Origin of the sequence: Peijinzhouia sedimentorum (genome assembly GCF_049340005.1) — a bacterium.
Lineage (GTDB): Bacteria > Bacteroidota > Bacteroidia > Cytophagales > Cyclobacteriaceae > CAXBDP01.
The window spans coordinates 416,853-474,523 of sequence record NZ_JBMPIY010000001.1; the positions used below are offsets into that span (position 1 = coordinate 416,853).

Below are 57,671 nucleotides of genomic sequence, written 5' to 3' on the forward strand. Positions count from 1 at the left end.
TTTTTTAAATTATCTACCATCATCGAAATTGGCTGAATTAAGATTTATTGGATTTGATGAGTTTAAGAGTTTTTTTATCCATCTAATCACAAATCCAGCATCATAAAAACTGAACTAACGCTTATTTGCCAATCCAGCCTAAATGTGTATGCTTAAAGTTATCCTCGAATTTTAAGCCATAGCCAAAAAATCTGTCCATCGAAGAATGGCCAAATAGGATGATCCCTGATAAAATAATCAGCGGATTGTCTATCCAATAGCCTAGAACTAGTATAACAATCGCTAACAGTTTATGATGAAATAAATTATAACTCCATGCACCAATCTTGGGGTTTACTAAATAACCTATCATGGACAAATCGGGCAATAAAATACAAACAGGAAAAACCCACCAAGCGTAATCCAATTGACTAAAAAGCACTATTGAAAATAGAAATTGCCCCAGCTCTTCAAGCTTAATTAGTCTGTTCATTTGCAGCTAATGATTATTTGCTAGCTATTATGAAGTGAAAATTGTTTCTAGAACCAATTAAAAACACCTTTGCTTTTCTTAGGTGTGATTTCGAAACCAGCATCTTGAACAGCCTTAATTATGGATTCCTGCGGCAAATCTCCTTGAACTGTAAGTACCTTGTCTGGATTATTGGTATCCACACTCCATTCTGCATCAATAAGTTTGTCCAAATATGGAGTTACAGTAGCCACACACCCATTGCAATTAATGTTGGTTTTAAATTCTTGCTTCTTCATTTACCTCTTAATATGTCCTTTTAATCTAATTCCACAAATTTGGTAGTAACGGCACTTTCACCTTCAGAACCAACCCAAGCGAATAATAATCCTTCGCCATTATAACCTACTCTAGGAAAACCACTGGCTCTAGATTCGGAGCTCTCTCCTACTATAAACTTCTCAATTACCTCGCCTCTATTGTCAATTTCTGCGGCCAGCACTTGAACTACATTATCTACATTTTCTAACCAGATAGCCACAAAACTATCTCTATTATCTAATGACACCACTTGCACTCTTCCAGGCCCTGGGTTACCGTTTAACTGTATGGCAGATCCAAAATTCTCACCGCCCTCAGCAGATAACTTATACTGAATTTTTGGTGAACCATCGGCCATCGTAAACCAAGCTGCAAGGATATTTTCTCCATTACTTGTTATTGAAGGACCATTTACCGGACAGCCTGCAATGTTCCAATTGTCATCATGCAGTTTTGTTGGTTCGGTCCATGTATTCCCATCAAAAGAGACCATAGATATATCTCGAATTTCTTCATCTGATCTGTCGCGATAAACTACAAATACTTTATCTCCACTTTGGGTGGCAGAGGTTTGGCAGCAGTCACAAATTCTTCCATCCAATTCCCATTCTTCGGTTCGATTAAAATCAGCATCGAATAAAGCTGCACGTAAGGTCATTTCACCTGCGTGGCCATGATCATGACTTTCCATATCGCTATTCGCGGTGGCTGTTTTGCGACCATCCAGCCACACTGCCATTAAGTTCCCATTGTCAAGCGGGAGGAGGCTTACAAAACCGTGCTCTGCTTGCAGCCCATCAGTATTTAGCAATTCCGGCTCCGACCAGGATTCTGTTTCAGGATTGTAAAACTTCAATACAACATCATAATGGAAAGTGCCTTCACCACTTTTCTGCAAATAATGAGCAGCCATTCGACCATCCTCAAATACAGCCATAGTTGGGAAATCAGCCCAGTTCACAAACCAATTATCCCCTCGAGCAATTTCGTTTGTTTCGTACCAGCGCTGATTGGCGTAAGTAGCATATTTCAATCCATGTCCACCATCCGGAATTTCCTCTATCCATGAGAAATAAAGGGTATTGGATGAATTGGCGATATTGAGCATTCCACTTCCCGAAGCTGTTGGATTCCCTATCGATTCGCCTTTTACTTTCAGCACTTCTGGTTTATCCGAAACCTCAACTTCGGATACGGTCCTTGGCTCGCAAGCCATTATTAAACAGATAAATAAAATGTTGATGTAAAACTTTTTCATACTAAAGAGCTCTTAATTTGCCTAAAATTTCAGGGCTATCCCACTCCTCTATTCCACTATGTTCCCAAATTTGATTTCCTTCCTTATCAAGCACAATTGTTTTTGGTAAGGCATAAACTTCGAATTCCATTACTTTTTGTTCAAGCTTTAGCCAAGTGAAAGCATAGGGATTCTTGTCTGCAAAATTCTTGATTTTATCCACTCCCTCATCTGAAATTGAAAGGATCACAAAATCCTCTTGCTCTAGAATAAGCTTTGCATTTTCAAGATTCGGCATTTCTGCGATACAAGGTCGGCACCAAGTAGCCCAAAAATTGATCAACACTTTTTTGCCTTTATAATCTGACAGATTTACTTCAGCTCCATCGAGTGTTGTAAGTTTCATTTCATTCAGACTGAGAATTTTATCCTCATCAGTAGATTCCATTTCAGCTTGATTGCTCGCCTTATCTCCACAGGAAGCAAGCAATGCGAAGGTGCTTATTAGAAGTACTTGAACTAGTCTATTTTTCATATTTATTTCAAAATTAATGAATCTCATTTTCGAAGTTTTTGCTGAAAAAGCAATTTTACCAAACTGTCTCAATCGGCACTTCAATTTTTACTTTTTCCCAGCTAATACTCAATTTTGCTTTTCCTTCACCCGCCGAATTTAATGAATAATTGAGCCTTTCGACGATTTCGTCATTAATAATTGGTTTTGTGGTGATTCTTAACAAATCATTTTCTTGATTGTAATCATCTGCAAGATGCTGATCCCAATCGCTATTGAAAATAACTGTCCATTCATTTTGACCCGGAATAGTGAATATAGCGTATTTTCCGGCTGGGAGAACCGTTCCTCCAATGCTGATATCTTTGTCAAATTCAATACTTGTAGCTCTATGTGCACCAGTTACCCATACTTCATCATAGGCTACTAAGCCACCGAATATTACTCGATTCTTTACTACAGGTGCGGTATATTTTATGGTAAAATGTGTGCCATCAATCATCGCATGCTCTTCTTTTGGCAAACTCTTGGTCATGTCTTCTTCGTCTTCAGCAGACATTTCCATTTCATGGTCGTGGCTTTCCATTTCATCATGCATTTCATTTTCGTCATGCATTTGATCATCCGTATTGGTTGACTTATCAGAACAAGCTCCCAAGTATAGAGGCAGAGCCAGACAAATTAGAATGTTTTTGATTTTCATAGTTTTATGATTTTTATAGTTAATTAGTTTCAATTTTTCCTTCTACCGATCCGCAGGTCATCATCATATCACCAAAATACGGATTGCGGATATTTTGCTCCATGGACAGCCAATCTGCACCTTTATCGTCATTAGCCATCGGGCAATTTTGGATATAAAGTGTTCCTCCCGCTATTCCGAAAGACTGGTTTAATTGGATCATTATGTCTGAAATGCCAATAAAATAATCTCTTTGCACATCGATTTTATCTTCATTTGCAAGTCTTTGAAGAGGCTCTAAAAGCTGCTCTACTACTTTCTCCCAAGCGGCTTTCACCTCGGCACTTTCAGCATCAATTTTTATCTCATTCCATTTATTTAGTACATTCTGAGCAGCCGATTTAGCTTCCTTTGCATTAGCTGCGACCAAATGATCTTTCAATGCGATATATGCTATGTCAAGCTGATAAATATCTTCTTTCAATGGCTCACTTGTTACGGCTTTTAGATCGGGCAAATCAAGTTTCGCTTTTTCAATTTCAACCGTCGTCTCGCTATCCACATATTGATGCGCTTGATTCATCATGCTGGCTTTACCTGCCAATTGTGCCGCAGCATCTACGGAGAAAGTGCCATTTACGACTATTTCATCTCCGGCTTCCAATCCATCCAAAATCTCATAGCTATCGCCCAAAGAAGCCCCTAGGCTTACTTCAGTCAGTCTGAATTTTTGAATTTCTTCGCTTGAATCTAGTTTATATACAATCGACCTTTTACCTGTCCAAAGCACTGCGCTTTTGGGTACTGTCAATTGCGAACTATTGGTGCTGGTACCAATGGACACTTGTGCGAGCATTTCCGGTTTCAGCAAGTTTTGTGCGTTGCTAATGGTAGCTCTTACTTTTGCTGTTCTTGTTTGCGGATCAATAAAGGGATCGATAAAATCTATTTTGGCTTTGAATGTTTGACCCGGCAAAGCTGCTACTGTAAAGGAAATCTCGGTTCCGACTTTGAGGCTGGCCAAATCTCTCTCATACGCATCGGCCATCAACCATAGTTGAGATAAATTATTGGCTTCATAAAGCACTTCTCCAGCTTGTACGTAATTGCCTTCATTTACAATTCTGGTCGTTACCGTTCCGCTTCTTTCGGCATATAGATCAAATGTTTGAATAGTCTCTTTGGAATCCAAAATCTGTTGAACTTGTGCCGCTGTCAATTTCCATTGTTCCAGCTTTTTGAGTGAAGATTGATAAACTTGGTCGTTGAGGCGGGAGGATATTTTGAGCTCCTCTTGCGCTTTAATAAGCTCTGGTGAATAGATTCTCGCTATTTTGGCTCCTTTGGCAATTTGCTGTCCTTCAAACTGCACATACAATTGCTCGATACGGCCAGGGATATGTGAGCTTTGTCTGATCAAGTTTCTTTCGTCGGCCATGATTCTAGCACTCATCACCAAGCTACTTTCGCTGCTCCCTCCCCTACCTACTTTTTCGGTACGAATGGCTGCCAAGCGCATGGCATTTTCCGTCATTTGGAAACTATATGGATCATCGTCGGAATCACTTGTGCCGGCGGGTGTTAAGTCCATTCCACAAAGTGGACAAAGCCCAGGTTCGGATTGGCGAATTTGAGGGTGCATGGAGCAGGTCCATATAGTGCCTTCCTCATGTTGGTGATCATCAGCATTTACAGTCATATCATCACTGGAATTATTGCCGGACCAGATTATGGCTCCGAAAATTAAGCCAATGGCAATAGCTATTATATATCCTATGTACTTTTTCATTGTGTTTGTATTTTCTCAAATTGATAAGATGTCCTCTTGATCAATTTTCTGTTTCTTTAATAAAATCATTGAAATCAATAGCGAACAAAAACATGACTTCATTGCGCAATTTCGCAAGCGTCACTTTTTCCATTTCCCATTGCAGTTCTAGGTTCAATTGTTCCATTTCGATCTGCAATAGTTCATTGAAGGCCTCATTACCTCCCGCTTCTATTCCGGCATTGGCTAGGCTTAGTAAATCCACATTTCGAGTGATCTGCCTTTCGTATAAATCTACTCTTTTCAGACTTTTAGCTACCTCTGCTTCAATACTTGCAAGGTTTCTTCTCCATTCATTTTCTAAACTTCCTTTTTCCAAATCCACCCTTTGCAATTCCATTTCAGCCAACTTTTGGGAGGCCTTATATTTAGAACGATAGATGGGCAAAGAAATAGCAAACATGGGCTGAATTATGTTCTTGGCGGATCCCATATTGGACATGCCGTCCAAAGGGCTCACAATAGTGTAATTAAGTCCGGCACCTAACATTGGCAAGCCTTCACGTCTGGCTAAGTCCTTTTGCTGATTGTAAACTTCACTTTCAGCCACCAAAGCCTGCCATTGCGGATTTAGCTCAAGCTCTATTTGATCAAAGTCCACTTCCTGCCAATTCGGTAAATCATATTTCACATCCAGCGGTTTTTCTGATGGTGATCTGCCAGCCATTAAGAGTAATTTTGTCTCCAGTTCTTCAATGGCATCTTGCAATAGCAATTGTTCAGTTTCCATTTGATCCTGCTGCTGATTGAGTTTGATCACCATAGCCAATTCACCTCGACCGGATTCGATACCGGCACGGGCGAGCTCTTGCATGTTTTCCAGCAGAAGCAATTTTTCATTAAGGCTTTTTAGCTGTATTTGCGCGCTTTCTCTCTCGATCAGGAAGCTTCTCATTTGATAAAGAACTTCATTGGCTTTTTGCAAGAATGCTTGATAGCGAACTTCTGCCATTGAGTTTCGCATGGCTCGTTCCGAATGGAGTGTACCAAACCAAGGAAACATTTGCATTAGGCTAAACATGGCTCGCTGCTCACCATCCGGCATCATCATGGGCCGCAAAAAATAGCCTGCATTGAGTGTAGGATCTAATGGCCCAATTTTCTCGACTTCTTGCAGAGAATTCAAATAAGCTTGATAAGCGACTTTTAGCGATGGATTATTTTGAGCTGCATCGAGATAAAGCTCGTCCACCGATTGCCCAAAAGACGATTGCCAAAGCAATAGGAAAAGGCCACATAGGATTGATTTATTAAGCATTTTGACTCCCTTCTTGACTTAGTTGTTTTTGGGAATTGATCAATTCTCTCTCGTGCCACCAAGCATATAATACCGGCAATATGAAGATGGAAATAATCTCAGTAATCATACCTCCCACAATTGGAATCGCCATTGGCAGCATTATATCTGCGCCACGACCTGTTGATGTAAGCACCGGCAATAAGGCTAAGATGGTTGTCGCAGTGGTCATCAAACAAGGTCTGATACGTCTGCTGCCTCCAATAAGCACTGCTTTGCGAATTTCCTTGATGGATTTGGGTTTGTTCTTCGCGAAGCTTTGATCTAGGTAAGTTGCCATAACCACACCATCGTCGGTAGCAATACCAAAAAGAGCAATAAAGCCCACCCATACGGCCACACTTAAATTAAATGTGCCTAAATTGAATAAGTCCCTAAAATTGATCTCCGCTAATGAGAAGTTTAAGAACCAAGGCTGTGCCGCTAACCACAAGAACATAAATCCACCCGCAAGGGCGACAAATATTCCTGAGAAGATCATTAAAGTGACGCTTACTCTTCTAAATTGTAAGTAAAGAATTAAGAAGATGATGGCTAACACGAGTGGAATAATAATGGAAAGTCGCTTCTCAGCGCGCACTTGGTTTTCATAATTTCCTGTGAAATTGAAGGTTACTCCATTGGGCACTTTCAACTCGCCCGTTCTGATTTGCTCGTTTAAGTAGTTTTGCGCATCTGTGACCACATCCATTTCGGCGAAGCCAGCCTTCTTATCGAGGATTACATAGGCGACCAAAAAGGTGTCTTCACTTTTGATCATTTGTGGGCCTTCCAGATATTCTATCTCAGCTAATTGTGCTAGTGGAATTTGCGTGCCACTCATGGTCGAAATGAGTATTTCACCTAAGGCTTCCGGGCTGTCTCGCAATTCTCTTGGATATCGGATTCTGATGCCATAGCGCTCGCGACCTTCTACAGTTCTGTCTAAGGCCATACCTCCTACCAATACCTCCAATTGCTCTTGTACCTGGCTTATGCTCAAACCATATCGGCTGAGCTCATTTCGATCCCAATTGATATTAATATAAGGTTTACCCACTACTCGATCGGCAAATACGGCTTCGGGTTTTACGGATGGCACTTCTTTTAAAAGGCTTTCCAATTTCATGGCAAAGTCCTCTATAGTTTCCAAATCAGGCCCTTTTACCTTAATGCCAATGGGAGCTCTCAAACCTGTTTGCAACATAATCAACCTAGTTTCGATCGGCTGCAATTTTGGCGCAGAAGTTACCCCCGGCAGTTTGGTCACGCGAACGATTTCATTCCATATATCATCCGGACTCTGAATTTCCTCCCGCCATTGTCTAAAGTACTTGCCATTGCTATCAGGAATCAGTTCGCCTTTATCGTCCTTTATAAACGCTCCTTCTTTATCCACTTTAAAGCGCATGCGTCTGCCATTCTGATCGGTCTTGTATTCGCTTTTATAAAGGATCACATTTTCGAACATAGATAATGGCGCAGGATCGAGAGCGGATTCTACTCTTCCGGCTTTGCCTACCACCATTTCGATTTCAGGAATGGCTGTAACGGCCATGTCTAGCAGCTGAAGTGTGCGCTTATTTTCCTCCACTCCCGCATGCGGCATAGAGGTAGGCATTAGCAAGAAAGAACCTTCGTCCAAGGAAGGCATAAACTCTTTGCCAATGCCCGGCAAGCTGTGATCCAGACTAGACCAAAGGGAATTGGTTCTAACATTTACCCCAATCAAATCAAACCCGGCTGGAATAAATCCAAAGACTTTCCCAAAGCCTTGCCATGAGCTTAGACCCAGTATAAAAATAAAAATCGGGACGCTAAGGAATGCTTTTTTATGCTCGATACAGAACGTGAGAATTGCTCTGTAGTACTTGATAATCAACATGAAAAAGGCTAAAAGCAAGCCTGCCAAAAGCAATACAAATAGGAAGTTAGCTATAAAACTCACTTGTACACCTAGTGGAAGCCAATCGGCAGCCAACCACCATGTTACGATAAAGATGGCGATGGAATTGACAATCCAAATACCATATCGGCCATAACTTGAAGCAAAGTAATGCGATAGCAATTGGTGTATGCCAATGGCTAATAATGCTACTCCTACAAATACCGGTAAGAAGAAAAATGAAATAATCGCTCCTATGATTAATAGCACAGCGACGCCAATTTTCACTTTTCCTTTGGATGGTTTGATGGAAAACAGCAAATGAGCCAAAGGTGGAATTACAATAAGTGTAACAATTAATGCCGCTACCAAAGCAAAGGTTTTGGTGTAGGCTAAAGGATGAAAGAGTTTTCCCTCGGCTGCTTCTAAGGTGAAAACCGGGATAAAACTTACTATGGTGGTGGAAATGGCTGTAAGAATTGCAGGTGCCACTTCGGATGCCGCCTTGTAAATAAGCGGGAGGAGTGGCTCTTTCTTTTTGTTGCGCTCCACATGGATCACAATATTCTCCGTCATCACGATACTCATATCCACCATGGTCCCAATCGCGATCACAATACCCGACAAAGCCACAATATTGGCTTCGATACCAAAATAGCGCATGACGATAAAGGTCATTAACACAGCTACAGGTAGCAATGAGGAAATCAAAATGCTTGCCCTTAGGTTGAACACCATCACCAATACTACCAAAATGGTAATAAGTATCTCTTGTATCAGTGCGGTTTCGAGTGTGCCGAGGGTTTCTTGAATCAGCTCTGTACGATCATAAAAAGGAACTATAGCTAATTTGCTAATAGTGCCATCGGAAAGTGTTTTTTCGGGTAGACCTTTACTGATTTCGGTGATTCTGGCTTTTACATTATCAATTACCTGCATCGGATTGGCGCCGTATCGGGCTACGACTACTCCTCCTACTACTTCGGCTCCTGATTTATCTAAAATCCCGGTACGTGGTTCCGGCCCAAAACTTACTCTGGCTATATCTCCTATTCGGATGGCTGTAGCGTCCATGGATTTCACAGCCGCAGATTCCAGGTCGCTTAAGCTTTTTACATAACCCAAGCCTCGAATCATATATTCGACATTATTCACTTCTAATGTTCGCGCACCTACATCTAAATTACTTCCTTTTACCGCGGCAATTACCTGATCCAATGTGATTCCATATTGCTTCATGGCGTTTGGATCCAGATCAATTTGGTATTCACGAACATAGCCGCCAATAGAAGCGACTTCTGAAACGCCTTCGGCAGTAGCCAAACCATAGCGCACATAGAAGTCTTGGATGGAGCGAAGTTCGTCCAGATCCCAGCCGCCTACGGTATTTCCATCTGCATCTTGTCCTTCGAGGGTGTACCAGAATATTTGACCTAAAGCGGTGGCATCAGGCCCAAGTGCTGGTTGAACTCCTTCTGGAAGCAGACCTGCTGGTAAGGAATTTAGTTTTTCTAATATTCTCGATCTACTCCAATAGAATTCTACATCATCGTTGAATATGAGGTAGATAGAGGAAAAGCCAAACATGGAGGTACTGCGAATGCTGCGCACGCCTGGAATACCCACCAAAGCTGTGGTGAGCGGATAGGTAATTTGATCTTCGACATCCTGAGGAGATCTGCCTTGCCAATCTGTAAATACGATTTGCTGGTTTTCGCCAATGTTTGGGATGGCATCTACGGACACGGGATCTTCCGGCAAAAAGCCCATATCCCAATTAAAAGGCGCATTTACCAGACCCATTCCGATGAGGAAAAAGAGTAAGAGCCAGGTAACGAGCTTATTTTCTAAGAAAAATTTTATGATTGAGTTTAACATGCCTTTGGTTTTATTATGGAAAATAAAATCACAGGAATGAATGGCTTCATTCCCTAAACCAAAGGGATATTAAAGGAGGTATGTACAGTTTAAGATAAATAGATCGACCGAAGATATCGGCGGTCCATTTGGGTAAGGAAAGTAGTGTGGGATATTTTCTAGGGCTTGAGCTAAGAGAAAATCATTGAACTGAATTTCACTAATCAAGTTCCATTTTGTTTCGTCAATGGTTTGATGATCTATTTTTTGAAATTCATTGTCAATTTCAAATGCGATCACTTCGTTTTCGCAGCAATCATCTTCTGCTGTTTCCATAAATGGACAGCAAGCTTCGGTTTTATTTCCAAGGCTTACATCCATCAATCGATCCATGCAAATATGCTTGCTCATGCTTACACCCGTGGTTGCAAGGATCAGTAGGAAGGAGATCGATATATGAATGGCTCTTTTCAAGGCTTCTTTGGAAACGTAAAGTAAGGATATTTAGTTGGGAAAAAAAATTGGGGTTTTTGGGGAAGGTGGTGGTGGATTAGTGGTGAGTTTTTCGGGAAAGAAAAAAGCCCTACCTAAGCAGGGCTGAAGGTTTATCACCTACGGCATATAGCCTTATTGTGATAAGAGTAAAAGTTATTTATTCTTTGAGTTTCAATAGTACAAACATTTTTTTATATATTCAAATCTTTAATGAATCTCTTTCTATAAACTAATTGAATATGGCACTTATTTTCAGCTTTGATTTGGGCACAAATAGCATTGGTGGAGCAGTTATAGATTCTACCAAAAAGAAAATCCTGTGGTCTGGAGTTAATATTTTTCCAATGGGTGTAGTAAACCTTGGTGATGGCCAAGGGCGCGAAATGTCCAAGAATGCAACAAGAAGAATTGCCAGAGGTGTTAGGAAACAAATATATCGTCGCAAGCTTCGAAAAAAATTATTATTGAAGCATTTGATCAGGTTTGGAATGTGTCCTGTGACTTTGGATGAATTAGATGTCTGGAAAAACGAAAAACAATTCCCAAAATCTAAAGAAGTAATTGAATGGTTTAAAATCAATCCATATGAATTGAGAGACAGAGCAATCAATGGGGAATTGACTAAACATGAATTAGGTAGAGTATTCTATCATCTCGCTCAAAGAAGAGGATTTCAAAGTAATAGCAGGTCTGTAGTGGAAGATGAGGGAACCTTATATGATGGAAAACCAGCAGAAGGTAAAACTGGGATTAATGAAACTATTGCAGCAAAGGGAGATAAAACTCTAGGACAATATCTACATTCCATACAACCTAAAGAATTTAAACCCTTTGAAAACGGTAAACCAAGAATCAGAAATAGATATACCACTCGGAAAATGTATACCGAGGAATTTGATGCTATTTGGGAAAAACAAGCTGCAATTCTAGGCCTTGCCAATAAAACTACTTCAGTATCCAAAACAAGAGTAATTGGTAACCCAAATACCAAAAGAAACCAGCGCAAAATTACCAAACTAAATGCCGACGGAGTAAAATTTCAAATTCAGAAAGATGAAAAAAATCCTGCAAACACCAAACTCAAAATAATAAGGGAGATTCCTTTAAAGGAGTTTTTCGGTGGAGGTAGCGATAGCATTTTATTCTATCAAAGGCCGCTGAAATCACAAAAAGGATTGATTGCTAAATGTCCAATTGAGCCAAGCAAAAAGAGGGTACCAATAAGTGCTATTCCATTTGAAAAATTTAGAGCTTGGCAATTCATTAATAGCATTGAATGTAATGGAATCAAACTGGATCAAAAGGATAGAGAAATCCTGTTTGAAGAGTTGTTGACCAAAGAAAAGCCAAAATTTAGTGCCTTAAGAAAAAAACTCAAAAAGTCAGATGCTACTTACAAATTTAATTATGAAGATTCAACAACTGCTCCTGGTTGCTACACCATAAGCAAACTAGCCAGTACCAAATGCTTTGGCAAAAAGTGGTTTGAAAAGACTGACAAGGAACAAGATGAGATTTGGCACATACTTTATTTTTTCACTGATAAAAGTAACCTAAAGGAATACGCAACAAACAATTATCATTTTGATGAAGAACAAGCTGAATATTTAAGTAAACTCAACTTAAAAGATGGCTTTGGAAACCTTAGCAGAAAAGCAATTAATAATATTCTACCTTTTCTAGAAATGGGTTTTACTTATGACAAAGCAACTACTTTAGGAGGTGTTAAAAATTGCTTTGGTGAAAAATGGAATGAATTAAGCCATGATCAAATCGATTTGATAATTACCAATGTTCCAGAGATAATTGACAGCAAATTAAAAGGTGGCTATATAAGATCTATAAAAGACTTTTTATCAACCGAATTTGATATTCCTGAAATCACTCTAAACAAGCTATATCATCATAGTGTAAACTTGAAAAACACTGGTGAAATTCTGAATAAATTACCTCTTGATAAGGAAGCTGATAAAGCCATCATGGATTTAAGAAATCCGATAGTGGCTACTGCCCTATTTCAATTAAGACGCTTAGTAAATAAAATGTTGGAGCGATTCGGACAGCCAGATGAAGTAAAATTAGAAATGGCTCGAGACCTTAAAAACTCAGCTAAAAAGAGAAATGAAATTAGAAACAAGCAAAGCTTCCAAGAACGTAAAAACGAAGCAATTAAAAAGGAGCTAGCAAAACTAAAGCTTTTTGAAACCCCTGACAACATCCTGAAATATAAGCTTTGGGAAGAATGCCAACGAAAATGTCCTTTTAGCGGCAATCCAATAAGTATTACTCAACTATTTAGTGGAGAGGTTCAAATCGAACACATTTTCCCTTGGAGCAGATCATTAGATGATAGCTACTTAAATAAAACATTGTGCTTTGCTAAAGAAAATGCAGCAAAAGGAAATCGGACACCTTTTGAATATTATAGTGAGCAAGGCTCAGATAAATGGGAAGAAGTAAAATTAAGAGCTTTAAAACTCTTTCAAACTTCACCAGAATGGCCTGAGAGATACAATAAGTTTAAACGTTTCGCTGCTGAAAAATTCGAAGACGATTCCTTTATACAAAGGCAGTTAAATGACACTAGATATATAAGTAGAGAAGCGCAAAATTACCTCAAGAAGATTTGTCCTACAGTTATTGTTGCACCTGGTTCTATGACAGCTCATCTGCGACATTTATGGGGCTTAAATAAAATATTGAAAGAAGACCAAGACCAAAAAGATCGTGGTGACCATCGTCATCACGCTATTGATGCTATTGCTCTAGCATGTTTCTCAAGAGCTCAGCTCAATGAAATGAGTAGATGGAATCGATACGATCGAAAGCCAAACGTAAAGAAGTTTCCAGAACCATGGCCGGGGTTTTGGGCTGATGCCTATGATTCAATTCATGGCATTCTAGTTTATCACAAGCCAAATAGAAAAGTGCTGAGTAATAGAATTGTGAAAACTGAAAAACTTGGCAAAGTATATCAGAATTTAGGTGTTGCAGCTAGAGGGCAATTACATAAGGAATCTGTATATGGTAAAAATACAGCTCCAGGACTTTCAAAAGCTTACCACATTAGAAAGCCATTAAGTAAATTAACTACAAAGGGCCATATTTCAAAGGTTGTCGATATGAGGATAAAAAAATTACTTGAAGAAAGAATCCAAGAAGTAGGAGGTTATGAAGGACCAAAGAAAGATCAGATTCCAAGTAATAAGAATGTTTTTTTTGATTCGGATAAAGAAGGCAATCAAATACCTATGGTTTATTTGCCTAATAAAAATGGGGAACCAGTTCCAATATTAAAAGTAAGGATGAGAGAAAATTTTAGTAAAGCAGAGCAACTAAAAGATTTTGAGCCAAAATCAGCGGTAGACCCACAAAACAACCATCATGTACTTATTTATATTGATAATGAGGGTAAATACAAAGACGATGTAATAACTTTTTGGAAAGCTGCTGAAAGAAAAAGGCAAGGCATACCGATAGTAAGTTTACCCGAAGATGGAGTCAAAATGGTTGTTACCCTCCAAGAAAATGACATGTTTATTATTGGTTATGAAGGAGAATTGAGAACAAACTCAAAAAATATTAATAACTATCTTTATAGAGTTCAGAAAATCTCAAAAGGTGACTATAATTTCAGATTGGCACTTGAGAGTTCACTTAATTCAAGTTCATTCCCTGAAGTTATTCGAATAAGAAGTTTGGGTGAAAACAAAGCCGGATGGCAGACATTAAAACCTGTAAAAGTAAAGATAAATGAGCTGGGTGAAATTGAGAAAACTCACTTGATATGATTAAGCGAACTATTTTTATTAGCAACCCATATCATTTATCAACCAAGCTAAGTCAATTAGTGCTAAAAGAGAAGGAAACAAAAGTAGAAAAGAGTATCCCAATTGAGGATATTGGATTTTTGGTTTTAGAGCATCCGCAAATCAGTTTTACCCAATCGGTAATTAGTATGTTAGCCCAGAATAATACTGCTGTTGTGTTTTGCTCCGATAACTATTTACCCGTATCAATGCTCTACCATATTGATACTAATCAAATTCAGAATCAATTATTTAGAGCACAATTATCCATTTCTGAAGCATTACGAAAAAATTTGTGGAAACAAACTATTGTAGCTAAAATTAGAAATCAAGCTGCAATGCTTGATTATGTGAATATGGACAGTACCGCCTTAAAACATATTTCTACAAAAGTATTAGCAGGAGATACTGATAATAGAGAAGCTAAGGCTGCAATGCGATATTGGCCGGCAGTTTTTGGAAGAGAATTTAGAAGAGATAGAAATGGAGATGCACCAAACCCTGCTTTAAACTATGGATATACTATTTTACGAGCAGCCGTTGCCAGAGCTCTTTGCGGCAGTGGTTTATTACCTACAATTGGCATTTTCCATCATAATAAGTACAACCATTTTTGCTTAGCCGATGATATAATGGAACCCTACAGACCTTGGGTAGATAGAATTGTTTGGGAGATGCATCAAAATGGAATGGATACTGCCAATCTTGGTAAATCAGAGAAGTCTGTAATACTTAAAATCCTTACTGAAGATGTCCATTTTGGTAAAAATAGAAGTCCGTTAATGGTTGGCCTCACTCAAACTTCCGCCTCACTGGTAGGCTGCTTTAATGGCAATTTGAAGAAAATTAAATATCCATCCTTATGCGGCACAGCCGTTTAAATGCCTACCAAATCGTGTGGCTCTTTGTCTTTTTCGATTTACCAACGGATACTAAGAAAAAGAGAAAGGCCTATTCCGATTTTAGAAAGAAACTCCAAAAAGATGGATTTGCCATGCATCAGTACTCTGTGTACTCCAGGCATTGTGCCAGTAGAGAAAGTGCTGAAGTTCATACCAAAAGAATTCATAAAAACATCCCTATCGAAGGGCATATTAGTATCCTATCAGTAACTGATAAACAGTATGAGAAAATCATAAACTACTGGGGAAAAGCGTCCAAACCACTACCTCCTTCACCTAATCAGCTTGAGCTATTTTAGTTTAAAATGAAAAATCTGGAAGCTGAACTTCAAATTTCAACAACCAGATTTCAATAAAAATTACAGATTATCAAACACTTATAATAAACTGTAATATCAAATAACCTCCTTTTTACTCAAATCACAACGGAGCTGGTGGAGGTAACGCATCTTTACAAAATATCAAATAACCTCCTTTTTACTCAAATCACAACGGCTTATTAGCAAAAGGCACTGATGATAATAATATCAAATAACCTCCTTTTTACTCAAATCACAACTGACGGCTAATAGCCGTTTGGCTCTCTGCAAATATCAAATAACCTCCTTTTTACTCAAATCACAACCTAGTAATCGAAAAAGGTAAATATCCGGTCAATATCAAATAACCTCCTTTTTACTCAAATCACAACATTATTGCTTTTGCATATGCGACAAATAAAATATCAAATAACCTCCTTTTTACTCAAATCACAACCTTCAGGGTTGGGAGCTATCCCAACCATTAAATATCAAATAACCTCCTTTTTACTCAAATCACAACCCGTAGGCATCCTTTACAGCTTTTTTATAAATATCAAATAACCTCCTTTTTACTCAAATCACAACGGACAAAGAGGAGCTTGTGCATGCGGCTACAATATCAAATAACCTCCTTTTTACTCAAATCACAACGCAAAACTGCATGATGATTTCACCGGGTTTAATATCAAATAACTTCCTTTTTACTCAAATCACAACATAGGTTTGCAAAATGTTTGAATGAAGGTAAATATCAAATAACTTCCTTTTTACTCAAATCACAACAGATAATTAAGCGTTCGAATTAATTTTTTAAATATCAAATAACTTCCTTTTTACTCAAATCACAACAACGTCTCCGAATGTCTTAGTACTTACAGAATATCAAATAACTTCCTTTTTACTCAAATCACAACACAACGATCTAAGAACCAATGGCTCAACTTAATATCAAATTCCCACCAGTCTTCCTTTTCATTGTTTCTAATGGCAAGGATTTTTTCAATGATACTTGGTTTATTAATGGTTGAGAGCCATTGAATCAATTCAAGTTTTGTAGTTTGCAGATTCATTTCCATACCACTAATTTACGAATCTTAATCAGTTTCCTTTTAACTGTTGGATAACATCTTTATTTACGCAATTTGATCCATCTATTTCCTATTGGTCAATGGAGCTTTTGGTCTGAGCAAAACCTTTGGGGATAATGGTTAATTATCGGGGAGTTTTATGTTAAGTTATTGGTCTTTTTATTATTCGCTTACTATATCAGTGTTTCTAAGTCCTCAATCCATTTTAAAGCATTCTATCTACATTTAAGGTTGATTCAAGCACATACGTTTGCTAAGAAATGAGGACACTTTGGAGCGGTTGCATCTCCATCAACTGAAGGTATTACAGGGAACAAACCTTGCATAAACTACTTACCGTTCTCATGTTTTCTTATGTAATCTTGGCACTAGTTTTTATTAAATTCGTAATCATAAACCTCTTTAAAATGAATTACTCCATCCCTAACTGTCATTTCGGATTGGATTAATCCATTTGCAAAATTCTTAGTGGTTGTGCTTTGGACTTCTCCCTTTTGATTTATAAGCTTCGTTATAATTGTATTTTTTCCTTCATAGGAGTATCTAATCTGTGACTTTATATTTTCGGCAGAAATTGATTCTTTTAAAATTATTCTACCTTGACTATCATACTTGTTAATTTCTTTTACCGTATTGTAGTTATCGAATGATGTTCCCTTAAATTCATACTTGATTAGATTATCAGCTTCATCATATGAATATAGATTCTTATTTCTTGGTCCCTCTTTAGGCCCCCAAACCCTTTCAATTATATTATCTTTTGAATCATACCGATATTCTGTTAGATACCCAAAATCCGTTTTCTCAATTAAAATTCTATTTTTTGAATCGTAGATTTTTTCTATAGTTTTTGAATTATGAGGATAGCTAAGGTCTTTCACTATTATTTTTGTGATATTTCCATTACGGTCATGCACATATGAAAACTCTTCAACCCACTCAGCAGAATCCTTTTTATTATGATACCTTAAATGTCTTGTCTGTAATCCATTTCTATATTCATGGCAGTCAATAGTTTGCTTCGTTATTACTTGAGAATCATTTTCATTGAAAGAATATGACTCCGAACAAAGCAAGTCTCCTAGTTCATTAAATATGTAAACGTTCTTACTGTCTTGATATATTTTCCCATTTGGTCTAGTTAAAAAACTTGTCACTGATATTTTTTTAATTCTCTTCTCCTTTATTGTGCTATCATTGAAATATTCTGGATGATAGAAGTATTGAAATTCTGTTGTTTGCCCAATCGTTGTTAGGTTGTAAACAAGCAAAGTCATTAATGTCAAAACGAGAATTCTTGCTTTCATTTCAAATTTGTACCAACATATTTTACAACCAAAACTCAATTCTGCTTACACCTCCAATTGGAGGAAAACACGAAACAGTTTCGTCTATTACCCAATTATCGAAGGCCTTATTCTTACCTTTTTTTCTTTGTTTGCTTATAAACATAAAGTATTTGAACTAGATTTCCTATTTGAGAATAGGCTATTGATTTGAACGAAAAAAATCATAGTTCAGACAATTTGCGATATGAACCGATTGTGCGGGAGGTTGATTTGCGCTTTTCCATTATCCCACGGTTGAAACCGTGGGCTATGGAGATGTTGCTATGGAGATGTTGATAAAGAAGAATATGAGTGATGAACTTTAAGATTAGCTCCATGGGAGCGATATATTAATAGCCAAATTTGTGCGAAATACCCATAGCTCCAGCGGAGCGAAATATTAATAACCTTGAGAAGAGATTAGAGATGTGTTATTTTTGATTAAAGGAGAATAGAGAATAAATAAATTATGAAAATTATGATTCAGACAATTTGCGCTATGAGTCGATTCTGCGGGAGGTTGATTTGTGCTTTTCCATTATCCCACGATTGAAACTGTGGGCTATGGAGATGTTGATAAAGAAGAGTATGAGTGATGGACTTTAAGATTAGCTCCATGGGAGCGATATATTAATAGCCCAATTTGTGCGAAATACCCATAGCTCCAGCGGAGCGAAATATTAATAACCTTGAGAAGAGATTAGAGATGTGTTATTTTTGATTAAAGGAGAATATAGGATGAATAAATTTCTGAAAATCAACGAAATCTGCAAGAACAAAAGATTCAAAAAATAATTTATGGCTGGAATTTTACCAAAATCGAATTCTGTAAGTACCATTATTCGTTCCTACAAATCCGCCGTAACCAAACACGCTAACCGATTAGGATTAGAAAATACCTGGCAACCCCGCTTCCACGAGCATGTTTTTTTCCATTAGCTATTTACTCTTTCTTTTTAAGGATGATAGTAACCGAAATTAATAACAGGAAACACAAGATAATAAATGTATCCCCAATCATTGAATATACTGTTTTCGTTCCTTTTGTCGGTAGTTGTGTTATTAGTACTTTGTCTTCATTGATAAAATGATCCATTTCGCTAATTACTTTTCCGGTATAATCTACCCCAATTGATAAACCAAGACTCGTTTGACGAATTAAATTAAAGCCTTGTTCAATCGCTCTAAATTTTGACATATCTGTATGAAGCGGGTCTATTTCTTTCCAATCATTACTCGGTGCCAACAAAATATCCGACCCTTTGGCAGCTTTTATATAGTCTGGAAAATCTAAGTCAAAGCAGATTGCCCCTGCAATAATTCCATAGTCAGTTTCTATTTTTTGGATTCCAGTTGCTTTATTATTGCTTATTTCAGCTTCTACACCAGGAACTGAAATACCTTTCCAATAATCAATAACTTTTTGTCCTTTATTGTCGAATAAAACAAACTTGTTTTCAAGAAATCGAGTATTGGAAGGGTCAATTACTACGATACCCGCTCCCAAATAGATTTCTTGCTCCAAGGCTACTTGACTTGCTTGTTTGTAAAACTCCTCTTCATCTTCTTTTAATATTGTTCCATTACCCTCTGCCCAAAAAACTATTTTTGCTCTGGCTTCAGCTTCTTTGATACTCCTATCAAACAAATATTGATTAAGTTTGGATGTGTTTTTTCTGGTTTCAATTTTAACTTCATTTTCAGTTTCTACATCATTTAATCCCTGCAGGATCTATCGAAACTTTCAGACTATCTACTGCAGAAATTGAAGCTATCCGAATAGTTTCAGAATTGGGTGTCTGAAACTGCACACGATAAATTCCATAAGTTAATGTAAGGCCGAAAACAAGTCCATAAATAAGTATTGCCTTTTTTGTGTTTCTCCATTCATTTCTTTGCTCGTAAATCCAATTACTAACAGAAGCAAACCAAGCAATTAAAAATGTAACATAGCCTAAACCAAAAATAGAAATGGATTGCAATAAAATGAGTTGAGATTCTTGGGTATAGGCCAAATGCCCAAAAGTACCATACTGATTAAATTGATGATACCCATATTCAATTAACACAACCGAACACGGAAATATTAAGGTGCTTAAAAAGGATTTGCGTTTTTTTAAAAAAAATGAATCGATTAAGTAGGGTAATGAAAAAAGCAGGCTAAAAATCAGGGCAATAGTAACGGAAATTACTACGGGTAAAAAAGGAACGAAATCAAAACCAATGTAGTAGCCTATACTTATAGACAGAAATGCCAACAAAAAGCCCTGAGACCTTGGTAATTTTCTAACGGCAAAAAGTAGCATTGTTGTAAAAACCCAAATGGCAAAAAAGACGGCATACTGCCCATTAGAAAATACAGAGAATACTAATAGAAGTAATACGAATAAGATTTTTTTAGTTATAGCAGCTTTCATCTTTACAATATTTTATACCACAAAAATGCAGCTTAAGGATATTATACATCTGACACCTAGGTGACAAAATCATTTTTTGGCTAGGTTACTTCGAATTCTACTTAAAGATTGCCGTTCAATTCCTAAATAGGATGCTAGATGGGTTAAGCTGATTCTATGGATAATATCTTTGTTTTCGTCTATAAACTTCAAGTATCTTTCTTCAGCACTTTCAAATAAGAGGCTTTCAACTCTATCTGTTTCTCTTGTGAGAACTTTTTCAGCGACTAATCTACCGTACATTTCACTGCTTTTATGTTTACGGTATGCCTCATGAAGTTTTTCATAAGGTACTTTCACTATGATTGTTGTTTCGAGACATTGTATGTGGTATTTGGAGGGTTTTTGTCTTAAAAAAGATGGATAGTCGGTAGCATAACCATTTTCACTTATGAAGCCTGTGATTATTTCGCTACCCTTTTCGTTTACATAATACTTTCTCAAAAGTCCTTGACATACAAATCCAATTTCTTTTTGCACTTCCCCATTTCTATATAGAAATTCCCTTTTTCTATACTTTTGTAGGGTTAAAAAAGAACGGGTGAATTTTTTAGCTTCAAGGCTCAATAAAGGAAGCTGTTCGATAAATAAATCAAAATAAGTATCTTTTATTTTGTCTGTTTCCGTCATTTTAATTTTAGTTCGGTTTTTTCAGCTTCTGACTAAGGTAAATAAAACCTCCTTAAATTCGGTTAATTTCGACGGCTAAGTTTGTATTAGAAGGGAGAGAAAATTGTTAATGGCAAATGATTGTAAATGCCTAAATAAAATTGACTGTTTTTCATTTATCAATCCTTTTTCGGTTGATAGTATAGAATTACAGCTCCACCCTTAAAGTTTTTAGTTTTAACAAGTTTGAAAATAATCCTGTCATTTAAGTCTTTAAATAATGGCAAACCTTTTCCTTCCACCATTGGATATATGCAAAGCTGGAATTCATCAATTAAGTTAAGGTTTAATAGTTGTATAATTAAGCTGCGACTACCAACGAAAATATCTTTACCTGATTGTTGTTTGAGCGCTAAAACAGTATCCTTTAAATCACGATTTGCTACAGTTGCACTTTCCCAATCTACATTTTTAAGTGTATAGGAAAAAACAATTTTCTGAATTTTGTCAATAGCAATGGCAAAGTCGTTCATTGTATTTTCCTCGGAAGGATTTTCTAAAAATGTTCGCCAAAATTCCATAAGCTGATACGTTATTCTTCCGTATAGAATTGCGTCACCCTGTCCTAATAATTCTGTATAATGTTGATGTATTTCTTCATCAGGAATTCCTGCTGTATGGTTACAAATTCCATCAATTGTCATATTTAGTGCAGCTATTACTTTTCTCATTTTTTATTTTCTTTCTAGTTTATAATTCAGTTCGATTACTCCATTGCTAAATTGGCGAGTTTTCGGCAATAGTTTCAAGTTTATTTTGTCTCCTTTGTTTTTAAACAGTGAAACGCCCAGCCCAAGTATGACTGGATCTAAAAAGTATCAGAATTTCATTCTCGTCTAAGGCACAACGGTTTACTTATTTGACTTCTGCGGTTTTCTATTTCCTTTTCGCTGGATCTTGTTTTGTTCCGAATATAGAAAGTATTTGTATTGAGTCTGATAATTCAACTAAGGCATGATTTGTCCACCGAATCTTAAAGCCACTTTCTATAGATTTCTCTGGCTTGATCGTGATCTTTTAGATTACCCGCATCTTTAATGCCTTTGTTAATTGATTCTTTTTCAAGAGTGATTCAGACGACTTTGTGGGAGGTTGATTTATGCTTTTCCATTATCCCATGGTTGAAACCATGGGCTATGGAGATGTTGATGAAGAGGGATATGAGTGATGGACTTTGAGATTAGCTCCGTAGGAGCGATATATTAATAGCCCAATTTGTACGAAATACCCATAGCTCCAGCGGAGCGATATATTATTAGCCCTAAGAGGAGATTAGAGATGTGCTATTTCTGATTAAAGGAGAATAAAGAAATTATGAAAATTATGATTCAGACAATTTGCGCTATGAACCGATTGTGCGGGAGGTTGATTTGTGCTTCGACAATATCCCACGGCTACACCGTGGGTTAATGATGTTTTGCTCCTTTGGAGCTTAGGATCATAATTTTTTCGACCCTGAAAGGGTCATATATTTATAGGCATTATTAATGGCGTATTGGTTCGACCCATGTAGGGTGGTATGTTGATTTTGGATCCTTTTTCCATAAATGTTTGACCCATTCTGGGTCTTGTGATGTTGATGCAAAATTCTGAAATTCTATGAATTCTTACCTCGGCAAGCAGGCTGGTTCGGACAATTACAGCTGCTGTAGATCTTTTCTCATTATCGAAAGTCGGATTGCAAATCCTCTTTATCAGGAGTACGACATTTCAAATGTCGAACAGTTGTGGTGGCGATGGAAGACCCGCAAGGTTTTCGAAAACCTTGCGGGTCTTTTTAAAAAATTGGACGTATTTTGGGCATTGAACTTTGGGCGAAATTTTGCGATTTTAAGTCAAATTTCACTCAAAGAACAGCTACTTTTTGAAGCCTTGCAGCGCCCTCAATTTTGGGTGGCTTGCTTCGGCTTTGAACTAATTTGATGAATCCTTTAGGAATAAAAAAATGAATGTGCGTTCTATTCGCAATATGCGTTTCAGTGCACATTTTTCGTGATATTCGTTTTATGTTACTTTCTGCGCAATATTCGCTTTATGCGTTTTGTGCACCTTATTGACCAATTAAACACCAATGGGAAAGCAAGGAAACACCAAGGAAACCCTAAGGTAAACACCCACTAAAATGGGCTAAAATCGAGTGGAAAAAAATTCATATTTTAAATTTATGTATTCAAAATAATAATATTTAAATATTTTCGAAAAAATGACTTTCTGCAAAGAGGCTGGTTGATTTGGGCATAATTTGGTCAGAAACTGGACAAAATGTGCATGGATAATGAGCTGATTAGGCTTTGGAAATTGAAGGAAATTTAAGTCTGTTTTGGGTGGTGATTTTAGTGATTTTTGGGTGGGTATTTTTAACTAACGGAATACAGCAAACGTTGATGAAGGAAAAGGGGGATGACAGTTGACGGTTGACAGTTGAAAAAAATGAATTTTATAGAAGGTGAATTTTGTTAGAAATAAATGATGTTTATCGCAAAGCCCTTCAAGGGTTTGAAACCCTTGAAGGGCTGGCTGTTTCCGCGATGGGCTGTGGCCATGGTTGACATGGGCTATGGATATTTCGCTCCTTTGGAACTAGAAATTATGGTTTTTTAGGAAACCCATCTATTTCAGTTTTTTCAAGTTCGCATTATTTACCAATGAGGTCATTTGGGTGATAGCAATTTGATTGAGTTGTCTCAGACGTTCTGATTGAGGTAACCCTTGACGAATCAGTACGGCATTGATACTTTCAAGATTGGAGAGCACCACCAGCTGTTCGAGTGTGGCCTCATCTCGCATATTCCCGTACTTTCCTGCAGGTGAATCTTTGGCAGAAGGGTTTTCAGCCCGCCAGTCTGCTGCTGTTTTTCCAAATAGTGCCATATTTAGCAAGTCGGCTTCTGATGCATAGACTAGAGAAGTTTGTTTTCCAGTTAGTTTTTCGGGGATCAATCGTTCCTTAATGGCATCAGTATGTATAGTGTAATTGACTTTGGCAAGGGTGCGCTGCAAGTTCCAGTCAAGTTGGTATCGGTTGTTTTCTTCTTCTTTGAGTCGTTGGAATTCATTAATGAGGTAGAATTTGAATTTGGCACTTATCCAAGTGGCAAATTCAAAGGCTATATCACGGTGGGCAAAGGTTCCTCCATACCTACCTGATTTTGAAATAATACCAATAGCATTGGTGGTTTCAATCCATTTTTGTGGGGTAAGTGTGAAGCTATTAGCGCCTGATTCATTTTTAAACGCATCGAATTCGATGCGTTTAAAATCCGGATTGTATAATTGTTCCCAAAGACCACAAAATTCAATGGCACTTCTGGTTCGCATCCAGTTTTGGATAATGTAATTAGTTCGATCAGCATCTCGATACCTTGCCATATCTGTTAGAGAAATAAAGTCAACTGACTTATTAGTATAAAGACTTATTTCTCTACCAATTACTTCTATCTTTTTACTTTTTGCCATTATCTATCTCTAATTATACCAAATTCGGTGTGAATAAACACAATTCAAAAACCAGGTAATCAAATCGAAATTATCTAATTGGAATTTTTCATTTGTCTTGACGTTTTGCTCTTTCTGTCTTTTTAGTGTCGGTTAATGTTTTGGGCAAAACCAAATGCACCATTAGTACTGCGGGTTTTTAGCTTGTTGCCCTTTTCGTTTATAATTGAACTCAATTTCGTCTATTCTTCCAATTGGAGAAAAATACGAAACAATTTCCTCCCTTTCTCATTTACCATAGGCTGTATTATCACCTTTTTTTCTTTGTTTGATAATAAACATAAAGCATCTGAACTAGATTTCCAATTTGTCAATAGGCTATTGATTTGAACGAAAAAAATTATAGTCTATCATTTAATCATAAAAATCATAGTTCAGACAATTTGCGCTATGAACCGATTGTGCGGGAGGTTGATTTGCGCTTTTCCATTATCCAACGGTTGAAACCGTGGGATATGGAGATGTTGCTATGGAGATGTTGCTAAAGAAGAATATGAGTGATGGACTTTAAGATTAGCTCCATGGGAGCGATATATTAATAGCCAAATTTGTGCGAAATACCCATAGCTCCAGCGGAGCGAAATATTAATAACCTTGAGAAGAGATTAGAGATGTGTTATTTTTGATTAAAGGAGAATAGAGAATAAATAAATTATGAAAATCATAGTTCAGACAATTTGCGAGATGAACCGATTGTGCGGGAGGTTGATTTGTGCTTTTCCATTATCCAACGGTTGAAACCGTGGGCTATGGATATTTCGCTTTGCTGAAAAATTCCATGAAATCCAGCAATCTGTTTAATCCCTGCCTGGGTAGGCAGGCATGATTCAGACGACTTTTCGGGAGGTCCACCCACCTACGGTCGGTAAATATGATTTGTGCTTTTCCATTACCCCGCGGTTGAAACCATGGGCTATGGATATTTCGCTCCGCTGGAGCTAGAAAGCATGCTGCCTGCCAATGGTCAGCAGGAAAATATATACGGTTTGAATTAAAATAGAATTGCTATGAATAATTAGCATAAAATAAAAAAGCAGCCTTAGGAGCTGCTTTTTTATTAGGAAAAATATTGAATTGCTTAATATTTAATCTTTTGAATTAATTTACCGGAATGGATAATGTTACTTTATCCCAAGCAAATTTAATGGCACCATCTTCAACAGCGTACATCAATCGTTCTTGTACAGTGTCAGACCACTGTGGTGTTACATTAACTCTTAGCACATCGTTGGTTTCTGCATAATCATATGCTCCCCAGCCATCCCAAACTGAGTTAAGAATGAATGTCCAATCACCTGATTCGGCAGGTATTAAGAACACACCATATTTTCCAGCAGCTACAGTTTGACCATTAATAGTAACATCAGTGCTAAATTCCACATTTGTAGAGGCATTGGCACCCGCTCTCCATACTTCACCATAAGGCTCAAGGTCGCCAAAAATTGTACGGCCTTTTACTGCTGGCGAACCGTAGTCAATGGTAACTGTAGCATCACCAATTTGTCCTGAAACTTGGCGTCTAGGACTTGGAAGGCTCTCATTGTCTTCTTCAGTGATTGTTTCTTCTACTATCTCTTCCTCTATTATCTCTTCTTCTACTATTTCAGTTTCATTGGATGAATCTCCACCGCATGAAATCAAGAATATAGAAAATGCAAAAATCGATGCAAAAGCAAAAACTGATAATTTACTGATTTTCATAAGTTTAGTTTAGTTGGTTTATCTTACAAAAATACAAAATATATCCATTCACCTAATTATTCGTGTTAATAATATATGAAAAATGTCAGTTTCCTTTCAGACTTCTATCATTTGATTACGACCTGTAAAAATGTTAAATTTGATAAAATCAAAAATTAGCTATTTATAAAACCAAATAATACAATGAACAAAATAAAGAAAATTCTTGTCCCTACTGATTTATCAGATAATGCTGAGAATGCAATGATGTATGCATTTGATCTTGCCAAAAAATCTGGTGCTAGAGTAGCCGTATTCTATAGTTTCGACAGATACCATACCCAAGAAGGCAATTCCACTGAGGTGTATGATTTGGCCAAAGAATCCGCCGACAATGCCCTTGAACAACATGTGGCTGATGCATTAGCAAAAGGAAGTTATAGTAGCGTTTCGTATAATCTACACACACTTCCAGAGAGCTTCATGGAAGGCATGAAAGAAATTATTGACATTTCGGATGCAGACTTAATCGTGATGGGTACCAAAGGAGCATCAGGTCTAAAAGAAGTATGGGTAGGTAGCAACACAGTAAGTGTAATTGAAAAGGTAAAGCTTCCTATTATGGTAGTTCCTGTAGAAGCTACTTTCAAGGAAATTTCAAAGATCCTTTTTATGACTGATCTAAAACCAATTAAGGATGATTCCGCATTAGATGTATTATCTGAAATCGCTCGTCTTTCCAACGCAAAAGTTAGAATCGCAAATGTGAAAGATGAAGGAGAGCATTCGAATTGGGAAGAAAGACTAGAAAGAAGTAGAATTGGTCATGTAATAGGCGATGATGTGAGACATAGTTTCCATAAAATTGAAAATAAAAATGTCTTAGAAGGCATTAGCAAATATGTTGAGAATAAAGGCGATATAGATATGATTGCTCTTGTTACACGCAAAAAGAATCTTTTTGATAGACTATTTAGAACAGAACATGCAAAAGAAATGGCCTTTAGAAGTCTATTGCCATTATTGATTTTGCACGATAACGATTAAACGGACATTTGGCCTTCCAAGTGATCAGCAATTTTACCATTTAGACATCGATACTGTTTCATTGCATCTGCTGTCAAACAACTATGTACTGGTAATATGCCAAGCAAATCACCTGGTTGAAGAGTATCAATAAGTGAATTATCCATCTCAATGATTCCGTGCTCTTGAGAAACTGATTTCACAAAAGCACCAGAGATTGGGCTCGACCAGCCATTTTCATGAATTTGAACAACAAGGCCAAAAGATTTTTGGCCTTGTTCGTTTATCAGAAAATCTTTGGATAGATGTACCGCTCCTCCATGCACTATTACCTCATTTCTGTTTTTATTAAATGACACAACTGGAGTTGCTAAACAAACTACAATATCCCCTACTCCACAACTACCTATTTGCGTTTGGACATAATCATAGAACACATAATTTCCCGGACCAATAGAATCAACTCCATCGAAATTTTCCATTAAGCTGCAGTTTGGCGTATCACCAAGCCTACATTCTGTCGTATCATTTCCATACTTCGATTTCATCCATTTCAACGTTTCCAAAGCCGCATTATGAATCACAGTTTTTTCTTGAATCGTTGGCACATGATAGCTATCGCCAGGATGAATATAAAAACCGCGAAGTTTCATCATTGCCGCTGATTCTATTGATTGCAATATTTGCTCAATCTTCACGGTTTGCTCAGATCCCAATCCACTCCGATGATATGTGGCATCTACCTCTATAAAAATACTTGCTGGCGCTTGAAGCTTATGAGCCAATACTTTAGCAGAATACTCCTCAGTTACCAATAAAGTTAAATTGGTCTTGTTGGCTAATTCATTTATCAAATCAATTTCCCTGATATTCACTGGAAATGAAACTGTGATGTCATTATAGCCTCCCGCATCTGCAAAATATTTAGCCATTTTAAGGGATGAAACGGCAATCCCATCTATTCCTGATTCTAAGAACCATTTACCAACCTCCCGCGATTGATGAGTTTTGAAATGCGGGAAAAGCTTCAAGTTTTTACTAAAGGCTTTTTCACGCATTCTTTCAATATTCCTTTTGCAAATATTTTCATCGAGGAGCAATTGTGGCGAGGTGATTTTAGAAATATCTAAGGACATCTGTTTTGCTATTAAATTGTCTTAAATTGAACCTTTATTCAGCCAAATATAACATAAACCAATATGAAGAAAATAATTTATTTGATAGTTGCTTTGGCATTGCTCCAATCCTGCAATTCGACTGAAACTATCGAAAATGCTGCTCTATTTAGCGAAGAAGAATATGCAAATAATTTAGCTAAATTAGCCTCAGATGAGTTTTTAGGTAGATTACCACTGACTGAAGGCGAAGAAAAAACTGTTGGTTTTTTGGTGGAGAAATTCAAAGAAATGGGATTAGAACCCGGAAATGGTGACAGCTTTATCCAAGATGTGCCATTGGCGCTAATCACGGGAAATCCTGCTAGAACTATGACGGTAAAAGGAGTGGGAGGTGAAATAACCCTCGAAGCCAGCGTCGATTATAGTGCATTTACAGACCGGTTCGAACCATTTACAGAGTTGACAGATTCTGAAATTGTATATGCCGGCTTTGGTATTGTGGCGCCAGAATATGGATGGAATGATTATGAAGGATTGGACGTGAAAGGCAAAACCGTCCTCGTACTTGTAAATGACCCTGGCTTCGGCACGGAAGACGAATCATTCTTCAAAGGCAACACCATGACCTATTACGGTCGCTGGACTTACAAATATGAAGAGGCTGCGCGTCAGGGTGCTGCAGGTTTATTGATTATCCATAACACAGCTCCAGCAGGCTATGGCTGGAATGTGGTAAATAACAATGGGATTGGTCCAAGGCTCGTAATCGATACACGTGACAGTGATGATTACAGGCCTGCCCTCAAAGGTTGGATCACAAACAACGCTGCCAGAAACCTTTTTGGCTTGGCTGGCAGAAAAAACTACGATATAATAGGTGAAGCTCGTAATCCAGAATTTCAAGGTATTAGTCTTGGGCTCACAGTATCAATGAGTATCGAAAATGAATTTAAATTTGATAAATCGAAAAATGTAATTGCCAAAATTACAGGAAGCACTTCGCCGAATGAATACATTCTCTACTCCTCACATTGGGATCATTTGGGGGTAGGTGCGCCGGTAAACGGTGATTCTATTTATAATGGTGCTGCTGACAATGCTACTGGAACAGCGGCGTTGCTTTCATTTGCTAAAGCATTCAAAAATTCGGGTACTCAACCTGAGCGAACCATAATTTTCCTAGCCGTAACTGCTGAAGAGCAAGGTTTACTTGGCTCCGAATGGTATGCCCAAAACCCAATTTACCCACTTGAGCACACAGTAGCCAACCTCAATATCGATATGATGACGCCAAATGGCCCAACCAAAGATCTGATAGTAATTGGTTACGGACAATCCGAATTGGACGATTACGTGGAAAGCACCGCTGGCCAACAAGATCGCTATGTAGTTCCAGATCGCGATCCAGAAAAAGGCTATTTCTTCAGGTCAGATCACTTTAGCTTTGCCAAAGTGGGTGTACCAGCCATGTTCCTCGGCTCTGGTTGGGATCATGTAGAAAATGGTGTTGACTATGGAAAATCAAAAGCAGATGAGTTTACAACCAAAAACTACCACCAGCCAAGCGATGAATTTGACAGAGAAAAATGGGATTTGAGAGGTTCGATGTTAGACATGGAACTGTATTATCAAATTGGAAATGGATTAGCCAACTCGAATGAATGGCCGGAATGGAAAGAAGGTTCCGAATTTAAAGCTCTCCGAAAAAGGCAACAGAAATAAAATCACTATATAATCAGAAATAAAAATGGCTTTACTAATCAAATGAGTAAAGCCATTTTTAATTTTATATACTATGTATCAGTATATTATATATTTATTTGAGATTTTTAATGACCTTGTGTAACATTAATATCCGATAAGAGTCTCCCACACAGAATGAGTCCTGAATCCTTTACGCAGAAAGTAATTCCAATAAGTGCAAAGCTACAACGCTTCGCTAAAAGCCTGCTCAAGGATGAGGATGATGCTAGCGATACTGTCCAAGATGTGCTTCTCAAACTTTGGGATCGGCGACACTTGATGGCGGGAATTGAGAACGTAGAAGCTTGGTGCATGAAGATGATTCGAAATCGTGCTTTGGACAAAATCAGATATCAGTCTTATCGTAGATCCAATCAGATAGAGACTGCATTCGAGATTGCATCAGCACTGCCAAATCCGCACAAAAGTGTAGAACTAAAGCAAGGACTTGAGCAAATGCATCTGGCAATGGATGAGTTGCCCGAGCGACAAAAAGCGGTGATTCACCTAAGAGAAATTGAAGGATATACTTACAACGAAATTGCGGTGATCGTAGGTACAGACTTGAATACCATTAAGGTGGAATTACATAGGGCAAGAAAAAAAGTAAGAGATAAAATGAAGAGCATATATGGAAATGACTTCTGAAAAATTAAAGCAATTAATCGATAAATACTTTGATGCGGAGAGCACATTGGAGGAAGAAGAGGAACTTAAACGTTACTTTTCCAAGTCCAATATCATTCCAGAATTCGAAAAGTACCGAGCAGTATTTGGCTTTTGGCAATCTCAAATTGAGGAGGAAAAATCAATTACAGAGAATGAATTATTGAACGCCATCCAGCCGAAAAAACATTGGCGATTTGAAATTTGGTCTGCAGCCGCTGTAATACTTGTATTAATTACAGCTCTATGGCTTTGGATTCCTCAGAAGCCAGCCACTGAGTCTCCTGATGATTTATATGCCGACACCTATGAAGACCCGGAAATTGCTCTAGAGGAAGCTAAAAAGCTTCTTACAATGGTCTCAAACAAAATGAATAGAGGTACGGAGGCTTTTCAAGAATTAGAAAAATTTAATGAAACTCAACAAAAATTAATAAAATAATGAAGCTCAAAATAATCTCAATATGTCTGCTGCTAACTGGCTTGGTAATCACCAACACCTATGCCCAGCAACAAGACGACGCCATTGTGCGCTTCTATGAGAAATACATGAACGACGAACGCTTCTCCACGGTGTACTTTAGCGGGAGGATGTTCAGGATGTTTTCAGGAGTGAATTCAGAAGACGAGGAAAGCAAAAGTCTTAACGAAGCAGCTTCAAAAATCAATGGATTACGAATGCTCTCAGCAGATAGTGTAGATGGAGTGAAGTTCTATCAGGAAGCTATTTCCAATCTCAATAGAAATGGCTTTGAGGAATTGATGGTAGTGCGAGAAGGAAATGAGCAGTTTCAATTTATGATACGAGAAGAAGGCTCCATTATCAAAGAACTACTTATGATTTCTGGAGAGGAAAAGAGCTTTATGCTAATGAGCATTATTGGAGATATTGATCTCAAATCTATATCCAAAATGACTGAAAAAATGGATATCAAAGGACTAGACAAACTAAACGAAAACAAAAATTAAATCAACATGAAAACTTTCAAAGTACTTTTAGCAGCAATCATCATCTCCATTCCATGTTTGAGTTTTGGCCAATCAGACGAAATCAAAAAGCTTTACGAAAAGTATGGCACTAACGAAGATGTTGTTTATCTCAATTTCAATTCCAATATGCTTGGCATGATCAACAAAGATGATAATCCGGAAGCAAAGGAGTTATTCAGCAATATCAATACTTTTAGCCTTTTAACTTTGCCAATGGGTAATCTTAAAAGTGGAGATTTGAAAGACATCAAAGCAATGTTTGATGACAAGAAATTAGAAACTGTAATGAGCATGCGCGATGGAAAGGACAATGTGAGATTGGTAATAAGCGAAGCAAATGATGTTGTTAATAGATTTATGCTGCTTGTTGAAAATGATGAAGAATTTGTAATCCTTAATTTCTCAGGACAAATACCAAGAACTGTTTGGGACAATGCTCAAGGCAAAGTCGATTTTACTGGAATGAGTAAAGGCCAAAAATAGAGCAAATCATCCAGTTAAGATATTGAAATCCCTTTTCAAGCTAATTATTGGAAAGGGATTTTTATTTCCAGATGATCTTATCGAAGTTGTCTAAAAACCATTGTGGACTTTCAACCTCCCGCTTTTCGAAACCCAAATAGGAGCCCAAGATTCCCAAAATTTCTTCTTTTCGAAACCCTTCCTTTCTCATTTGAAATAAAGAATAAGCTCCAGCGGACTTGGAAAGCTTCAACTCACCTTCTCCTCTCAATAATTCGTGATGAAAAAAGCGGCAGGATAAATGAAAGTTATAATATAACATTTCTGATAAATACATTTGTGCAGCTGTAGATTCTACCAAATCCTTTCCGCGAACGATGTAGTTTACACCAAAAATCTCATCATCCACCAAAGATGCAATCTGATATGCTGGTAAGCTGTCCTTTCTACGAACTACAAAGTCGGGCATTACATCAAACAATTGCACCTCTATTTCTTTAGTCAGAATGTCATCTTTTATTGTGATATAGAGATCCATTGGCAACCGAATTCGTAAAGCTACATTTGGTCTATTGAGCGTAATTCCCTTTTCTCTACAATAGCGTGGATACAAACCATAACTATTCTCTGCAGAAATTACTTTGCGAGAACAAGTACACGCATATAAATTTCCTTGAGCCTTAAGCCTGTCTATGACTTCTTGGTATGTATGTTTTCTTAGATGCTGAGAGTATTCATTCTTGAGCTCGTAGAGATTCCGAGGGCCAATATCATAATCAATGCCCAAAAATGACAAGCTATCAAATATATCATTGAGGTATTCGTCCTTTGCTCGTAGCGCATCATGGTCATCAATTCGTAGCATTAGCTTACCTGAATGTCGGCGGACGATAAGCCAGGTTTGTAAAAAAGATAGCAAATTACCTAGATGTAGATAACCACTGGGTGTAGGTGCAATTCGAGAAATCAGCATTCTACAAGATAATATCTCGAAACTAATATTCGATAATACTATCTAAAATTTCCTTGAATTATAAGTTTTGATCTGTGAATATTCTCTTGGGAATTAACCTGAACAATATAAAGCCCAGGCTCAAGATTCAATTGCTCTAAAGCAAATTTATCATTGAAGCCATTTTCATATCGGATCTCTTGATTATGCCGCATTTTGCCAGCGGCATCTATTACAGTTACAAAAACAGTGGAATGCCAGCCTGTACCAGCAAACATCAAATTCAAATTATTCCCATTGTTTGGGTTTGGGTATAATTTTAAAGAAGTCTCAGCTACTTCCTTCCTGAGAACTCTCTTAGTTTCATAAACTTTGAAGTCACCATTGAAATCCACTTGACGCAAACGATAATATGCAATTGGGAGTAGGTTATGATCTTCATAATTGTATTTCAGGGTTCCAACATAATTACCATATCCATCAACTTGGTCAATCACTTCGAAATTAATTCCATTCACAGACTTCTCTATCGCAAAGTAATCGTTTTCTACTTCCTTTGCAGTTGCCCAAGAAAGTAAATTGAAATTCTTATCTGCTGATGCATCGAAATAAATTAATTCTACAGGCTGTGTTGCAAATGGAATAATTATGATTGGATCCGTCTCATCATTAGGATCGTCATTTACATAAGTAGGACTACTTGATTCAATATCAGTTTCAAGCCAATAAGTACCTCCATCTCCAACTGCTTCAGTCGTGAAAATTACATCAAACTCCCTATCCGTAGCGCTATTTTCCACCACCATTGTACTGGTACTCGGATCATAGCTTACAACTTCATTTTCAAGCGCATAGTCAATTCTTGCGTTTGGATCAGTTCTCTCTGAAAATCTCTTTACGATTTGAAAATCATTAACTTGAAAGCCTACTGGAATTTCAAAATGATAAATAACCGTGTTTACTTCACGTAAGCCATCTATACCATCAAATTTGATTTTGTATTCAAAAGTGGCTACTTCACCTTGTAGGTACTCCATCTTGTCAGGAATAATATTAGACCTTACTTCAATGGCTGATATTGCTTGATCTGGTGTATATGTTTCAAGTGGGAGATTTGGGCTATGTATTGCAGTTAGTGTAGCATTAATATTCTTCTTGTTCCCTCCATAAGAAATACGAATCCCTATGCGATAAAAACCACGCGTTAGTACTGAGAAATCAAATTCAGGAATCTCTTCTTGCGAGGCATCATGCATTTCATAATTCATGCTTTTCATAATAGTACCATCAAGTGCTTCAGCAAATATCTCAACATTCAATGTTCCATTACCTGCTGCATTATTTAGTCTGGCGCCATTAAACGTAAAATAGTCATCCACACCCAAATAAAAATAGGGAGTACGAATAGTGGATACATAATCAGCTAAATTATTCGTAACGATACCATCAAATGCAGTATTGAAATTTTCATGAACAAATCCTTCCTCAACTAATTGATTAAGAGATTTTCCAGCAAAATCATATTCCCAACCTTGGCCTACTGATTGATAGCTTCCTAATGCCAGCATAACGATTAGCACTAGACTCCAATCAGTAATCTTAAAAAAATTATATTTGATTACTTTTTTTAGTTTCATTGTAGTTGTGCATACATCTATAGGAATATACGAAAAATGAGCCTAAATGGATTGTATTCCTAACTTTTATTTATGCCAAATTTACACAATAGTAACCCTAAGATAAAAAATTACACTCCGATATCTTCATATAGTACAAATACACAACTAACATTATTTAGAACTCAAAGTACTGAAAACACTTCATGAAAGGCGTAAATGAACACATGAAAATATTTTATAAATAAAAAAAATGCAATTTATATATCGCTTTTAAGTGGATTTAAGGCAAAAAAAAGACCTCCGAAGAGGTCTTTTTTTTTACTTCTAGCTTTCTTAGATTATCTATTGCTCATTCCAACATATTCTCTTTGAGTAGCGCCAGTATATATCTGTCTAGGACGGCCGATTGGCTCACCATTTTCTCTCATCTCTTTCCACTGGGCAATCCAACCTGGCAGACGACCAAGAGCAAACATCACCGTGAACATATCTGTTGGAATTCCCATCGCACGGTATATGATACCCGAATAGAAATCCACATTTGGATAAAGTTTTCTTTCTACGAAATATTCATCGTTTAAAGCCGCTTCTTCAAGGCCTTTGGCTATTTCCAAAATTGGATCATTTACTCCTAATTTTGCTAATACATCATCCGCTGCTTTTTTGATGATTTTTGCTCTTGGATCAAAGTTTTTATATACTCTGTGCCCAAAGCCCATCAAACGGAATGGATCATTTTTATCTTTTGCTTTCTCTATATATCTTTTCGTATCACCACCATCAGCTTTAATTGCTTCAAGCATTTCAATTACTGCTTGGTTAGCACCACCATGCAATGGACCCCATAGCGCATTGATTCCAGAAGAAATAGAAGCATAAATGCTAGCTTGAGAAGAACCTACCAAACGAACTGTTGATGTTGAACAGTTTTGCTCGTGATCAGCATGAAGAATTAAAAGTTTGTCAAGAGCACTAGCTACAACAGGATCAATTTCATATTTCTCCGCTGGCAACGAGAACATCATTTTCAAGAAATTAGAGCAATAGTCTAGGCTATTGTCTGGGTAATTTACTGGATGCCCTACTCTGTTTTTATAAGACCAAGCCGCAAAAGTTGGCATTTTAGCCAATAATCTGATAATGCTTAGGTTTGTATCTTCTTCGGTTCTATTGCTCGCTAATGAGCCTGGGTAGAAAGCCGTCAATGAACAAACTAAGGAAGAAAGAACGCCCATTGGGTGTGAAGTGGAAGGAAATCCTTCTAGTATCTTCTTGATATCTTCATGCACTAAGGTGTGCGTTGTAACATCGTTTTTGAATTTATCGAATTGCTCTTGGGTTGGCAATTCACCGTAGATTAATAGATATGTTACTTCTAAAAAAGTAGATTTATCAGCTAAAGCTTCGATATCGTAACCTCTGTATCTTAAAATTCCTTGCTCACCATCTAAGAAAGTGATCGCACTTTTGGTTGATCCGGTATTTTTGAATCCTGGATCAATCGTGATAAGACCACTTTCACCTCTTAATTTACCAATATCTATGGCTTGTTCCTTTTCTGAACCTTCAATAACAGGAAGTTCAATATTTTGACCTTCGTAAGAAATTGTTGCAGTTTTTGACATCTTTATTGCTTTTGATTTTTATATCTTTTCTTTAATCGCTGGCGAAATTACATAAATTTGGATGGAAATAAAACCTAATTCGGATAGGAAAAATTGATAAAAATTAGCTTAAATAATTACCCATATTTATCACTCACCAATTGGGTAAACTTAGATTAAGATCAATTTGTTATCTCTGACCTCTTTTTAGTCTTTTATAACTCTCAAGTTTTTCTAGAAGGTATTCGGTGAGGTCGTAATCATTCGCCATTGTAAGGAAAACAGGATGTGGCTTGTATCGTTCCATAAATTCAGATAATTCTGCTCCCTCCAATTTTACAATAGGCGCTACAATTTCTTCGCTATATTTATCGTCATACAGTTTTTGTACAGCCTTTTGCTGCCTCTCTTGCGCTTTTAATATCTCCAGCTTTTTCAGTTGCTTATAATGATTGTCGAAATTGCTAAACAATGCAGTAAGCAATCCTGTAAGAGCCACACCTCCACCTAAACCTCCGCCACTAGTTCCAAAGCCAATACTTGATTTGTAATAGTTCAATGGATCTCTCACAAGTGGTGGTCTATTCGGCAAACCGATAATAGCTAGCTGCTTACGATCTTCCTCCCGCTGAATGAATCCTGGCATATCACGCAAATTCCTCACTGTGATTTGAGAAAGCTCATAGACTCTTGGGGAAATTTTTACCAGCAAATTTTCTCGCATTGCCAATGATTCTTCATTTACAAGAATGGTTGCATCGTCAAAACCTATATGAGTAAACCTGATGGTGTCACCAATTGCAACTAGAATTCTGAATTTTCCCAATTCATCAGTGGGGACACCAGTCCTTTGTTTTACAGAAATAACATTTGCAAATGGAAGTCTTTCATTATTGTCCGAGCGGTAAACTACTCCCTTGAACTCTACTCGCTCTTGAGCTATAGCAGTACTTGCCATCAAAAGCGGGAGGATAAAAAAGACTATAATTCTAGAGAGTTTTAAAAACATCAGTATTTTTTACGATATAGATGAAGCAAGGATTAGAAAAGTTTAAATATTACCCATTGCTCGAGTCAAATCCCATTCTGGGGCGTTTTTTATAGCTGGCAATACTTCTTCGGGCAAATCTACCACACTCCACAAGTTATTGTGATCTTCCTTCAAAAATCCTTCCTGAATTGATTTATTAAGCATTTCAACCAATGGCTCGTAATAATTATTAGTATTAAGAATTATTATTGGCTTATTAATAATGCCTAGTCTTTTCAAAGTAATTGCTTCCATCAATTCCTCAAATGTACCACAACCGCCCGGCAAGGTTATTAAAGCATCCGAATGTTCAAGAAACTTCTTTTTCCTTTCGTGCATTCCACCAACAAACATATAATTTTTGACACCCTTATGTTGAAGCTCAATTTCCTTCATAAAGTTGGGCATAATGCCAATTATTTCTCCATCAAGTCTTAAAACCGTATCTGCCACCGAACCCATCAATCCAACAGCTCCACCTCCAAATATCACTTGAATATTGTTCTCAACTAATATCTCGGCCAAACGGTTAGCTGCTTCGAAATATTTCTTATTGATATTGCTGCTCGAAGCACAATAAATACAAACACTCTTTATCTCCATTTTATCTTCGTTTAAACAGCCTCCCGCAAATCAACTGGCACTACTCGCGATACACCCTGCTCTATCATGGTGATTCCATAGATTATATCCGTGCTAGCCATTGTTCGCTTATTGTGGGTTACTATGATGAATTGTGAATCTTTGCTAAAGGTACGGATGATATTATTGAATTTGTCAATATTGGCATCATCAAGTGGCGCATCCACTTCATCAAAAATACAGAAAGGTGCCGGCTTCAGCAGATAAATTGCAAATAGCAATGATGTAGCTGTCAAGGTCTTTTCTCCACCCGAAAGCTGATTAATGGATAATGGTCTCTTTCCTTTCGGCTTGGCAGTGATCTCAATAGAAGACTCAAGAGGATTGTCAGGGTCTGATAAAATAAGACTACAATCATCTTCATTGGTGAATAATGAACGAAATACAGTGACGAAATTCTTTTGAATCTTATCGAAGGCTTCCATAAAATTCTCTTTTGCAACAGTGTTTATTTCATCAATTGTGCTCAATAGCGATTCCTTTGCTTGCACCAAATCTAGCTTTTGCGCTGTAATGAAATCAAAGCGTTCCTTTATTTCATTATAAGCTTCCATAGCCATTGGGTTTATAGGCCCAAGTCTGTCCATCTGATCCTTAATTTTTCGAATATTTTGCTCAAGTTCAGCAATACTCAAATCATCTTTTTCCCCTTCCTCGATGGACTTTAGATTCACTTCAAATTCAACAGAAATTCGATCCATCAATGATTGAATCTGCAACTTCACTTCATTCAGCGCTCCCTTTAATTCAAAAATCAAAGACTCGCCATTTTCCTTTTTCTTCTGAATCTCACGAACATTCTTCTCCTGCGTATCAATTTCGCCTCGCAATCGATAGTAATCTCGCTCAGCTTCATTCACACCTTTTTCAATAGTTTCCTTTTCATCATATAGATTCAAAAGACTATCATCGAACTCCTCTGATTGTTCTAGCAATTTTTTAATATCAATCTCAGCATTTTTCAATTCATCCTGATTTTTCAAAATTCTTTCGGATGCGGTTGCTAAGCTTTGTTCTTTGTACTCAATTTCGCGGGAGGTGCTTTCTAACTTATTCTTTTGCTGATGAAAAAGTATATTCTGCTGATTATAACCTGCCGATTTTACATTGAGCAATTCATTTTGCTTTTGTAAATCCTGGGTCTTTTCACTTAATTCCTTTTCGAGCAATGCCAATTGTGCTCTAGCTTGTTCAGCTTCTGGTCTTAATGTCGTTAGGTCTTCTTGCAAATCGGTGATCGAATCTTGGATATCCTCCTTACGTGTGGCTTCCGAATTAATGAATTGCTGCAATTGATCTTTTCTACTCGTCACAGCAGATAATTCCTGAGCAACTCTGGAGTAATTTTGCTGTGTGGCATCAATCTCAGTCTTTTTGCTTTGCTGCTTGAGCTTAAGTACTCGTTCCTGCTGATGCAGCGTAATATCCTCCAACTTCTCGATTTGCGCATTCAAAGACTTAATATCCTTGCTCAATTTCTCGAGATTCTTAGCTCTACCGATTTTTTTACCTTCGAATAAACCAACCGAACCTCCTGAAATACTGATTTTTTTGCGAGCAAGTCTACCGTTAATATTCAAAAACACAGTGCCATCCTCAGGCTCTGTTAAATGATCGGCTTCGAACAGGAATACATTCCCTAATAGCAATTGAACCAAATCGTTGAACTTAGTATCGTACTCCACTATATCGATAGCGCGTATTCCTCCCGCTGGTATTTTTACTTGAGCCGGCAAGTCCTCTCCTATTTTACTTAGTATAAAGAAATTTGCTTTTCCTCTATTCGAATCGCCCAACACATTTACCGCTTCAAAGGCATTACTCTCCTTCTCCACCACAAAGTAATTCATGTAGTGCTCAAGGTAATTTTCTATCGCTACTCTATACTTTTCGTCGCAGGTGATTATATCCGATAGCAAAGGCGTATCCTTTCCCCAACGCACATTTTTCTTTAAGTATTTGATAGCTTCTGGAAATCCTTCTAGATTTTCAACAAGCGATTTTGTAAGCTTATACTCATTCTCTTTGGCATCCAGCTGTCTTTTAAGCTTTTGTAGGTTCTCTTTGCTTTGCTCTAGTAACTGTTCAGATTCCTCTCTCCTCTCCAGTATTTCTGCTTCCTCCCGCTTCAAGAATTCCAGCAATTCTGCTTCTTTCTTTTGAGCTTTTTGCAATTCCTCAATTTTCTGATCGAATGACTCCAATTGAGAGTATTTCTCTTGACTACCAATGGCAGTTTTATCAAGCTCTAGTTTCAAGCTATTCAATTGAATCTCCTTGATTTCAAGTGATTTGGAATGTTGGTATGAATCCTCCTGCAATTTCTTGTAGTCGGCTCTTATCTTATTCACTTCACTTTGCAGTTCATCCGTTTTGATTTTTTGATCATCCAAAGCTGTCTTGAATATCAAAAGCTGCGATTCTACCTCGTCATACATTTTTTGCAGCGAACCATATTCACCTCTCAAGCCTTTCAATGAAAAATCAGCCCTTTCCTTACTTTCCTTATCCTTTTCGATCTGAGATTGCAAATCCTTAGCGCGCTCACTCAGGTATTTCAATCTTTCATTCTTGATCTTTTTGTCGCTTTCCTGCTGCCTAATTTTGTTTACATGCTCATTCAATGTTTTTTGACGAGAAGCAAGTAATTTTTCAAACTGGATTAGTTCTGCTTTGCTCTTTTCCACAATCGCTTCAGCTTGGGCTATTTCGGCAGTAAATGAAGCTCTGCTGTTTTCTTCGGTTGTTAATTGCTGTAATAATTTCTTCTCGCTATTTCTGAAATCCTCACTTTGCTTCAAGCCTAAGCTTATACTGAATTGCTTGTAACCAGATTTTAACTCATAATACTTTTCTGTTTGCTTGGCTTGCCGCTCTAGAGATTTCATGTTTTTGTTGATCTCAAAAAGCAAATCCTCTACCCGATTCAGATCACCTTCGGTATCCTCTAGCCTTTTTAATGTATCCTTTTTGCGCTTTTTGAACTTCGAGATACCTGCGGCTTCTTCAAATAATTGGCGGCGTGAATTATCCTTGTCATTCAAAATATCATCTACCATTTTCAGCTCGATAATGCTGTAGCTGTTAGATGAAATTCCAGTATCCATAAATAGGTCAGTGATATCCTTTAGCCTGCATGTAACACCATTGAGCTGATATTCACTCTCACCAGATCGATAGTATCGACGTGTTACGGTAACGCTAGTGTACTCGGTTGGCAGAAGATTTTTGGTATTAGAAAATGTCAATGAAACCTCTGCCAATTGGGTTGGTTTGCGGTTTTTAGTGCCATTAAAAATGACATTTTCCATTTTATCGCTACGTAGCATACGAGTTTTTTGCTCGCCCAGCACCCATCGGATAGCATCTACGACATTTGATTTGCCACAACCATTTGGGCCCACAATGCCCGTTACGCCCTCATCAAAGTTGATAATAATGCGGTCTCCGAAGCTTTTAAATCCTTTTATCTCCAGACGAGTTAATAACATATCGAATATCTAATTAATAAGCACAAAATTAAATTTAATTCATAAATTTGATCTATATGGAAAGTTTGAAAGATTTTCTGCCAATTTTATTGGCTCTGCTGTATTTTTTGGTTTCGGGTTTAGGTTCAAAAAAGAAAAAATCACAACCTAACCGTAGACAGCCTTCAAGACCCACCGAAGATAGTCCCGAAGTTAATACTCCTAGCGAAAAGCCTTTAACTTTTGAAGAATTATTACGCCAAATTTCTGGTGAGACGGAAGAAAAGCGGGAGGTTGAAGAAGAACTTAATTCCACAGTAGAAGAAATTGAAGATGATGTATATGAGACTGTTTATGGGGATAGGGAAGAATCCAAATATGCAGATTTCAGTGAAGTAGATATTTCTCAAGAGAAATACTCCAGACTGAACGACCGTGTTCAAATTGAAGAAGAAATTGAGAGAAAGAGAATTTTGGAAGTAATTGACTTAGAAGAAGACCAAAAAGGTTCATCCTCCAAAATTAAGGAAATGCTCCGATCACCGGAAGGTGCAAGAGATGCTGTAATCCTATCAGAAATCATAAGACCAAAATATTTTTAAAATTTCACAATTCGATTTGTGCGTTCGATTTTGGATGCAATTGATAGTGGCATTTCTCCTTTCTTATTATCTTAATCATAAATTGTGCAGATTACCTGATTTCGCAGATTTCTCAGTTCCATAAAAGCGATCTCTTAATAACATAAATGCTATGAAATAATAGTTGGTGACACGTATCAGCATTTTGGAGAAACATGACCTCCCGCTAGCTTCAACGACGCAAAACATCTCATAACAGTGTCAGCATATGAAAAATTTTGAAAAGACTAATCTACATCGTAGCTACTAATTCCTACAGCTCCACTAAAAGAGTACCACATTTTTATCGGAATTGTCTGAACCACTGGTTAAATTGATCAAATGATTTCACCAGTTTCTCTCTTAATCTATTGGAAGACTGATTATGATTTCTCATCTTTAAATAATTAATACAATTAAAAATTTCATGCAAAAAACACTGAGACATTTACAATTAATCATTTGACTTTTATTCCACAAACTATAATTTACAAATACCATAATTAATTAGATAAATCAAGTAACTACACATTCAAGTGATGCGTAAATAATATAAAATTTTATGTTATGGCAAAGCTTCTACTGTCCCTCCTATTTTCTTGTGTTATAGCCTTTTCAGCCAATGCTCAATGGCAAGTTGGCTTTCATTTTTCACCTACTTATTCTACGGGTGATTTCAAGCATGAATCAAATTCTGTCGATTTTTATGGGTTTAATTTTGAAGGAGCCTACAGGCTAAAAGACAGCCCAATTCTCGTAGGTGCAGCATTTAATTATAGCCTGTATGGGAGCCAATTAGACAAATCTTCATATGTAGATAATTCCGGTCAAACAATGAGAGTTCGCACAAATAATAACCTTATTAGTAATCGACTTTTTATACGCTTACAGCCAGATTTACCAATTTTTGTACAACCCTATGTAGAAGCTGCGGGAGGGTATAATTTCTTTTATACTCGTGAAACTATTCGTACTAGGATGTTTGAGGAGGTATTGGATGCAGCAACATTACATAATTCTGGAGCATTTATTTATGGAATTGGTGGTGGATTAGCTTTTCCAATACCAGAGACAATTGTTAGTATCGACTTGAGAGCTAATTATTTCACAGGTCAAAAAACAGATTATTTAACGAAATATGATACAAACTGGAATCCTGATACAGAAATATTGGAAATCAATCCAAGAAGCTCAACTACAGATATGCTGATGTTTCAGGTTGGTGTTAGCATAGAGATAGACTAAACATTACATTGTAGGAATTACAAGCTCACTTTGACAATTTATTATATGCTTAATTGGAAGATTTTTTAACTCCGATTAAGCTTATTTCTTCAAAATATTCTCCGCTTATGTACGATTATTATCGCTCTTAACCTTTTTCCAAAATGGTTTGGGAAAATATTGGTTTATTTATTACAAATAATCGATCTAATCATATAAACCTTAAATTATGAGTAACAATTACCATTATCTAGCTAGGATAATCCGAGCTGGAGTATTTACAACATTATTCATGGCACTTTGCGCTGTTCCTTCTTTTGCGCAACAGGTTGATATGGATATGTTTAAAGCCATGAAAACTAGGGCCATTGGGCCTGCAGGTATGAGTGGCCGTATTACAGCAATCGATGCTGTAGATGACAACCCAAACATCATTTATGCAGGTGCTGCATCTGGAGGTATTTGGAAATCTACAAGCGGTGGAGTTACTTGGAAGCCAATTTTTGATAAAGAAAAAGTGCATTCCATTGGAGCTTTAGATATTTATCAAAAAAACCCAAGCATCATTTGGGTAGGAACAGGTGAAGGAAACCCTAGAAACTCCTTAAGTGGTGGTTATGGTGTTTACAGAAGTTTAGATGCTGGTGCAACGTGGGAACTTATGGGTCTTGAGGCTACTAGAAATGTCCACAGAATCATTATACATCCAGACAATCCTGACGTGGTTTATGTAGGTGCAATTGGTTCTCCATGGGGCACTCAAGAAGAACGTGGCGTTTATAGAACTGAAGATGGTGGAAAAACCTGGGAAAAAATCCTTTATGTTGATGAAAAAACAGGTGTTGGTGAAATGATAATGGATCCTAATAACCCAAATAAAATCTTTGTCAATATGTGGGAACACCTTAGAACACCTGATTTCTTTAAGTCTGGTGGACCAAGCTCTGGTTTGTATGTAACCCATGACGGAGGTGACAACTGGAAAAAATTAAATGCAGAAGAAAATGGGTTACCTAAAGGTGATCTTGGACGTATGGGTTTGGCTATTTCAGCAGCAAACAGCAATAAAGTTTATGCGCTTATCGAATCTTCCAAAAATGCTCTTTATGTATCTGAAGATGGCGGCAATAAATTTGAAATGGTAAATGACAAAGGTGATATTGGTGATAGACCTTTTTATTACTTTGAAATTCATGCAAACCCTCAAAATGCGAATCAATTATACACTCTTTATTCTAGAGTAGGTGTAAGTATTGATGGAGGTAAATCATTCCAGCAATTACTTCCATACTCTGGCGTTCACCCTGATCACCACGCATGGTATATCAACCCTAATGATCCTAATTTGATGTACAATGGAAATGATGGTGGATTTAACATTACTAGAGATGGTGGTAAATCTTGGTATTTTGCTGAAGGCATTCCTGTAGGTCAATGGTACCATATCAATGTAGATAATCAAATGCCATATAATATCTATGGTGGTTTGCAAGATAACGGCTCTTGGGTAGGCCCTGCTTACGTATGGAAAAGAGGCGGTATCCGTAACACATACTGGCAAGAAGTAATGTTCGGTGATGGCTTTGATGCTATGGTCGATCAAACTAATCCGAGATATGGCTATGCGATGTCGCAAGGTGGTAATGTTGCAAGATTCGATATCGAAACTGGCCATACACGCACTATTCGTCCTACTCACCCAGATAAAGATGTATTCTTGAGATTCAACTGGAATGCTGCAATGGCTCAAAACCCTCACAATCCAGCTGGAATTTACTATGGTAGCCAATTCCTACACAAGAGTTCGGATAGAGGTGATACTTGGGAAATTATTTCTCCAGACTTAACGACAAACAACCCTGATCTGCAAAGACAGAGTGAAACTGGAGGTTTGACTTTTGATATTACAGGTGCAGAAAATAATACCACAATACTAGCTATTGCACCTAGCCCAGTAGATGAAAATGTAATTTGGGTTGGTACCGATGATGGCAATGTACAAGTAACTCGCGATGGTGGTGAAACTTGGACTAATACAGTTTCAAAAATGCCAGGTTTACCAGCAGGCAGCTGGATTCCACAAATCCAAGCCTCTCGCTACAATGCTGGCGAAGTTTGGGTAATCGCTAACAATTACAGAAGAAATGATTTCACAGCCTACGCTTACAGAAGTAAAGATTACGGTCAAACTTGGGAGAGAATAGTTGATGATAGCAAAGTTTGGGGTTATGCTCTTTCAATTGTTCAAGATCCAACTGAACCAAATTTAGTATTCCTAGGAACTGAATTTGGCTTGTATGTAAGTTTTGATAATGCTAAAACTTGGAACAAATGGACTCACGGCTATCCTGAAGCTGTATCTACTTATGATATGGTAATTCAAGAAAGAGAAGCTGATTTGGTAATTGGTACATTCGGTAGATCTATCTATGTATTGGATGATATCAGACCACTAAGAGAATATGCAAAACAAGGATCTGCATTGAAAAACTCAGCAATTGTTGCAGTAAAATCTCCTGACGCATACCAAGTAGAGCTAATTCAGCCTCATGGCGAACGTTTTGGTGCTGATGCACTATATGAAGGCGAAAATAGACAGAGCTTTGATGGTTGGTTATCGTTCTTTGTGAATACACCAAAAGAACCAAAGGATGGTGTTAAATATGACTCCGTAACTGTATCTATCTTTAATTCTTCAGGAGAACAAATCAGAACATTGAAATCAAAACCTGAGCAAGGATTAAATAGAATGTACTGGGGTTTAGATCGTAAAAGCACTTCAACGGTACAAGGTGGATTTGGTAGAGGATTCGGTGGAGGAGGTGGAGCTGCTTCCAGAAGGTTCTATGAACCAAGTGGTGGACCTGCACTTCCTGGTGAATACAAAATTGTATATACTTACGGTGATCAAACCTCTGAAACATCTATTAAAATAGCAACAGATCCACGCATTTCAGTCAATATGAGTGATCTTATTGCCAAAGATAATTTTGCTAAAGAAGTTGAAGCTGTAGGTGAAACAGCTGGAAAAGCAATGCAAGAATTAGGAAAAGCTAGAACTACTATTGAAAAAGTATTGGCTTATGCAAGAGGTAATGACGATGAAGCTGCTAAGGAGCTCATGAAAGCATCGAATGATATTCAGAAAAAACTTGATAAGGTAAATGAAGCATTTAGTGGTCCTAGAAGTGAAGGACAAGGTATCGTAAGAAATCTATTCCCAACAACTATGGGGAGATTATTTACTCCTAGAAGCTATGCAGGCTCAAGTTACAGCGCCCCAGGAGCAACTGAACAAAGATTATTAGAACAAGCTAAAGAAGCTTTAGCTGAAGCTTTGGAAGTGGCGAATGAGTTCTTTGCTAATGATTGGAAAGCATATCGAGAAAAAGTAGAAAGTATAGATTTTAGCTTATTCTCAGATGTACCAACATTCAAAATTGACTAGGAAAAACTTATTACAATGTTTAAAAAAAAGCTTCAGGGTCATTCCTGAAGCTTTTTTTGTTTCAAACCGTATAACTTAACTAAAAGCATTCTTTTGCTTTGAATACATATAATAATGACTAAAGTATAGCTCTTGTATATAAAATAAAAGACTTTAATACCCTTTTACAAAACATTTGTTAGAGTTATTTTTTTAACTGAAGTTTATTTAAATCATAACAACATGTGATATAATGTTGGAGCAAGATGAAAATATAAACCACAAAATTGAAGAGTCTAAAAGAGTTACTTTCAAAATTTGGGCAATCCTATTAGTTTCTTTCTCTACAATCTTCATTGTTTTCTTTCTTAATTATGCCAACTTCCAAAACCTATCAAACTCACTCGATAATTTGAGTCAGCCCAATAATAAACTAAACTTAATAAATGAAATATTCCAAGATATAGCAGAGGCTGACAATCAAATTCAAAGTTATATCCTAACAAATGATAGCTCATCTTGGAATGACTTTAATAAAAGTGTTCAAGAAGCTCTAGAAAATATTAATTCATTAACATACTTAATTGGCAATGATAGTATTCAGAAAAAAAGGATTGACTCACTTAAAACCCTATTTAACGATAAACGGGCATCTTTAGAGGATTATCTTCAAATAAAAAGGCAACAGCAGTCTAGATTATTCTCAAATGAGATTCTAAGTCAAATAGCTGACCAGCTTAATGATACTGCATTCATTGAGAGGGAACTTATGCGAAGTGATATTATAACAGGAACTCCCGTTAAAAATGATACTCTTCCAAATCTATCTTTTCCTGATAATTATAAAGGCCTAGGTGGCTTTGTTCGTAAAGTTTATAATACGAAAAATGATCAAGAACTTGAATATACTTATGATGTTTTAATTGACACTAGTATAATAAGAGACTATTTCCCAGATACAACCCTACTTGCTGTAAAAGGAATTCTTAACAGAGTCATGGATGCTGAAGCAAATTTTAGGGATGACCTTAAAAAGACAGAACTAGCATTTCTGAAGAATGATGAAATATTTTTAGAAAATATTAAGAGCATTATAAACTTAATTAAGCAACAAGAAGAAAGTACTACTGATTTGAGCAAGTTGCAGGCAAAATCAGATGCTGAAACTTCTAATTTCACCATTTTAATTACTGGAATTGTTGGCCTGCTACTTAGTGGAGCATTAGCATTCTTTATCCTATTGGATTTCAATAAATCCAGTCAACTTCGAAGGCAACTTATACAGCAAAAAGAAAAAGCTGAAAAGCTAGCTAAAATAAAAGAACAGTTTCTAGCAAATATGAGTCATGAGATCAGGACTCCTTTACATAACGTAATTGGGTTTTCTTCTTTGCTAAACTATACTTCATTAGATGAAAAACAAAAAAGTTATCTAGATGCAATCAGTAAATCCAATCTGTATTTAAAGGATTTGCTCGATAGTATTTTAGATAATAGTAAAATTGAAAGTGGCAAAATTGAACTCGTCAACAAACCTTTTAATTTTAATCAATTACTTGAAGAGTTGAGAAATGTTTTTTCATATTCAGTATTAGAAAAGGACATAGATTTTGCTTGCAATTTCCCTGATGAATTAGATCAATACTATATTATTGGAGATCATTTAAGATTGAAACAAGTCTTAAATAATCTTTTACACAATGCTGTAAAATTTACGAACCAGGGATATATTAAGCTAAAGGTAAGCACAGTTTTTTTGACTGACAGATGTAAACTTTCAATCATAGTATCAGATTCTGGAATGGGTATTTCAGATGAAAACATAAATAAAATATTCAACCTATTTGAGCAAGAAAACTCATCTATACATCAAAATTTTGGAGGCACGGGCTTAGGGCTTTCAATTGCTAAAGGATTTGTAGAAATGATGGGAGGTACCATTACAGTTGAAAGCGAAGAAGGAAAAGGAACTGACTTTTATATTCATTTATCCTTTCCATATATTAAAGCTCCCACAAAAGAGATTGAACTCAATAGCTCAGAAAAGAAATATTTTCAAAGTGTATCGATACTACTTATTGAAGATAACGAGTGGAATGCACTATTATTCAAAGAGTTAATTGATGATAAAGTTAATAGCTTACATATTTTTAATAATGGGCAAGAAGCAATTGATTGGTTAACTCAAGAGAATAATAGTACTGATATCATATTTACAGATATTAACATGCCAGTAATGGATGGATATGAATTCCTAAATTTTGCAAAAAAAATAAACATTCAAGTGCCTATTGTGGCAATTACAGCTCATAAAACAAAAAGTGATCTAACAAAACTAAAAACAGAAGGGTTTGATCAAGTATGTAGTAAACCATTCCAGTTAATTGATATTGATAATATCCTTAACCTGTATTTTAACTCTGACCCTGAAAAGTATAACCCGGCAATGCCAAAAAATAGCAATGGAACCAATAATCAAAAACTCAATAATAACTTTGGTTTTGACTTTAGTACCATTAACGACTTTGCTGTTAATGATGAGTTAGTATTTTTGAATTTGCTAGAAGAACTAATAAATAACAACGAGAAGCAATTAGCGAAGCTAAAATTAGCTATACAATCAAATGATTATGAACAAATTGTTTTTTGCTGCCATCAAATGAAGACAACCTATGATAATCTTAGTTTGGTAAATATTAGTGAAGACTTAGAAACAATTGAACTGATGAACAAACTTGGTAATGCACAAAAGGTAGTCAGCAAAGCCCAAGAAATCCTCCCGCATTTAATGGCAATTCTTGATCAGCTCAAAATGTTTAAGCGTCAATATCGAACTTCTTAATTTTTTGATAAAGCGTAGTTCTATCTATATTAAGTTGCTTTGCTGCTTTTGATTTATTGTATTTATTTTCTTTTAATATCCTAATAATCAACTCCTTTTCGTTCAATTCCTGCATATACTTCAAATCTGTAATTTCAGATGAATTACTATTAGACCTTGATTCATTTGATTGTTCATTTTGATTTTTGTCTACCTCTATCGGATTACTCTGGCTTTTATCTGGTGAAATTAATCCTTTTGGTAAATGGTCAATAGTAATTGTATCTCCTTGACTTAAAAGCACTGCTCGTTTGATAATGTTCTTTAATTCTCTTAAGTTTCCAGGCCAAGAATAGCTTTCTAAAGTACTGAGTGCCGTACTGTCTATATTGTTTACAATTTTATCTAATTCCTCAGATGCCTCATTTATAAAAAAGGAAATAAACTTATTCAAATCAGCACCCCTGTTTCGTAAAGCTGGGACATTTAATTCAAATTCGTTTATCCGATGCAAGAGATCATTTCTAAAATTACCTTCATTTATAGCAGAAGCAATATTTTCATTAGTTGCTGCAATTAATCTCACATCTACTTTTATATCCTTCTCGCTTCCTACTCTTCTTACAACCTTTTCCTGAATAGTTCGAAGTAACTGAATTTGCACATCAATTGGCAGGTTACCCACTTCATCTAAAAATAACGTGCCTCCATTAGCTAATTCAAAAAGTCCCTTTTTGTCTATCGTTGCACCAGTAAATGCCCCTTTTACATGCCCAAATAGCTCACTAGCTGCCAATTCCTTGGATAAGACACCGCAATCTAAAGCAATAAATCTCTGAGAAGCTCTTTTGCTTTTCTCGTGCAATGCCCTCGCAACATATTCTTTACCCGTACCGCTTTCGCCAAGTATAAGCACACTCATCCGCGTAGGAGCTACTAATTCTACATACTCCCATAACTTTTTTGCTTCTTCAGTAGTGCCAACTATATATTGTATTTGTTTACTCTTTTTAGGTTCCTGTTTAGATTCAACCCTTGTCGCAGACTGTTTATTCAGAGCCTTATTAACAATCACCAAAAATTCGTCAGGAATTAATGGCTTACTTACAAATTCAAATGCCCCAAATTTTATGGAATTAACAGCCGTCCGAACATCTGCATAATTAGTAATAAGAATTACAGGAAGTTCAGGTTTTTTGAACTTAATAGTTTTGATCAGCTCCAACCCATCCATGCCAGGCAAACGAAAATCTGTTAGCACTAAATCAAATGACTCCTGTTCTATTTCAAGCAATGCCGTATTTGCAGAATGTGCCGATACTACTTGAAAATTATTTCGCTCCAAAAAATGCGAAAGCATTTTATTGAAAGCCGGATCATCATCTATTACCAATACTCTTTTCATATTTCAACAAATTTAAGACAATCATTCAATTCTCTTATAAACGAAAGAGGCTGCCTCATAATTGAGACAGCCTCTTTTCACTTTTTAGCTAAAGCTATTATTGATTACTCCATCATTTCATCTTCTACTTTGGTCTTACTTATTTCGGTCCCAGCAGAATCAAATACAATGGCCCACTTTATCTCTTCAATAGTAACTACAAATTCATAATTTAGACCTTCATCTGTTGGCACAGAATAGATTACATTTACTGCTTCAGCATCGTATTTTTCAACAAAAGCATCTTTCACTACCTCTGGAACTGCATCCATTTCAATTTTTGTTTTTTCTTGAAATGCAGCTGTAAAAGTAGCTGCAAATGATGCTGTTACAAATAATGCTAATAGTAATGTTACTGCTAACTTTTTCATGATAATAAAATTTAAGTTTTAATAAATTGATTTGTCGTAGTATATACATACGACATTCCAAAAATCATCAGCTAACATTATCACCTGATTATCAGCATTTTAAATATAATTTATTCATTTAAGACTAAAATTTTATTGTTTGTAAGTAAAACAAAGTGTAGGATTTCACAACAGTTTGTCGATAAAAAAATGCGGGAGGATGCATTTATCCCTCCCGCATTTCCAGCATATAATTAATACACTTAAATTAATGGCAATAGAAAATTAAACTAAGTGATGCAACTTCTTCTCTTCTAACTGTGCCGTTTCATGCTCTAGCTGTTCCATAGTCTTTTCTTCCAATTCAATTTTCGTGGACTTATCCCATCCAAATTTAGCCAATACTCTATCGAACAAATAGTATATAATTGGTACAACAATAAGTGTTAGAAACATTGAGCTAGTTAATCCACCAATTAATGCCCATGCCAAACCATTTTTAGATGCAGCAACGGCTCCTCCTGCGAGTGCGATAGGCAACATTCCAATTACCATTGCAAGTGTTGTCATCAATATAGGTCTAAACCGTATTCTGATTGCTTCTATTAGTGCTTCTTTTACTGGCATCCCTTCCTCTTTCATTTTATTTGTAAAGTCTACTACCAATATTGCATTTTTAGCTACTAGACCAATCATCATAATTATCCCTAGAATTGAAAAAATACTCAATGTTTCGGCGGCAAGTGCTAAAGCTAATAAAGCTCCAATGATGGCTAAAGGAATAGAAAATAATACAACAAAAGGATATACATAACTGTCATAAAGGGCAACCATTATCAAATACATAAATATGATTGAAGCAAGCAATGCTAATCCTAAAGTACCAAATCCCTCAGATTGATTTTTCAAATCTCCTTCGTAGGAAATGCTGATTCCTTCTGGAATTTCAATATTGCCTAATCTCTCTTGAATCTCTGCACCAACTGATCCTGAAGGTCTCCCAACAACAAATGAATTTACATTAAGCGAAGTCATTCGATCGGTCCGCTCAAGTTTTGATGGGCCAGTAGATTGATTGATTACACCAAATTGTCCTAGACGAATTAGTTCTCCAAATGAGTTTACAAATGACAAATTTGCAATATCAGATACATTTTTTCGATCAAATTCATCTAAGCGAATATTGATATCATAGTTATTAATTCCATCACGGAATTCTGCATCCGTATTACCACTAAAGGCGATTTGCATTCCAATTCCAACACTTTCGAGCGTCAAGCCTAAGTTTGCCATCTTAGCCCTATCTATTTGCACTTCAATTTCAGGATTTCCTCCCTCAACTGATGTCTCTATATCTGTAGTGCCTTTTACCAACATAACTTCTTCGACCACTTTTTCAGAGAAATCAAGTAGACCCTCTAAGTTTGCTCCTGACAACACAATTTGAATGGGTGCTTGACTTGTACCAACCATCCCAACTGGAACTGGAGTTATTTTAACACCAGGAATTTCGCTTTCCAATTCAGCCTTAACAATACGACTAAACTTCTGCGTGCTAAAGTCGCGTTCTTCAACATTTACTAAAGCTACGAATACCTCTGCTTCATAGGCAGTATTTTGACCTTCTTGGGAGTTTGAAGTTGCACCAATAGTGGTAAATATCTTTGTTATTTCAGGGTAGTTTTTCAAATACTCCTCAACTTTTGCTGTGGCTAAATTGGTTTGCTCCACAGTCGCATTTTTTGGCAATTCCAATTGGAAATTAACTTCTCCACGATCTCCAGAACCAATAAACTCACTCCCTATATAGCCCGCTGGTATTAGCATTACTGATCCAATAAATGCAAATAACGCAAGTGTTATCACTATAAACTTGTGGCCAAATGCCCATTGCAATACACTTGTGAAAGTATCTATTACTCGATCTAATAATCTTTCAAAGCCCAAGATAAACCGTCCAAAAATATTAGTGTTAGAAACGTGCTCTAATCTTGAAAATCTACTTGCTAGTAAAGGGATTAATGTAAATGCTACAAATAAACTTATTAATGTTGCCACAGCTACTACTACAGCAAACTGCCTCAAAATATCTGACACTAAACCTGACGAAAGTGAAAGTGGAACAAATACGACGACAATCACAAGAGTAATAGACACAACAGTACTTCCTATTTCCCTTATCCCATCATAGGCGGCCTGTGCAGCCTTTTTACCCATTTCCATGTGTCGGTGAATATTCTCAATTACAACAATAGCGTCATCAACCAATATCCCAACAACAAGTGATAGAGCCATTAGTGACATTAGATTGAGAGAAAAGCCAAATAGATATATTGCAATGAATGTAGCAACTAATGAAGCTGGAATTGAGACCATTACGATAATAGCATTCCTAAAACTATGTAGAAATAGGAGCATCACTATCGCAACCAAAATAATTGCTATTATCAAATCATGTAGTACGGAATCTGCTGCTTCTAGAGTAAAGTCAGAAGAATCATTCGCTATATTAAATTTTAACCCAATGTTAGCATAAGTTTTTTCTAATTCAGCAATTGTAACCTTAGTTTGTCCACTAACCTCAACTGCGTTTGCATCTGATTGCTTTTGAATAGTTATACCAACTGATGCTTCAGAATTTATACGATTCAATACTTTTATCTCCTTTTGAGAATCCTGCACTTCTGCTAAATCACTAAGTCGAATAATCCCTTTAGGATCTTCTTGTATCACAAGGTCACGTAACTCATTCAAAGACTGATATTTTCCTGACAATCTGATTTGAGTTTGGCCATTAATATCTTTAATTTGCCCTGTCGGAAAATCTAAATTTGAATTAATAATCCGCTGCTGCACTTGAAAAATAGATATTCCATAGGCCTCCAATTTGTTTGCATCAATATTCACTTTCACCTCTCGCTCTTGACCTCCTAACACTTTGACTTGTGCAACACCTTGAACTCTCGAGAATAATGGTTTGATTTGATTGTCAATCAAATCATAAAACTCGGTAGCTGGAATATTTGCTGTTGCCCCCATTTTCATTATAGGCAAATCATCGAAATCGAATTTACCTAATGTAGGCGGATCTGCGTCTTCAGGCAATTGTGATAGAATAGCGTTTACTTTACGCTGAGCATCTTGTAAACTTAAATCTACATTGCTGCCTTGTCGTAATTGTATCGTTATAATTGAAAAGCTTTCTTGTGATACGCTCTTGATTGATTCCACATTTTCAAGAGATGATATCGCGTCTTCTATTTCTTTTGTAATTGAGTTTTCAACTTCATATGGCGAAGCACCTGGATATATGGTGGTAATGGTCAATACAGGTGGACTAAATTTAGGCAACAATTCGTAGTTCAATGATAAATAACTACCAACACCTAATAAAGTTAATACTGTGAAAATCACCACTACAATAGTGGGTCTTTGTATAGACAATTTTGTTATGTTCATGTTTAATTTCGTCTAAAATTGTTCTTTCCCACTTTTATAATGCAATGACTTTGCTCCCATTACGTAAATTAATCTGACCACTTTGTACTATTTGCTGGCCTAACTCCAACCCATCTAGTACCTCTACTTGATTCTGCATTACCCTTCCAATTTTAATTGACACCAGCTCTGAAATACTATCTTTTACCACATACACAGTAGGATTTTGGAGACTTCCAACAATGGCTTCTCTGGGCACCAACATCACATCGAGCTTTTCTTCTATATCAAAATTAGCTGTACCATACATACCAGCTCTAATCCCTTGACCTGTCGGATTTTTAAATTCTAACTCAACTTCATATTTAAAGGATGGATCGGCCTGTGCTGCAATTGATGTGATTGTGCCTTTCATTTTGTTATGATTAATTACATCTGCATTAATAGTTACGGTATCACCTTTTTCGATCAACACAACTTCACTCGCATTTACCTTTACTAATAACTTAAGTCGATCAACATTAACGATATCATATAACTTTGTTGCTATCCCCAAATATGAGCCTATTTCAATATGCATTTCATCAATTTCTCCATCAATCGGAGCATAAATGGTTGCCTTAGCAAGGCGCTGCTTGGCGAGTGTTAGTTGCGATGCGGCTGTAGTAAGTGCCAAACGAGCTTCTTCTAATTGTCTTTTGGTAATAGCTTCCCCTTGAGCAAGGTTTTCAAATCGACCCAAGTCGCGTTTTGCTTTCTCATAGTTAGCCTCTGCCATCTGAAACTCTGCCTGTAAGGTGTTTGCCTCTACTTGTATAAGTACATCTCCTCTCCTAACTCGATCACCTTTGCGCTTGAGTACTTTTAGAATTTGTCCTTGCGTTTCGGAAAGTAAGGCAAGAGATTGAACAGGAGCAAAGTTGCCTTGAGCTGCAAAAGACCTATCAATTTTGCCCATTACTGGATTTGTTAATTGTACAGAAATAGCATCACTTTTAATATCTGCAATAGCAGCCTCCGCTACCATTTCATTCTTGTTTTTATTTAAAGTGTAAACCACTACAAAAGCTATTGTAAGTGTAAGAAGGATATAAACTATTTTTTTCATTTTTAGCGTTTTTATTGTGTAAGTAACTTTAAGTCTCCTTTTGCTTGTATATATGTCAGTTGTGAAAGCTGATACCTAAGTCTTTCATTATTCAAATTTGTCTCTGCTTCACGCAAGCTTACCTCTACATCTAACAAATCAGTGAGAGGAGCCAACCCTTCCTTATAGAGTTCATTTGTGTTGTTATAAACTTCTTTTGCTAATTCTACATTTAGCTTTTGAGACTCAATTGATGTTAAACTTGTGTTTATCTGCTCTATAGCATTTCTTATATTCATGTCAGTAGCCCTTTTAAGTTGTCTGAGATCCTGATCTACTTTATCTACTTCAATTTTTGCCTGCCTAATTTGGTTCTTCCGTTGAAACCCATCAAAAATTGGTATATTAAGTTGCAGACCAACAGTGATAGCTTTAAACCAGGATTCATCACCACTGAAAAAATTAAATTCATTTCTCTGAGCATTCAAATTCCCTTGTGCAAAAGCTGATAGTCTAGGATAGTACCCAGCCTTTATATTTTCCATATTTAGGCTATAAAGACTCTTTTGGGTTGTCAGTAATTTATAATCGACAAGGCTAGTCATCACTTGATCAATATCAGTATTTGGTTGAAGGCTAATGTCCAACACTTCAGTATTGCCATCTATATTTAACTCATGACCCATTGGCATATTCATGAAATATTTTAGGCCATTTAATTGTTGTTGATAAGTGGCATTAAGTGCCTTCCTCTGATTCTCAAGATTAGTTTTATTTACAATTACTCTATTTACTTGAACCTTTGTGGCTATATCATTTTCATACTGAAGCAATAGAATCTGCTCTAATTGCTCTAGCCTGGCGTAATTTGCTTCAACTGATTGAAATTGCTGCTTTGTTTGCAAAAGCTGTAAAAAAGAAGAACTTACATTATAAATCACTTCTTCTTCACTCATTTGTGTTCTCAAACGATACAAATCCTTTGTTGTATTGGCAGCCTCAAGACCTACAAAGAATGATTTACTAAAGAGAAGTTGCTGTAACTCAATACCACCAGTTGCACTATATTTTGTGCCAAACTGTACAGGTATCATCTCCCCAGGTTGCCCGGCCAACTCTCCAGGTAAAAGCTGTGTGGCTCGTTCTGGAAATGAATTTAATTGACCATTTGCACTTAGTTGCGGCAGACCCGAACCTATAGATTCCTGTATCTTATATTCTGCACCCCTTTCATCAAGCTGTGCTTTTACAATAGCCTCATTATTAATAAGGGCATACCTTACCGCATCCTTTAGAGTAAACTTAATTACCTCACCATCACTTTGAGCAAATGATGCTCCTGCTATAAAAAATAGCATGACTAAAACTGAAATTGATTTTTTCAATGTTGTTCTATTAGTTACGTTGTTATGAAATAGTTCTGAATTTAAAGAACCAAAATGATAAAAAAATTATTCCCTTGACTTCTCCCATTTTTGAAGTTGCGCTGGCAATTCCTTATTTATGAAGTCTAAAAAGTCGATAAACTCGCTTAAGCTTTTATTAAATGCCACCGTCTCTTTTGTTCGTACTTCAAGCACATCTTCCAATACTTTATTAAAATTGGTCATGCTTTCAATTTTTTTTGTAAAACTTTCACGCCAATTTGATATTTTCAATCTAA

Annotated in this window: 45 protein-coding genes and 1 CRISPR repeat array (1 of these 46 only partly in view); of the genes, 14 read left to right on the forward strand and 31 right to left on the reverse strand. The window is 36.8% G+C overall.

The window, feature by feature from the left end:
* Positions 1-121: 121 nt before the first annotated feature.
* The 9 genes from ACOXY8_RS01905 to ACOXY8_RS01945 form a co-directional block, all read right to left on the reverse strand.
* Complete coding sequence (locus ACOXY8_RS01905; protein WP_458329869.1) at positions 122-472, reverse strand: DUF4260 domain-containing protein; 351 nt, start codon at positions 470-472, stop codon at positions 122-124.
* Between the two features lie 47 nt (positions 473-519).
* On the reverse strand, positions 520-750 hold the full coding sequence (locus ACOXY8_RS01910; RefSeq protein ID WP_458329870.1) for a heavy-metal-associated domain-containing protein: 231 nt from the start codon (positions 748-750) through the stop codon (positions 520-522).
* A gap of 20 nt (positions 751-770) precedes the next feature.
* Positions 771-2,030, reverse strand: a complete 1,260-nt coding sequence (locus ACOXY8_RS01915) for a hypothetical protein (RefSeq protein WP_458329871.1) — start codon at positions 2,028-2,030, stop codon at positions 771-773.
* A 1-nt stretch (position 2,031) separates the two neighbouring features.
* Positions 2,032-2,544, reverse strand: coding sequence for a redoxin domain-containing protein (locus ACOXY8_RS01920; protein ID WP_458329872.1), 513 nt, complete (start codon positions 2,542-2,544; stop codon positions 2,032-2,034).
* A gap of 55 nt (positions 2,545-2,599) precedes the next feature.
* Positions 2,600-3,226 carry a DUF2911 domain-containing protein gene (locus tag ACOXY8_RS01925; RefSeq protein ID WP_458329873.1) on the reverse strand — a complete coding sequence of 209 codons (627 nt, stop codon included), beginning with the start codon at positions 3,224-3,226 and terminating at the stop codon, positions 2,600-2,602.
* A gap of 19 nt (positions 3,227-3,245) precedes the next feature.
* Positions 3,246-4,994 (reverse strand): efflux RND transporter periplasmic adaptor subunit, encoded by a 1,749-nt coding sequence (locus ACOXY8_RS01930; RefSeq protein WP_458329874.1) that lies wholly within the window; start codon positions 4,992-4,994, stop codon positions 3,246-3,248.
* A 40-nt stretch (positions 4,995-5,034) separates the two neighbouring features.
* Positions 5,035-6,291 (reverse strand): TolC family protein, encoded by a 1,257-nt coding sequence (locus tag ACOXY8_RS01935; RefSeq protein WP_458329875.1) that lies wholly within the window; start codon positions 6,289-6,291, stop codon positions 5,035-5,037.
* On the reverse strand, positions 6,284-10,072 hold the full coding sequence (locus ACOXY8_RS01940) for an efflux RND transporter permease subunit (protein WP_458329876.1): 3,789 nt from the start codon (positions 10,070-10,072) through the stop codon (positions 6,284-6,286). Before ACOXY8_RS01940 ends, ACOXY8_RS01935 begins: the two co-directional genes overlap by 8 nt.
* A 69-nt stretch (positions 10,073-10,141) precedes the next feature.
* Complete coding sequence (locus ACOXY8_RS01945; protein WP_458329877.1) at positions 10,142-10,525, reverse strand: HYC_CC_PP family protein; 384 nt, start codon at positions 10,523-10,525, stop codon at positions 10,142-10,144.
* Between the two features lie 260 nt (positions 10,526-10,785).
* On the opposite strand from ACOXY8_RS01945, the gene cas9 reads away from it, so the two are divergent.
* From cas9 to cas2, 3 genes are read left to right on the forward strand one after another with little or no spacing between them, the layout of a single operon-like run.
* Positions 10,786-14,337, forward strand: coding sequence for a type II CRISPR RNA-guided endonuclease Cas9 (gene cas9 / locus ACOXY8_RS01950; RefSeq protein ID WP_458329878.1), 3,552 nt, complete (start codon positions 10,786-10,788; stop codon positions 14,335-14,337).
* A complete protein-coding gene (gene cas1 / locus ACOXY8_RS01955; RefSeq protein WP_458329879.1) occupies positions 14,334-15,236 on the forward strand; it encodes a type II CRISPR-associated endonuclease Cas1 in 903 nt (300 codons plus the stop codon). The genes cas9 and cas1 overlap by 4 nt, the downstream gene beginning before the upstream one ends.
* Complete coding sequence (gene cas2 / locus ACOXY8_RS01960) at positions 15,218-15,556, forward strand: CRISPR-associated endonuclease Cas2 (protein ID WP_458329880.1); 339 nt, start codon at positions 15,218-15,220, stop codon at positions 15,554-15,556. Before cas1 ends, cas2 begins: the two co-directional genes overlap by 19 nt.
* A 92-nt stretch (positions 15,557-15,648) precedes the next feature.
* Positions 15,649-16,473: a CRISPR direct-repeat array (repeat unit 36 nt; unit sequence AATATCAAATAACCTCCTTTTTACTCAAATCACAAC).
* A gap of 542 nt (positions 16,474-17,015) precedes the next feature.
* Here cas2 and ACOXY8_RS01965 read toward each other — a convergent pair.
* The 7 genes from ACOXY8_RS01965 to ACOXY8_RS01995 all read right to left on the reverse strand — a co-directional run bounded on the left by ACOXY8_RS01965 (position 17,016) and on the right by ACOXY8_RS01995 (position 21,771).
* Positions 17,016-17,954 (reverse strand): hypothetical protein, encoded by a 939-nt coding sequence (locus ACOXY8_RS01965; protein ID WP_458329881.1) that lies wholly within the window; start codon positions 17,952-17,954, stop codon positions 17,016-17,018.
* A 203-nt stretch (positions 17,955-18,157) separates the two neighbouring features.
* Complete coding sequence (locus ACOXY8_RS01970) at positions 18,158-18,313, reverse strand: hypothetical protein (protein WP_458329882.1); 156 nt, start codon at positions 18,311-18,313, stop codon at positions 18,158-18,160.
* A 145-nt stretch (positions 18,314-18,458) separates the two neighbouring features.
* Positions 18,459-18,593: a hypothetical protein gene (locus tag ACOXY8_RS01975; RefSeq protein WP_458329883.1), complete on the reverse strand. Its 135-nt coding sequence runs from the start codon at positions 18,591-18,593 to the stop codon at positions 18,459-18,461.
* A gap of 325 nt (positions 18,594-18,918) precedes the next feature.
* Complete coding sequence (locus ACOXY8_RS01980) at positions 18,919-19,623, reverse strand: nitrilase-related carbon-nitrogen hydrolase (protein WP_458329884.1); 705 nt, start codon at positions 19,621-19,623, stop codon at positions 18,919-18,921.
* A 64-nt stretch (positions 19,624-19,687) separates the two neighbouring features.
* Positions 19,688-20,392, reverse strand: a complete 705-nt coding sequence (locus ACOXY8_RS01985; protein WP_458329885.1) for a hypothetical protein — start codon at positions 20,390-20,392, stop codon at positions 19,688-19,690.
* A 69-nt stretch (positions 20,393-20,461) separates the two neighbouring features.
* On the reverse strand, positions 20,462-21,061 hold the full coding sequence (locus ACOXY8_RS01990) for a Crp/Fnr family transcriptional regulator (protein WP_458329886.1): 600 nt from the start codon (positions 21,059-21,061) through the stop codon (positions 20,462-20,464).
* A 158-nt stretch (positions 21,062-21,219) separates the two neighbouring features.
* Positions 21,220-21,771, reverse strand: coding sequence for a dihydrofolate reductase family protein (locus ACOXY8_RS01995; RefSeq protein WP_458329887.1), 552 nt, complete (start codon positions 21,769-21,771; stop codon positions 21,220-21,222).
* A gap of 928 nt (positions 21,772-22,699) precedes the next feature.
* Here ACOXY8_RS01995 and ACOXY8_RS02000 point away from each other — a divergent pair.
* The gene (locus ACOXY8_RS02000) at positions 22,700-23,023 is read left to right on the forward strand and encodes a hypothetical protein (RefSeq protein WP_458329888.1); all 324 of its coding nucleotides are present in this window, start codon (positions 22,700-22,702) and stop codon (positions 23,021-23,023) included.
* Positions 23,024-23,710: 687 nt separating this feature from the next.
* Here the strand turns inward: ACOXY8_RS02000 and ACOXY8_RS02005 are convergent.
* Together ACOXY8_RS02005 and ACOXY8_RS02010 are read right to left on the reverse strand one after the other, a co-directional pair.
* Complete coding sequence (locus tag ACOXY8_RS02005) at positions 23,711-24,556, reverse strand: KilA-N domain-containing protein (RefSeq protein WP_458329889.1); 846 nt, start codon at positions 24,554-24,556, stop codon at positions 23,711-23,713.
* A 1,137-nt stretch (positions 24,557-25,693) separates the two neighbouring features.
* Positions 25,694-26,296, reverse strand: a complete 603-nt coding sequence (locus ACOXY8_RS02010; RefSeq protein ID WP_458329890.1) for a DUF2911 domain-containing protein — start codon at positions 26,294-26,296, stop codon at positions 25,694-25,696.
* Between the two features lie 183 nt (positions 26,297-26,479).
* Between ACOXY8_RS02010 and ACOXY8_RS02015 the strand changes: the two genes are divergently transcribed.
* Complete coding sequence (locus ACOXY8_RS02015) at positions 26,480-27,322, forward strand: universal stress protein (protein WP_458329891.1); 843 nt, start codon at positions 26,480-26,482, stop codon at positions 27,320-27,322.
* Here ACOXY8_RS02015 and ACOXY8_RS02020 read toward each other — a convergent pair.
* Entirely contained in the window at positions 27,319-28,437 is a 1,119-nt protein-coding gene (locus ACOXY8_RS02020; RefSeq protein WP_458329892.1) for an alanine racemase, read from the reverse strand. The genes ACOXY8_RS02015 and ACOXY8_RS02020 overlap by 4 nt on opposite strands.
* A 63-nt stretch (positions 28,438-28,500) precedes the next feature.
* Between ACOXY8_RS02020 and ACOXY8_RS02025 the strand changes: the two genes are divergently transcribed.
* The 5 genes from ACOXY8_RS02025 to ACOXY8_RS02045 all read left to right on the forward strand — a co-directional run bounded on the left by ACOXY8_RS02025 (position 28,501) and on the right by ACOXY8_RS02045 (position 32,301).
* Positions 28,501-30,141, forward strand: coding sequence for a M28 family metallopeptidase (locus tag ACOXY8_RS02025; RefSeq protein WP_458329893.1), 1,641 nt, complete (start codon positions 28,501-28,503; stop codon positions 30,139-30,141).
* 156 nt (positions 30,142-30,297) lie between these two features.
* Positions 30,298-30,810, forward strand: coding sequence for an RNA polymerase sigma factor (locus ACOXY8_RS02030; RefSeq protein ID WP_458329894.1), 513 nt, complete (start codon positions 30,298-30,300; stop codon positions 30,808-30,810).
* A complete protein-coding gene (locus ACOXY8_RS02035) occupies positions 30,794-31,270 on the forward strand; it encodes a hypothetical protein (protein WP_458329895.1) in 477 nt (158 codons plus the stop codon). The genes ACOXY8_RS02030 and ACOXY8_RS02035 overlap by 17 nt, the downstream gene beginning before the upstream one ends.
* Positions 31,270-31,797: a DUF4252 domain-containing protein gene (locus tag ACOXY8_RS02040; protein WP_458329896.1), complete on the forward strand. Its 528-nt coding sequence runs from the start codon at positions 31,270-31,272 to the stop codon at positions 31,795-31,797. The genes ACOXY8_RS02035 and ACOXY8_RS02040 overlap by 1 nt, the downstream gene beginning before the upstream one ends.
* Positions 31,798-31,803: 6 nt before the next feature.
* Positions 31,804-32,301: a DUF4252 domain-containing protein gene (locus ACOXY8_RS02045; RefSeq protein WP_458329897.1), complete on the forward strand. Its 498-nt coding sequence runs from the start codon at positions 31,804-31,806 to the stop codon at positions 32,299-32,301.
* 61 nt (positions 32,302-32,362) lie between these two features.
* On the opposite strand, the gene ACOXY8_RS02050 is transcribed toward ACOXY8_RS02045, so the two are convergent.
* From ACOXY8_RS02050 to smc, 6 genes are all read right to left on the reverse strand, one after another.
* Positions 32,363-33,253 carry a glutamate--tRNA ligase family protein gene (locus ACOXY8_RS02050; protein ID WP_458329898.1) on the reverse strand — a complete coding sequence of 297 codons (891 nt, stop codon included), beginning with the start codon at positions 33,251-33,253 and terminating at the stop codon, positions 32,363-32,365.
* Positions 33,254-33,291: 38 nt separating this feature from the next.
* The gene (locus tag ACOXY8_RS02055; protein ID WP_458329899.1) at positions 33,292-34,869 is read right to left on the reverse strand and encodes a T9SS type A sorting domain-containing protein; all 1,578 of its coding nucleotides are present in this window, start codon (positions 34,867-34,869) and stop codon (positions 33,292-33,294) included.
* A gap of 320 nt (positions 34,870-35,189) precedes the next feature.
* Complete coding sequence (locus ACOXY8_RS02060) at positions 35,190-36,476, reverse strand: citrate synthase (RefSeq protein ID WP_458329900.1); 1,287 nt, start codon at positions 36,474-36,476, stop codon at positions 35,190-35,192.
* 169 nt (positions 36,477-36,645) lie between these two features.
* Positions 36,646-37,464: a carboxypeptidase-like regulatory domain-containing protein gene (locus ACOXY8_RS02065; RefSeq protein WP_458329901.1), complete on the reverse strand. Its 819-nt coding sequence runs from the start codon at positions 37,462-37,464 to the stop codon at positions 36,646-36,648.
* Between the two features lie 42 nt (positions 37,465-37,506).
* On the reverse strand, positions 37,507-38,088 hold the full coding sequence (locus ACOXY8_RS02070; protein WP_458329902.1) for an LOG family protein: 582 nt from the start codon (positions 38,086-38,088) through the stop codon (positions 37,507-37,509).
* Between the two features lie 11 nt (positions 38,089-38,099).
* Positions 38,100-41,618, reverse strand: a complete 3,519-nt coding sequence (smc, locus tag ACOXY8_RS02075) for a chromosome segregation protein SMC (RefSeq protein WP_458329903.1) — start codon at positions 41,616-41,618, stop codon at positions 38,100-38,102.
* Positions 41,619-41,674: 56 nt separating this feature from the next.
* Between smc and ACOXY8_RS02080 the strand changes: the two genes are divergently transcribed.
* The 4 genes from ACOXY8_RS02080 to ACOXY8_RS02095 all read left to right on the forward strand — a co-directional run bounded on the left by ACOXY8_RS02080 (position 41,675) and on the right by ACOXY8_RS02095 (position 49,710).
* Positions 41,675-42,199, forward strand: coding sequence for a hypothetical protein (locus ACOXY8_RS02080; protein ID WP_458329904.1), 525 nt, complete (start codon positions 41,675-41,677; stop codon positions 42,197-42,199).
* Positions 42,200-42,784: 585 nt separating this feature from the next.
* Entirely contained in the window at positions 42,785-43,462 is a 678-nt protein-coding gene (locus ACOXY8_RS02085; protein ID WP_458329905.1) for a hypothetical protein, read from the forward strand.
* Positions 43,463-43,670: 208 nt separating this feature from the next.
* Positions 43,671-46,889 carry a VPS10 domain-containing protein gene (locus tag ACOXY8_RS02090; protein WP_458329906.1) on the forward strand — a complete coding sequence of 1,073 codons (3,219 nt, stop codon included), beginning with the start codon at positions 43,671-43,673 and terminating at the stop codon, positions 46,887-46,889.
* 232 nt (positions 46,890-47,121) lie between these two features.
* Positions 47,122-49,710: an ATP-binding protein gene (locus ACOXY8_RS02095; protein ID WP_458329907.1), complete on the forward strand. Its 2,589-nt coding sequence runs from the start codon at positions 47,122-47,124 to the stop codon at positions 49,708-49,710.
* Here ACOXY8_RS02095 and ACOXY8_RS02100 read toward each other — a convergent pair.
* From ACOXY8_RS02100 to ACOXY8_RS02125, 6 genes are all read right to left on the reverse strand, one after another.
* Positions 49,685-51,094: a sigma-54-dependent transcriptional regulator gene (locus ACOXY8_RS02100; protein ID WP_458329908.1), complete on the reverse strand. Its 1,410-nt coding sequence runs from the start codon at positions 51,092-51,094 to the stop codon at positions 49,685-49,687. The genes ACOXY8_RS02095 and ACOXY8_RS02100 overlap by 26 nt on opposite strands.
* A gap of 104 nt (positions 51,095-51,198) precedes the next feature.
* Positions 51,199-51,504 (reverse strand): hypothetical protein, encoded by a 306-nt coding sequence (locus tag ACOXY8_RS02105; protein WP_458329909.1) that lies wholly within the window; start codon positions 51,502-51,504, stop codon positions 51,199-51,201.
* Positions 51,505-51,768: 264 nt separating this feature from the next.
* The gene (locus tag ACOXY8_RS02110) at positions 51,769-54,942 is read right to left on the reverse strand and encodes an efflux RND transporter permease subunit (RefSeq protein WP_458329910.1); all 3,174 of its coding nucleotides are present in this window, start codon (positions 54,940-54,942) and stop codon (positions 51,769-51,771) included.
* A 34-nt stretch (positions 54,943-54,976) separates the two neighbouring features.
* Positions 54,977-56,029, reverse strand: a complete 1,053-nt coding sequence (locus ACOXY8_RS02115; protein WP_458329911.1) for an efflux RND transporter periplasmic adaptor subunit — start codon at positions 56,027-56,029, stop codon at positions 54,977-54,979.
* A gap of 11 nt (positions 56,030-56,040) precedes the next feature.
* A complete protein-coding gene (locus tag ACOXY8_RS02120; protein ID WP_458329912.1) occupies positions 56,041-57,393 on the reverse strand; it encodes a TolC family protein in 1,353 nt (450 codons plus the stop codon).
* 66 nt (positions 57,394-57,459) lie between these two features.
* Positions 57,460-57,671 carry the final stretch of a GbsR/MarR family transcriptional regulator gene (locus ACOXY8_RS02125; protein WP_458329913.1) on the reverse strand. 226 nt of this gene lie beyond the right edge of the window, so only the last 212 of its 438 coding nucleotides appear in the window; the start codon falls outside the window, past its right edge; the stop codon is at positions 57,460-57,462.

What these genes read in the sequence shown, in the direction of transcription:
- ACOXY8_RS01905 (WP_458329869.1), bottom strand. Translation starts at nt 472, where the DNA reads ATGAACAGACTAATTAAGCTTGAAGAGCTGGGGCAATTTCTATTTTCA.
- ACOXY8_RS01910 (WP_458329870.1), bottom strand. Translation starts at nt 750, where the DNA reads ATGAAGAAGCAAGAATTTAAAACCAACATTAATTGCAATGGGTGTGTG.
- ACOXY8_RS01915 (WP_458329871.1), bottom strand. Translation starts at nt 2,030, where the DNA reads ATGAAAAAGTTTTACATCAACATTTTATTTATCTGTTTAATAATGGCT.
- ACOXY8_RS01920 (WP_458329872.1), bottom strand. Translation starts at nt 2,544, where the DNA reads ATGAAAAATAGACTAGTTCAAGTACTTCTAATAAGCACCTTCGCATTG.
- ACOXY8_RS01925 (WP_458329873.1), bottom strand. Translation starts at nt 3,226, where the DNA reads ATGAAAATCAAAAACATTCTAATTTGTCTGGCTCTGCCTCTATACTTG.
- ACOXY8_RS01930 (WP_458329874.1), bottom strand. Translation starts at nt 4,994, where the DNA reads ATGAAAAAGTACATAGGATATATAATAGCTATTGCCATTGGCTTAATT.
- ACOXY8_RS01935 (WP_458329875.1), bottom strand. Translation starts at nt 6,291, where the DNA reads ATGCTTAATAAATCAATCCTATGTGGCCTTTTCCTATTGCTTTGGCAA.
- ACOXY8_RS01940 (WP_458329876.1), bottom strand. Translation starts at nt 10,072, where the DNA reads ATGTTAAACTCAATCATAAAATTTTTCTTAGAAAATAAGCTCGTTACC.
- cas9 (WP_458329878.1), top strand. Translation starts at nt 10,786, where the DNA reads ATGGCACTTATTTTCAGCTTTGATTTGGGCACAAATAGCATTGGTGGA.
- cas1 (WP_458329879.1), top strand. Translation starts at nt 14,334, where the DNA reads ATGATTAAGCGAACTATTTTTATTAGCAACCCATATCATTTATCAACC.
- cas2 (WP_458329880.1), top strand. Translation starts at nt 15,218, where the DNA reads ATGCGGCACAGCCGTTTAAATGCCTACCAAATCGTGTGGCTCTTTGTC.
- ACOXY8_RS01965 (WP_458329881.1), bottom strand. Translation starts at nt 17,954, where the DNA reads ATGAAAGCAAGAATTCTCGTTTTGACATTAATGACTTTGCTTGTTTAC.
- ACOXY8_RS01970 (WP_458329882.1), bottom strand. Translation starts at nt 18,313, where the DNA reads ATGGAGCTAATCTTAAAGTTCATCACTCATATTCTTCTTTATCAACAT.
- ACOXY8_RS01975 (WP_458329883.1), bottom strand. Translation starts at nt 18,593, where the DNA reads ATGGAGCTAATCTTAAAGTCCATCACTCATACTCTTCTTTATCAACAT.
- ACOXY8_RS01985 (WP_458329885.1), bottom strand. Translation starts at nt 20,392, where the DNA reads ATGAAAGCTGCTATAACTAAAAAAATCTTATTCGTATTACTTCTATTA.
- ACOXY8_RS01990 (WP_458329886.1), bottom strand. Translation starts at nt 21,061, where the DNA reads ATGACGGAAACAGACAAAATAAAAGATACTTATTTTGATTTATTTATC.
- ACOXY8_RS01995 (WP_458329887.1), bottom strand. Translation starts at nt 21,771, where the DNA reads ATGAGAAAAGTAATAGCTGCACTAAATATGACAATTGATGGAATTTGT.
- ACOXY8_RS02000 (WP_458329888.1), top strand. Translation starts at nt 22,700, where the DNA reads ATGAATTCTTACCTCGGCAAGCAGGCTGGTTCGGACAATTACAGCTGC.
- ACOXY8_RS02005 (WP_458329889.1), bottom strand. Translation starts at nt 24,556, where the DNA reads ATGGCAAAAAGTAAAAAGATAGAAGTAATTGGTAGAGAAATAAGTCTT.
- ACOXY8_RS02010 (WP_458329890.1), bottom strand. Translation starts at nt 26,296, where the DNA reads ATGAAAATCAGTAAATTATCAGTTTTTGCTTTTGCATCGATTTTTGCA.
- ACOXY8_RS02015 (WP_458329891.1), top strand. Translation starts at nt 26,480, where the DNA reads ATGAACAAAATAAAGAAAATTCTTGTCCCTACTGATTTATCAGATAAT.
- ACOXY8_RS02020 (WP_458329892.1), bottom strand. Translation starts at nt 28,437, where the DNA reads ATGTCCTTAGATATTTCTAAAATCACCTCGCCACAATTGCTCCTCGAT.
- ACOXY8_RS02025 (WP_458329893.1), top strand. Translation starts at nt 28,501, where the DNA reads ATGAAGAAAATAATTTATTTGATAGTTGCTTTGGCATTGCTCCAATCC.
- ACOXY8_RS02030 (WP_458329894.1), top strand. Translation starts at nt 30,298, where the DNA reads ATGAGTCCTGAATCCTTTACGCAGAAAGTAATTCCAATAAGTGCAAAG.
- ACOXY8_RS02035 (WP_458329895.1), top strand. Translation starts at nt 30,794, where the DNA reads ATGGAAATGACTTCTGAAAAATTAAAGCAATTAATCGATAAATACTTT.
- ACOXY8_RS02040 (WP_458329896.1), top strand. Translation starts at nt 31,270, where the DNA reads ATGAAGCTCAAAATAATCTCAATATGTCTGCTGCTAACTGGCTTGGTA.
- ACOXY8_RS02045 (WP_458329897.1), top strand. Translation starts at nt 31,804, where the DNA reads ATGAAAACTTTCAAAGTACTTTTAGCAGCAATCATCATCTCCATTCCA.
- ACOXY8_RS02050 (WP_458329898.1), bottom strand. Translation starts at nt 33,253, where the DNA reads ATGCTGATTTCTCGAATTGCACCTACACCCAGTGGTTATCTACATCTA.
- ACOXY8_RS02055 (WP_458329899.1), bottom strand. Translation starts at nt 34,869, where the DNA reads ATGAAACTAAAAAAAGTAATCAAATATAATTTTTTTAAGATTACTGAT.
- ACOXY8_RS02060 (WP_458329900.1), bottom strand. Translation starts at nt 36,476, where the DNA reads ATGTCAAAAACTGCAACAATTTCTTACGAAGGTCAAAATATTGAACTT.
- ACOXY8_RS02065 (WP_458329901.1), bottom strand. Translation starts at nt 37,464, where the DNA reads ATGTTTTTAAAACTCTCTAGAATTATAGTCTTTTTTATCCTCCCGCTT.
- ACOXY8_RS02070 (WP_458329902.1), bottom strand. Translation starts at nt 38,088, where the DNA reads ATGGAGATAAAGAGTGTTTGTATTTATTGTGCTTCGAGCAGCAATATC.
- smc (WP_458329903.1), bottom strand. Translation starts at nt 41,618, where the DNA reads ATGTTATTAACTCGTCTGGAGATAAAAGGATTTAAAAGCTTCGGAGAC.
- ACOXY8_RS02080 (WP_458329904.1), top strand. Translation starts at nt 41,675, where the DNA reads ATGGAAAGTTTGAAAGATTTTCTGCCAATTTTATTGGCTCTGCTGTAT.
- ACOXY8_RS02085 (WP_458329905.1), top strand. Translation starts at nt 42,785, where the DNA reads ATGGCAAAGCTTCTACTGTCCCTCCTATTTTCTTGTGTTATAGCCTTT.
- ACOXY8_RS02090 (WP_458329906.1), top strand. Translation starts at nt 43,671, where the DNA reads ATGAGTAACAATTACCATTATCTAGCTAGGATAATCCGAGCTGGAGTA.
- ACOXY8_RS02095 (WP_458329907.1), top strand. Translation starts at nt 47,122, where the DNA reads ATGTTGGAGCAAGATGAAAATATAAACCACAAAATTGAAGAGTCTAAA.
- ACOXY8_RS02100 (WP_458329908.1), bottom strand. Translation starts at nt 51,094, where the DNA reads ATGAAAAGAGTATTGGTAATAGATGATGATCCGGCTTTCAATAAAATG.
- ACOXY8_RS02105 (WP_458329909.1), bottom strand. Translation starts at nt 51,504, where the DNA reads ATGAAAAAGTTAGCAGTAACATTACTATTAGCATTATTTGTAACAGCA.
- ACOXY8_RS02110 (WP_458329910.1), bottom strand. Translation starts at nt 54,942, where the DNA reads ATGAACATAACAAAATTGTCTATACAAAGACCCACTATTGTAGTGGTG.
- ACOXY8_RS02115 (WP_458329911.1), bottom strand. Translation starts at nt 56,029, where the DNA reads ATGAAAAAAATAGTTTATATCCTTCTTACACTTACAATAGCTTTTGTA.